This is a genomic window from Phycicoccus sp. 3266 (assembly GCF_031456495.1).
GTDB lineage: Bacteria > Actinomycetota > Actinomycetes > Actinomycetales > Dermatophilaceae > Pedococcus.
In genome coordinates this window covers 226345-281209 of sequence record NZ_JAVDUW010000003.1, presented here as the reverse complement: position 1 = coordinate 281209, position 54865 = coordinate 226345, and the positions used below count along the sequence as shown (strand labels likewise).

Below are 54865 nucleotides of genomic sequence, written 5' to 3'. Positions count from 1 at the left end.
CGCCCGGGTCCGTGCCACCGGGGGCACGCTCGTCGCCGCAGGTGGCTGCTTCGACGGCCTGCACGCGGGCCACGTCCAGTACCTCCAGGCGGCGCGTGGGTTGGGTGAGGGCCTCGTGGTCCTGCTCAACAGCGACGCGTCCGTCCGCCGGCTCAAGGGGCCGAAGCGACCGGTGCACTCGCAGCAGGACCGCGTCCGCGTGCTCCGCGGACTCGCCTGTGTCGACGCCGTGGTCGTGTTCGACGAGGACGGCCCGGAGACCATCCTGCGGACGCTGCGACCTGACGTGTGGGCCAAGGGCGGCGACTACGAGGGCACCGAGCTGCCCGAGGCGCCACTGGTCCGCGGCTGGGGCGGCCGGGTCGTGCTCCTTCCGTACCTGTCCGGCCGATCGACGACAGCGCTGCTGCAGCGGCTGCGCTGACAGCCAACGACCCCGGACCACCCGATCCCGACCGAGGACCGACGAGAGAGAGGTATCCCATGGATGCACGAACCCAGTCCCCCGACGTGACCCCTGGGTCCGGCGGACCTGGCACGGTAATCGTCACCGGTGGCGCGAGCGGGTTGGGCGCGGCCGTCGTCGACGCCGTGCTCGCGGCCGGTGGACGCCCCGCCGTGCTCGACCTCGCCGCACCGCGCGTCGACGTCCCGCACGTCACTGTGGACCTGTCCGACGGCGCCGCCACCGAGTCAGCCCTCGAGCGGCTCGTGGAGCTGGCCGGGCCCCCGGACGCGGTCGTCACGGCAGCGGGCGTCGATGCCTGCGGACCGCTTGAGCGGGTCTCCCGCAAGGACTGGGAGCGCGTCATCGCAGTCAACCTGTTCGGCACGGCCGCAGTCGTCCGAGCCTGCCTGCCCCACCTCATCGAGCGCCATGGCCGCGTCGTCACGGTGAGCTCGACGCTCGGCCTGCGGGCCGTCGGGGACGCGACGGCATACTGCGCGTCGAAGTTCGGGGTCGTCGGCTTCAGCCGCGCCCTCGCCACCGAGCTGGCAGGGAAGGTGGGGGTGACCCTGCTCATCCCCGGAGGGATGCGGACGTCGTTCTTCGACGGCCGCACCGAGCAGTACAAGCCCGGCCCCGACGCGCAGCTGAACGACCCCGCCGACGTGGCCCGGGCGGTCCTCGTCGCGCTCTCCCAGCCGCCCGGTTGCGAGCTGCGCGAGCTGGTCATCGCGCCGTCGACGGAGCCCTCCTGGCCGTGACGCGGATCCTCGTGCTGCGGGCCCTGGGTCTCGGTGACCTCCTCACCGGTGTACCCGTCCTGCGTGGCCTGCGCCGACGCCACCGCGACGCGCGGCTGGTGCTCGCCGCCCCCAGCGCGCTCGGGCGGTGGTTCACCGACCTCGGGCTCGTCGACGAGGTTCTGCCGACCCCCGGTTTGGCACCGCTGCGCTGGTCCGGTCCGCCACCCGACCTGGCCGTCGACCTGCACGGGCGCGGCCCGCAGAGCCACCGCGTCCTGCGGTCCCTGGCACCACGGTCCCTTCTCGCCTTCGCCTGCCCGGGGGCTGGCCACGCCGAAGGGCCGCCGTGGCTGCCGGACGAGCACGAGGTCGACCGGTGGGTCCGGCTGGCCCGTTGGGGCGGGCTTCCATGCTCCGCCGAGGACCTGCGGCTGCCGCGCGACGGTGCACGCGGCACGCAGGTGGTCGTGCACCCCGGCGCCGCCGCGGGGTCGCGGCGCTGGCCGGCGGAGCGCTGGGCCCGGGTGGCCGCCGCGCTGGCCGACGACGGACACCCGGTGGTCGTCACCGGGTCGGCCGCGGAGACCGCCCTGTGCTCCCGCGTGGCCGACCACCCCGGGGTGGTCGACAGGTGCGGCCGCGACGACCTGCCCGCTCTCTCGGGCCGGGTCGCCACGGCCGCGGTGCTCCTGAGCGGCGACACGGGTCCCGCCCACCTGGCGACGGCGCACGGCACCCCATCGGTCGTGCTCTGCGGCCCCGTGGACCCGGCACACTGGGGGCCACGCATCGACCGGCACCTGCACCGGGTGCTGTGGCACTCGCGTCCGGGCGACCCGGCCGGGGATCCCCACGCCGACGATGTCGACCCCCGCCTGGCGCGCACCACGGTGCGTGAGGTTCTGGACGCGGCCCGGGCCTTCCTTCCGGCGCAGCCGGTCGCCTCCGCGCCCGGATGACCGTGCCCCGACGGACGTCCGTACCGGCCTCGGGTCACCGCGGCCCGAAAGCTCGACGCCGCCGCGAGCGAGGCGTCGGCGCGGGATCCGGGCGCCTCCTCAGACTGCCTCGCGGGCCGACCCGTCCTGCGCCTCCCGCGCTCGGAACCACTCCACCGTCCTCCCCAAGCCCTCCTGCCAAGGGACCCGCGGCTCCCAGCCGAGCAGGGCGCGGGCGCGGGTGGTGTCCGGTCGGCGGACGTGGGGGTCGTCGACCGGCCGCTCCACGTGGACGATGGGCGAGCGCGAGCCGGTGGCGGCGATGACGTCGCGGGCGATGTCCAGCACCGTCATCTCGTCGGGGTTGCCCAGGTTGACCGGGCCGGGCGCGGCCGTGGCCGCGAAGGCGAGGATGCCGCGCACGAGATCGCCGACGAAGCACACCGAGCGGGTCTGCAGCCCGTCCCCTGCAACCGTCAGCGGTTCGCCGGCGAGCGCCTGCCGGATGAAGGTCGGGATCGCGCGACCGTCGTGGGGGCGCATGCGTGGGCCGTAGGTGTTGAAGATGCGCACGATGCCGGCGTCGACCCCTTGGGCGGTCCGGTATGCCGTGGCGAGGGCCTCACCAAACCGTTTGCCCTCGTCGTACACCCCTCGCGGGCCGATCGGGTTCACGTGGCCCCAGTAGTCCTCCGGCTGAGGATGCACCTGCGGGTCGCCATACACCTCGGACGTGGATGCGAGGACGAGGCGGGCATCCTTTTCCTTGGCCAGGCCCAGCGCGTGCCACGTGCCCAGCGACCCCACCTTGAGGGTCTCGAGCGGCAGCTTGAGGTAGTCCACCGGGGACGCGGGCGAGGCGAAGTGCAGCACCACGTCGACGGAGCCGGGCACGTGCACGAAGTCCGTGACGTCGCAGCGGACGAGGCGGAAGCGCGACGTGCCCAAGAGGTGCGAGACGTTCGTCGCCGACCCCGTGCAGAAGTCGTCGAGGGCGACGACGTGCGCCCCCGCTCGCAGCAGCGCCTCGCAGAGGTGGCTGCCCAGGAACCCTGCGCCGCCGGTGACGACGACACGCCTGTCCTGCCAGCCCCCGACGGAGTCGGTCGTCATGGTGCGCTCCTCTCGTGCGGCTTCCCGGGCCCGTACCCGTTCTCGAAGACGTCATGCGCGGCCGGATGGCCGCCCGCGGGCCGCATGTGGGCGGCGGACCGCGCGCAGAACGGCATACCGGCACCCGGCTCCGTGGCCGGCGGCGTGAGGGCACCTGCCCCGGGGTACAGGCGGGCCATGCCGAACTCCCCCTCGTCACCCGTGACCGTGGTCATGGCCACGCGCGACCGCCGAGCCGACGCGTTGCTGGCGCTGGCGCACCTCGAGGCGTTGGAGCCACCCAGCCCGCTGGTCGTGGTCGACAACGCCTCGTCCGACGGGACGGCGCAGGCGGTGGGTCGCGCGTTCCCGCACGTGGACGTCGTTCGGCTGGCCGACAACATCGGCGCGTGCGCGAGGAACGTTGGTGCACGCCGCGCGACGACGCCGTACGTCGCGTTCAGCGACGACGACTCCTGGTGGGCCGACGGGGCCCTCGAGCGCGCCGCGACCGTGCTCGATGACCATCCGCGCGTGGCCGTGGTGATGGCACGTCTCGTCGTCGGCCAGCAGAACTCGCTGGACGCGACCTGTGCGCAGATGGCCACGGCGCCGCTCGGGACCCTCGAGGGCACGCCCTACCCTCGCATCGTGGGGTTCTTCGCCTGCGGCACGGTCGTGCGGCGAAGCGCGTTCCTCGCGGTCGGCGGCTTCGACCCCGTGGTGCGTTTCCCGGGCGAAGAGCAGCTGCTCGCGATGGACCTCATGGCCGGGGGATGGCAGCTCGTGCACGTCGACGACGTCGTCGCGCACCATCACCCTCAGCCGCGCGGCGACCGCAGCGACCGGGAATCGGACATCATTCGCTCGCAGCTGCTCACCACCTGGCTGCGAGAGCCCTGGTGGGTGTGCCTCCGCGAGACCGGGCTGGCCACCGCCCGCGCGTGGCGCTCCCCCCAGCACCGGCGGGCGCTCAGGGAGGCGCTCGGCCGGGCCCGAGAGGTGCGCCCACGGCGCCGCGTCGCACCCCCACGCGTCCGCAGGGACGTGGCCCGGGCTCGAGGCTGAGACGCCGGCCACCTGGCGCCGATTACGTGGCGCACAATCGGGTACTGCCACAGCATGCCTCGTGATGCAGGTGGGGTCCGTCACGCTTCGCTGGACGGCCCCCTCGCTCATGCCCACTCGGCGGCTGTGCCGTGAACGCGGGGCACGCGGCCTCGCTCCTGCGGAGCTTGGCAGCCGAGTTGTCCCGCCACCAGCAGTCGTTGGGGATGCCGCGCAGGCTGTGCCTCGCGGCGGGTTCGGTCACACACGCCGGCGGCGTGGCACTGACCCTCGGGTACCCCTCCGCGGAGCGGGTGACCCTGTGCGCGACCGACGACGTGGCGGCACGACTCGAAGACCTCCAGGACGTGCTCGCCCAGGGACCGGGACGACTGGCGTTCACCAACGGGGTCCACGTGCGGGCACTGCTCGACCACGCAGAGGACCCGCGCTGGCCCGAGCTCTCGGGAGCGGTCCGGGACGAGCTCGGACCCGTGGTGGCGGAAGCCTTCCCCATGCGCTCCGGCGGCGAGGTCGTGGGTGTCGTCACCTACCACTTGCAGCCCGGGTCGTCCCTGGCGCTCGACGCCGAGGACTGCCAGCTCGTCACCGATCTCGTCGGCGCGGCCGCGCTCGACCACGACGGTGACCACGAGTGGGGGGCGGTGGCCGGAACCGGCCCGTGGGGGGACCGCTCGGCCATCCACCAGGCCACCGGCATGGTCATGGTCCAGCTCAGGGTGGACGCCACCGACGCGTTGGCGCTCCTGAAGGCTCACGCCTTCACCAGCGGCGAGTCCCTCGCAGCGACGGCGCACCACGTGTTGGACCGCTCCCTCGACTTCCCCACCACCGACACCGGTGAGGGCGGGGCGCCCTGACGTTCCCGTTCTCGGCCACGTCCCTATTGCCTGCCGCCAGTCCCTGGTGACGTGGGGGCGAACCGTCGTCGCCGCCCACGTGCGACGGTTTGCTCCCGGTCCCCGAAACCCGTACTCCCGCGCCGCCCGGCGATTCGGATGAGCACGTGGGTGATGGTGTGCGGGTGGCGGGTGGAACATGTCCTCCGTCCTCCTGGACCCGCGACCCGTTGACGTTGCTTCGAGGCGACACGCGCTCGGCTGGTCCTCGTCGCGACCCGCGGTCGGCGCCTCCCAATTCGCCTGTGCGCATGGGGTCTCGGCGACGACTCGTTTCCCTGCAGCGGGCTGCGGGTACGGGCCGAGGTCGGAGACGACCCATGGCCCAGAGAGGCAGGACGATGACCGAACCGATGACAGAGGGCGGCGCCCGCACGGCGCCCCACGACGAGCCGGTCGGCGCGCCCGTCCGGGCCGGTGAGCCCCCGCGGCGCGGTCGCGCCGACGAGGTCCGCGCCGTGGTCGCCGCCCAGCACCGGCAGCTGCGCGAGCTGGTCGACGCCGTACGGGACGCGGAGCCGGGGCGCGACGAGGCGTTGCCGAGGCTGCTGCGCTACCTCGCGGCGCACGAGGTGGTCGAGCAGAACAGCCTGCACCCGGTCCTCGGCCGTGGGAGCACCGAGCATGGCGAGGTCGGCGCCCGCGTGACCGAGGAGCGCGAGGCGACGGACACCATGGAGCGGCTCGAGCAGCTCGACCCTGGCGGCAAGGACTTCGACCGCGAGTTCGACGCGTGGGCGCGGGCTCTGCTGGCCCACGCGGAGGCCGAGGAGCGCGACGAGCTCGGCACCCGTCTCGAGGAGCTGGACGAGGCGGAGACGACGATGGTCCTGCGCCTCCTGGACCAGGTTGACTCGATTGCTGCCTCCGAGGCCATGCTCGAGCGCATCGCCGGGGGCGGGGGGTTCGCGGCGATGCTCGACGCGGCACGTCTCGAGGTCAGCCGCCGACTCGACTGAGCTCCGGGGCCCGGGCCGGGTGGTGCCGCCTCACCGCTCGAGGCGGAATGCCGCCGGGCGCGAGTCGAAGGGCGCCGAGGCGCTGGCCCGCAGCGCCCGCACGGAGCGCGCCGCGCACCTCACCCGCCCGTCTCCGTAGCGGACTCCGCCACGCGCTCGCGCACCGAGCGCGACCCACGCGGTGACGCCGCGCTCCAGCAGCCACGGGAGGGCCCACACGGCGCTGGTCCTGGGAAACACGTCGCCTCCACCGTGCCGGCGTCGGCCGACCTCCGCTGCCCCCACGGCCACCGCCGCCATCACGACGGACGTCCACGGAGCCATGAGCAGACACAACCCGATGGCCGGCAGGATCATGAGCTCTGCGGCCACCCTGCCGGGCTGCGCCGCGCTGTCGTAGGCCTGCCGGACCCGTTGCGAGCAGAAGTGCGCGGTCGTGGGCGGGAGGCGGGGGACATACGTGTCCGGACGGTCCACGACGACACCGCCGTGGGCCCGCACGGTTCGCGCGAGCTCGAGGTTCTCGAACAGGACGTCGCCGGCGTACCCACCCATCGCGAGGAACGTCGAGCGCCGGAGCGCGCACGTCCCCGGGTGGTCGGCGCCCAGGCAGCGGTTGAGGAGCGTCCGGCCCGTGTCCCACCGGGCGTGCCACGGATAGCTGCTGAAGACGTTCTGGGGCCGCACGAGATCCGCATCCCGCAGGGCGGCCACTACTGTCCGCAGCTCAGCCTCGCCGTACCGCACGTCGTCGTCGGCGACGACGACGTGCTCGTGCCGCGCGATCCGCACACCCGTCAGCACGCCGGCCACCTTGCCGTTGGGAGTGGGCGGCGGGTCGGGAGGCACGTGCCGTGCCACCGACCTGAGGATCACGACGTGGCGGGCGAAGACAGCAGGCGCCGACCCGTCGACGACGGTGACGTCGACCCACCAGGGCAGACCGCGCAGGTACGTGACCAGCGCGTCGGCCGCGCGTGTGCTCTGCTCCTGGCCCCAACGGAGCGGAAGGACGTACTCGGCGCGGACCGCGTCGCCGTCTGGATCGTCGTCCATGTCGTGTCCCCTCGGGCTCGCGGGTGGGTGACGGGGGGATACCCACGTGCCTGCGCTCCAACCGGAGGTTTGGCAAGCCACCGCCGGGGTACTCGGAGGATCTGGGCGCGCACCGCTTCGCGCCGTCCACCAGTGCGACATCCACCACACAGAGAGGAGCCGGCGATGAGTGAAACCCAGTCGTCGACCACCCAGGCCGCCCGTGACGTCGGGGCCCAGGGCAAGGAGGCCGCGAAGGACGTCGCCTCGACTGCCACGGACCAGGCAACGCAGGTCGCGAGGGAGGCCCGCGACCAGGCACGGAACCTGTGGTCGCAGTCCCGCGACGAGCTCTCCGGCCAGGCGAGCCAGCAGCAGTCGCGTATCTCCCAGTCCCTCAAGGGGATTGCTGACGAGCTGCACTCCATGGCGAACAACTCCGAGCAGGACGGGATGGCCACGGGCCTCGTCCGCGAGGCTGCGGGGCACGCGCACAACGCCTCACGCTGGCTCGAGGACCGCGACCCCGCCAGCGTCCTCGAGGAGGTCCGCAGCTTCGCCCGCCGCCGGCCCGGCACGTTCCTCGCCGCGGCTGCGATACTTGGTGTCGTGGGCGGCCGGCTCACCCGGGCGACCGTCGACGAGAAGCGCGACGACTCCTCCAGCAGCAGGCCGGGCAGCTACGCCCCCACCCACTCCACGGCAGGGTTCGGCGCCCCCGCGGGCAGCGGGCCGGCAGGCACGGCCGACGGCTTCCCCACGGCCGGGGTCGAGGCGACGGGGAGCACGGCCGACGGCTTCCCCACGGCCGGGGTCGAGGCGACGGGGAGCACTGCCACCCCCTCCACCACGCCCGTGGCGACGCCGGGCTCCGGCTACGCCGCCGAGGACGACATCACGGCCGGTGGTCCGCTCGGCGACCCCGCGTCCGAGGTCGGCAGTGCGCTCCCGCCCGAGCGCGTCACCGGACCGGTCGGCGCGCCGCGCGACGACGAGGTCCTGCCGTGACCGAGCAGCAGTCCACCCGCGAGGAGTCGCTGCGCTCGCTCGGTGCGCTCGTCTCCGACATCAGCCAGGACCTGTCCACTCTGGTTCGTCAGGAGGTCGCCCTCGCCAAGGCCGAGGCCAAGGAGAGCGCGACCCGCGCCGGCAAGGGCGCGGGCCTGCTCGCCGGCGCCGGCGTGGCCGGCCAGCTGGCCCTCGTGTTCCTGTCCGTCGCCGTCTGGTGGGGGCTCGGGAACGCCATCGGCCGCGGCTGGTCCGGCCTGGTGGTCGCCGTGGTCTGGGCGGTCATCGCCGCGGTACTGGGCCTCGTCGGCCGTGGACAGCTCAAGCAGACCCCCGGACTGCCCCGCACGACGGACACGGTCAAGGACATCCCCGACGCCCTGAAAGGACACCAGACGCCATGACTCAGCCCTATGAGACCACCCCCACCTACGAGGCGACGACGACCACGGTGCCGTCCACGACGTCGACCGACGACCCGGACGCCATCCGGCGCGAGATCGACCGCACCCGCGGTCGCCTCGCCGCCGACGTCGACACCCTCGGCAACTCGGTGAGCCCCTCCCAGGTGGCGCACCGCACCGTCGGCCGGGCCAAGGGCCGCGTCGCCTCCCTCAAGGACAGCGTCATGGGGACCGCCCACGACGTCGCCGGCAGCGCCCAGGACATGGGCAGCAGCGGCGCGGACACGGCACAGCACGCGGTACAGGCGACCGCCGAGGTCCCCCACCGGGCCGCGCAGCGCACCCGCGGCAACCCGCTGGCGGCGGGCGCGGTCGCGCTCGGCATCGGCTGGATCGTCGGCTCGCTCCTGCCCGCCAGTGAGAAGGAGCAGGAGCTGGCGCGGAACGCGCGCGAGCAGGCGCAGCCGCTCGTGGAGGAGGTCAAGTCGGTGGCCCAGGAGGCAGGCCAGAACCTCAAGGAGCCTGCCGCCCAGGCGGCCGGCGCCGTCAAGGAGCAGGCCGCCGCCGGCGTGCAGGAGGTCCGCGACGAAGGCGCCGACAAGGCGCAGCAGGTCAAGGAGTCCGCGCAGGACGCCGCCGGCAGCGCCTCCTCGGACACCTCGAGCACGACCGGCACCTCCGGCACGTCCGGGTACTCCACGGGGTCGACGGGCTCCTCGAGCGGGACCCTCGGGTCCTGACCGACGGCCGTACCACCCCACGGGTGGCCAGGACGGGCTCGGACCGCGTGGTCCGGGCCCGTCCTGCGGCCCACGCCGGCTCCGGGCAGGCTGGGTGACCATGGACGTGTACTCACGACTGCTCCCCACCCGCACGCCGGCCCGGCCGGAAGCCGTCGCCCTGGTGCTGCACGGCGGTGCCAGTCGCGGGCAGGCGATGCGGGTGAGCCCCACCCAGCTGTCGGTCCTGCGCATGGTGCCCATCGCGGGACGCCTCGCGCAGGGGGGCCGCGGACGGCTCGCCGTCTTCCGCCTGCTCAACTCGGCCCGCGGCTGGGACACGCACACGACCCCCGTGGACGACGTGCGGTGGGCGCTGGGCCAGGTGCAGGAGCGGTATGGCGCGGACGTGCCGGTCGGTCTCGTGGGGCACAGCCTGGGAGGGCGTGCCGCGCTGCTGTCGGCGGCTGCTCCGCAGGTGCGGTCGGTGGTGGCCCTGGCCGCGTGGCTGCACCCCCACGAGGCGGTGCCCGCAGCGCCGGGCCGGGACGTCCTGTTCGTGCACGGCGACTCCGACCGCATCGCCAGCCTGTCCAACGCCCGGGCAGCGGCGCGCCGACTCTCGAGCAGCGCGCGGGTGGGGTTCGTCACGGTCGGGGAGGGCAAGCACGCCATGCTCCGGCGGCACCGGGTCTTCGACGGCCTCGCCGCCGACTGGGTGCGCGCGACGCTGCTCGGCGACAGTGTGGGCGACCCCCTCGACCGTGTCCGCGGCGGCGAGCAGCTGCTCGAGGTGTAGTCCGGGCATGCCGTCCCCGCAGGCCGGAACGCCGCCGGGACAGGCCACGGGACGGCCCTGACCTGCGAGATGGTGACAGCCCGGGCGCTCGGGGCTATGGTCGAAACGGTCAAACCACGGCCTCGCGTTCGTCCCCCGGAGGCTCCCTGTGACCCTCACCGACCCCACCTCGACCCCAACGCCCACCGCGTTCCCCTACCGCTACGACACCGGCCTCGACGCCTGGGACGTCGACGACCAGTGGCTGGCGCTGCACGACCTGCCTCCGCACCGGCACTTCACCACCGAGGACCTTCTCGCCCACGTCGACCCCCAGGACCGCGCGGCGACCCGTGCCTGGCTGGAGGAGCACTTCGCCGAGCCGGGGACGTCCTCCCACACCTACCGGATGCGCGCCGGGCGACGGTCCGGACGGCGCGTGAGGCTCGTCGCACACACGGTCGCGGACCCGTCCTCCCCGCGGCCCTGCCGCGTCGACGGCTTCCTGCTCGACATCACCGGTGACATCTCCCGCTGGCAGTCCGAGGCCGTGGCCTCGGCGGCCGCCTACCGCGCGACGATCGAGCAGGCCAAGGGCGCCCTCATGCTCGCCTTCTGCGTCGACGAGGACACGGCTTTCCGGATGCTCGCCGGCTACTCCCAGCGCCGGAACGCCAAGCTGCGCGACGTCGCCGCGTTCATCACCGACGCCGTTGCCGACCCCCACTTCGCCCACCCGGACCACCCGGTGGAGAGCCTCGTCGACGTGGTGACCCTGCTGCACGACGACCGCACGCACCTGCGCTCGGCCCCGGCGACTGCTCGTCCCACCAGCGCCTAGGCACACGGGGGGCGCTGCTGCAGCACCAGCGCCCGGGGGGACCGGCGCAGCAGCACCGGCGGCGGGCTGCGCGCCGCCGAGCCTTGTCAGCTGGTGCCGGCACCGTCCACGGCCAGCCCACGGCGGGTCACCTCGTCCTTGGCGGCCGCCAGCGTGGCGGCGAAACCACGGGTGCCGTCGAAGCCCCCGCCGCGCAGCGTGTCCGCCACCTCGGCCACCGCGTGCAGCCCCGCCACCATCCGCCCGGCGACGTCGTCGTCCACGCGCGGCAGCAGCATCGTGAGCTCCTGGTGCTCCTCGGCCTCGGCGTGGCGCGAGACCGCGTCGGCCAGCTCGGCGAAGGTCTCCTCGAACTGCGGCGTGTCCACGTCGAACTGCTCGAGCTGCTGGACGAGCGAGGTGGCCTGGTGCTCCTCGTCCACGCGGTCCTTGGCCACCGACGTCCCGTCCGCGACGGCCATGAGGGACGGGTGCACCACGAGCTCCTCGACCGCCTCGTGCGCCGCGAGGTACTCCTGGAACGACCGGTACGCGCCCGCGCGCGCCTCCCCCCTGCCGTCCTGCACGGCGCGCACGAGATCCGTGACGTGGCCGTGCTGCTGGTGGACGAGCGCGGTGACGGCGTCGTGGGGACCTGGCATGGGGTTGCCTTCCGGTGGGGTGCCTGGTGCGCCGGCCGCCGTGGTGGCGTGCCGTGGCGTATGCGTCGTCCTACCCGAGCGGTCGGGCAGCGAAACCGCACCGGAGCCGTCGCGCTCGCGCTCCCGTCGCTGCGCCTCGGCGAGGACCTCGGCGATGTGGTGGGCCTGCCTGCCACCGGCGAGCTCCGCGACCTGGGTGCGGCAGCTGAACCCGTCGGCCAGGACGACGGCGTCGCCGGGCAGGCGGTCCAGCGCGGGAAGCAGGCCGTTCTCCGCGACCTTCCGGCTGGTCTCGAAGTGCCCCCGCTCGAACCCGAAGTTGCCGGCCAGGCCGCAACACCCTGACTCCAGCGCCGGGACCTCGAGCCCCATGTCCGAGAGCAGCGACGCGTCGGCGTCCCAGCCCAGCACTGCGTGCTGGTGGCAGTGCACCTGCGCGGCGCCGTCCACGGGTCGCCCGCTGCCGTCCCCGTCGCCGTGTCCCTCGTGGTCGCGGTCAGCACCCGCGCCACCGTCCTGCCGCCACCTCGGCGCCTGCCAGCCGGGCGAGTGCTTCCCCAGCAGCTCGGCCAGCGTGACGGTCGCGTCACGCAGCCGCGCCACCTCGCGGTTGTCGGGGAGCAGCTCGGTCCCGTCGCTGCGGAACACCGTGGTGCAGCTCGGCTCGAGACCGACGACGAGCGCGCCCTCGCTGATGTGCGGCCACAGCGCCGAGGCCGTCCGCGAGAGTGCCCGCCGGGCCGGCCCCAGCTGCCCCGTGGAGATCCACGTGAGGCCGCAGCACAGCGGCTCGTCCGGGACGACGACCTCCCAGCCCGCGGCCTCGATCACCTCGACGGCCGCGTCCGCGATCCAGGGGTGGAAGTGGTTCGTGAACGTGTCCGGCCAGAGGACCACACGGCCACGGCTTCCACGTCCCGCGCCGCCGGCGTTCGAACGGGCCCGCTCCGCCCAGCCGGCCTGGAACGTGCGCCCCGCGAAGCGGGGCACCTGCCGCGCGTCGAGCCCGGCCAGCCGCTCGAGCAGCGGTGCCACCGGTGAACCGCCCACGGCGTTGGCGACGCGTGCGAGCCCGGCCCGGTGCACGGCATACGCCGCGAGCGGGAGCCAGCCGAGGGTGTAGTGGGACCGCGGCCGCAGCCGGTGCCGGTAGTGGTGCGACAGGAACTCGGCCTTGTAGGTGGCCATGTCGACGTTGGCCGGGCAGTCGCTCTTGCACCCCTTGCACGACAGGCACAGGTCGAGCGCGTCGCGCACCGCGGTCGACCGCCAGCCGTCGCGGATGGTGCCGTCACGGTGGCCGTCGAGCATCTCGAAGAGCAGCCGCGCGCGCCCTCGCGTGGAGTGCTCCTCCTCGCCGGTGGCCTGGTACGAGGGACACATGACCGACCCCGCCTGGTGGCCGTGCTGCCGGCACTTGCCGACACCGACACAGCGGTTCGCGGCGTCGACGAACGAGCCGCCGTCGTGCGGGTAGGCAAACTCCGGCCGGCCCATCGGCCGCGGGACCCAGTGGCCGCCGAGCCGCAGGTCCTGGTCGAGCCGGCGCGCGCGGACGACCTTGCCTGGGTTCATGCGGTTGCGCGGGTCGAAGACGTCCTTGAGCTCCTCGAACAGCCGGACGACCTCGGGGCCAAACATGATCGGCAGCAGCTCGCCGCGGCTCTGGCCGTCGCCGTGCTCCCCCGACAGCGAGCCGCCGTAGTCGCTGACCAGGTGCGCGGCCCGCTCCATGAACCGCCGGTAGGTCGCGACGCCCTCGTCGGTGTACAGCCCGAACGGGATCCGCGTGTGCACGCACCCCTGCCCGAAGTGGCCGTAGAGGCTGGGGCCCGTCTCGCCCTCGTAGCCGAACTCCTCGAACAGCTTCCGCAGGTCGTGCAGGTAGTCGCCCAGCTTCTCGGGGGCGACGGCGGAGTCCTCCCAGCCCTCGAAGGTGTCCGCGTGGTGCGGCACGTGGGCGGTGGCGGCCAGCCCGGACTCGCGCACGAGCCACAGCTCGTGCTCGGCGTCGGGGTCGTCGAGGAACTTCACCTCCGGGTCGTGCTCGGTGTCCCCGAGCGCGTCGAGCATGCCCTGCGCGCGCTGGTCGGCCTCCTCGGTGGTGGCGCCCCCGAACTGCACCATGAGGTAGCCCGTCCCCTCGGGCAGCTCGCGCATCGCCTTGGCGTTGAGGTGCTTGATCTTGTTGTCCACCAACAGCTTGTGGTCCAGTCCCTCGAGCGCGATGGGCTCGTGCTCCACGATCGCGGGAACCGCGCGCGCCGCCGCGATGATGTCCTTGAAGCCCAGGACCACCAGCGTCTTGTGCTCCACGACGGGCACCAGCCGCAGCTTGGCCCGCAGGACCGTGACGAGGGTGGACTCGCTGCCGACGAGCGCCTTCGCCATGTTGAGGTGGTTCTCCGGCAGGAGGCTGTCGAGGTTGTAGCCGGAGACGCGTCGCGGGATGTCGGGGAACCGCTCGCGGATGAGGTCGGCGTGGTCGGTGGCGATGGCGCGGGCCCGGCGGTAGATCGACGCACGGAGGTCGCCGTGCCGCTCGATCTCCGCGTACTCCTCCTCGCTCGTCTCGCCGCACCAGAACCGCGTGCCGTCGTAGAGCAGGACCTCCAGCGCCACGACGTTGTCGACGACCTTGCCGGTGCGCTGGGCCGTCGCGCCGCAGGAGTTGTTGCCGATCATGCCGCCGAGCGTGCAGTTCATGTGCGTGGCCGGTTCGGGGCCGAAGCGCAGGTGGTGCTCGGCCAGGTCGGCGTTGAGCCGGTCGAGGACGATGCCCGGCTCGACGACGCAGGTGCGCTCCTCGGGATCCACCTCGAGCAGGGCGTTGCAGTACTTGGACCAGTCGATGACGACGGCGGTGTTGGTGCACTGGCCGGCCAGGCTGGTGCCACCACCGCGGGACAGCAGGGGCACGTCGTGCCGACGGCACACGGCCACCGCGGCGGCGCCCGCCTCCACGGTGCGCGGCACCACCACCCCGATGGGCACCCGGCGGAAGTTCGAGCCGTCCGTGGAGTATGCCGCGCGGCTGCCGGCGTCGAACCTCACCTCCCCGTCGACCTCCCGGCGCAGGTCCCGCTCGAGGGCCTCGTACGTCGCCGTGCTCGCGCCCGTCATCCGGGTCGTCGCCGTCGTGGGGTTCGCTGCCATCGGGGGCTCCTTTCGTGCACCGGTCGCTTCGGGACGTACCCGTGCCGGGTCCGGCGCAACCCGGCGACGGAGGTCAGGTCCTGCCGATCGGCCAGAGGCCGTCGTCGTGCACCTCCCCGGCGGCCTCGGCAAAGGCGATGAGGCCGCGGGTGAGCTCGGCGCGGTCGGCGGGTTCCATGCGCTGCAGCACCCGTCGCAGGGCGCGACGGCGTCGCTGCATGATGCCGTCGAGGACGTCGTCGCCTGCGGGCGTGAGGCCCAGCCGCACGTGACGGCGGTCGCTGGGGTCCTCGAGGCGCTGCATCAGGCCGCTGCGCACCAGGCGGTCGCACACGCGCGTCGCGTTCGACGGGTGGATGTCCATCCACCCGGCCAGTGCGCTGAGGTTGCAGTCGGGGTGTGCGCGGGCCAGCACGAGCATGCGCACCTGCGCGGGGGTGAGGTCGGTGTCCGACCCCTCGACGGTGACCGCCACGAAGGCCCTCGCGGCCCCCATGGCGGCGTCGAGCTCGGCGGCCCTCGGTGCCGGCCGACGCCGGGTCGAGAGCGCGTGTGCGGACGTGCTCATCAGGATCTCCTTCCGCGGTCCCACGCGCGGACGACCCGGACGTGGAAGATCCTCATCATGAAGCAGTCATTGCGCATGCGCAATCATTGCGGCTCAACTTGCGACTCGGGCACCGTTGTCGTTGCATCGATGACATGCCCTCATCGCAGACAGTCGTCGTCACCGGCGCCACGGCGGGGATCGGCCGGGCCACAGCAGTCGCGTTCGCGGCAGAGGGCGCACGAGTCGCCCTCCTCGCTCGCGGGAAGGACGGCCTGGACGGGGTCGCCCGGGAGGTCGAGGCGGCCGGTGGGAAGCCCCTGACCCTGTCGGTCGACGTCGCGGACGCCGCGGCCGTCGAGGAGGCGGCCGAGACCGTCGAGGCCAGGCTGGGACCCATCGACGTCTGGGTGAACGTCGCGTTCACGTCCGTCTTCGCGCCGTTCCACGAGATCACCGCCGACGAGTTCCGTCGCGTCACCGAGGTGTCGTACCTCGGCTTCGTCCACGGCACGATGTCCGCCCTCAAGCGGATGCGGCCCCGGGACCGCGGCACCATCGTCCAGGTCGGCTCGGCCCTCGCCTACCGGGGCATCCCGCTCCAGAGCGCCTACTGCGGGGCCAAGCACGCCATCCAGGGCTTCAACGAGTCGCTGCGCTGCGAGCTGCTGCACGAGCGCAGCCACGTGCGGGTGACCATGGTGCAGATGCCGGCGGTGAACACCCCGCAGTTCGGCTGGGTGCTGTCCCGCCTGCCGCGGCACGCCCAGCCCGTGCCGCCCATCTACCAGCCGGAGGTCGCGGCCCGCGCAGTCGTGTACGCCGCCCACCACCCCCGCCGGCGCGAGTACTGGGTCGGCTCCAGCACCGCTGCGACCCTGGCGGCGAACGCCATCGTGCCCGGGCTGCTGGACCGCTACCTCGGCCGGACCGGCTACGACTCCCAGCAGACCGACCAGCCGCGCGACCCCGACCAGCCGGTGAACCTCTGGGATCCGGCGGACGGCCGCGACGGCAGGGACTTCGGCACGCACGGCATCTTCGACGGCAAGTCCAAGGACCGGTCCGTGCAGCTCTGGGCGTCCCACCACCACGGCCTCCTCGGCGCGGTCGGGGCGGCTGTCGTCACCGCCGGGCTCGGGGCCTGGGCGCGCCGGAGCGCGTGATGCCGGCGCCACTCCCCCTGCGGGCCCTGGGGGTGCTCACGGTGGCCCAGGGCGCGGCATACCTGCTCGCCACGCGGCGCCTGCTGAGGCTGGTGTCCGGACGCAGTCCCGCCACCGCAGAGGTGCCGGTCACCCGGGTCCTCGGCGCACGACTCGTGGCGCAGGGGCTGGTGCTGTGCCTGGCCCCGGAGGGCGAGCTCGCCCGCGTCGGCAGGCGTACCGCTGCCGTGGACGGGGTACACGGACTGTCGATGGCAGCCCTCGCGGCCGCCTCACCCCGTCACCGCCCCGTCGCCCTGGCGAGCGCGGCCAGCGCCTTCACCTCGGCCCTCTCCACCTACGCCCTCGTCCCCCGTCCACGCCACAGGAGGTACCCATGAGCCAGACCACTGCCGACTACGTCCTCGCCAGGCTGCGCGAGTGGGGGGTCGACCACGTCTTCGGGTATGCCGGGGACGGCATCAACGGGCTGCTCGCCGCCTGGGCGCGGGCCGACGACGCCCCCGCGTTCGTCCAGGCGCGGCACGAGGAGATGGCCGCGTTCGAGGCCGTCGGCTACGCCAAGTTCTCCGGGCGCCTCGGCGTCTGCACCGCGACGTCCGGCCCCGGCGCCATCCACCTGCTCAACGGCCTCTACGACGCCAAGCTCGACCACGTGCCGGTCGTGGCGATCGTGGGGCAGACGGCGCGCTCGGCCATGGGCGGGTCGTACCAGCAGGAGGTCGACCTCGCGACCCTCTACAAGGACGTCGCTTCCGACTTCGTCGAGACGGTCAACGTCCCCGAGCAGCTGCCCAACGTCCTCGACCGGGCCATCCGGACGGCCATGTCGGCCCAGGCGCCGACCGCCATCATCATCCCCTCGGACGTCCAGGAGCTCGAGTACACACCGCCGAGCCACGAGTTCAAGATGGTGCCGTCCTCGCTGGGCGTCCGGTGGCCGACGGTGGCGCCGGACGACGCGGCGCTGCAGGAGGCGGCCGAGATCCTGAACTCCGGCGAACGGGTCGCCATGCTCGTCGGGCAGGGCGCGCGCGGTGCCCGTGCGGAGGTCACACAGGTGGCCGAGCTGCTGCAGGCCGGTGTCGCGAAACCGTTGCTGGGCAAGGACGTCCTGTCCGACGACCTGCCGTTCGTGACCGGGTCGATCGGCCTGTTGGGCACGCGCCCGAGCTACGAGCTCATGCAGGACTGCGACACGCTGCTCATCGTCGGCTCGAGTTTCCCGTACACCCAGTTCCTGCCCGAGCTCGGCAAGGCACGCGCCGTGCAGATCGACGTCGACGCGGGCCGGATCGGGATGCGCTACCCGACCGAGCTCAACCTCGTCGGCGACGCCGCGACGACGCTGCGCGCGCTCATCCCGCTGCTGAAGCCGCGCGAGCGCGGGTCGTGGCGCGAGGACATCGAGAAGGGCGTCGCGTCCTGGTGGGAGACGATGGCGAAGGAGGCCGAGGTGCCGGCCGAGCCGGTGAACCCGATGAAGCTCTTCGCCGAGCTGTCGAGCCGGCTCCCCTCGAACGCCATCGTCGCGGCCGACTCGGGCTCCTCGGCCAACTGGTACGCCCGGCAGCTGCGGTTCCGTGACGACATGCGCGGCTCCCTCTCCGGGACGCTGGCGACCATGGGCCCGGGCGTGCCGTACGGCATCGGCGCGAAGTTCGCCTGCCCCGACCGGCCGGTCATCGTCTTCGCCGGGGACGGCGCGATGCAGATGAACGGGCTCGCCGAGCTCATCACGGTCAAGCGCTACTGGGAGCAGTGGTCCGACCCGCGGCTCGTCGTCGCCGTCCTGCACAACAACGACCTCAACCAGGTGACGTGGGAGATGCGCGCCATGGGCGGCTCCCCCAAGTTCCCCGAGTCGCAGACGCTGCCCGACGTCGACTACGCCGCCTTCGCCGCGAGCCTGGGCCTCGCCGCCCGCACCGTCACCTCGCCCGACGAGCTCGGCCCGGCGTGGGAGGAGGCCCTGGCCGCCGACCGTCCGACGCTGCTCGACGTGCACACCGACCCGGACGTCCCGCCCATCCCGCCGCACGCCACGTTCGAGCAGGTGAAGAACTCCGCGGCAGCGCTGCTCCGCGGCGACGAGGACCGTTGGGGCGTCCTGCGCGAGGGCATCCGCACCAAGGCCAAGGAGGTCCTCCCGGGAGGTCACGCGTGAGCCCGGCAGTGGAGGGACTCGAGGCGGTCGCCCTGCGGCTGCCGGTCGACGCCGACGAGGAGACCGACGGAACCGCGCGCTGGGACGCCACCACCATGGTCCTGGTCCGCGCCCACGCCGCGGGCGTGACCGGCACGGGCTGGACCTACGGCCCCGCGGCCTGCGCCGCGCTCGTCGACGAGCTGCTCGCGCCGGTCGTCGTGGGCCGCCCGGCATCAGGGGTGCCCGGTTCCTGGCTCGCGATGGTGCGCGCCGTCCGCAACGCCACCCGGGCCGGCGCCGTGGGGTATGCCGTGTCGGCCGTGGACGTCGCCCTGTGGGACCTCCACGCGCGGCTGCTGGGGGTCGCCGCCACGGACCTGCTGGGGCGGGTCCACGACGAGGTCGACGTCTACGGCAGTGGCGGCTTCACCAGCTACGACGACGACCGGCTCGCCGACCAGCTCGGGTCGTGGGTGCACGACCAGGGGATCCCCCGCGTGAAGCTCAAGATCGGGCGCCCCGGCGGCGCCGCCCACACCCGGGACGTGGAGCGCATGCGCCTGGCCCGGGACACCGTCGGCGCCGACGCCGAGCTCTACGTCGACGCGAACGGCGCCTACTCCGCCAAGGAGGCCGTGCGCGCGTTCGAGGCCGCCCAGGAGGCCGGTGCCGCCGTCACGTGGTTCGAGGAGCCCGTGTCCTCGGACGACCTCGCCGGCCTGGCCCTCGTGCGGCAGCTGGTCGACGCCGACGTCGCCGCGGGCGAGTACGGCACCGACATCGGCTACTTCGAGACCATGTGCCGCGCCGGCGCCGTCGACTGCCTCCAGGTCGACGCCACCCGCTGTGGCGGCTGGACGGAGTGGCTCCGCGCGGCGGCAGTCGCCGCGGCGCACCACCTGGAGGTGTCCGCCCACTGCGCACCGCACCTGCACGCACCGGTGGCCGCCGCCACCCCGAACGTGCGGCACCTGGAGTGGTTCCACGACCACGTGCGGTTCGAGCGGGAGGTGTTCGCGGGGACCCTCGACCCCGCGGGTGGCAGCGTCCGTCCCCAGCCGGACCGCCCCGGCCACGGCCTCGTCGTCGACGAGGACGCCGTCGACCGGCTGCGGGTGGCCTCGTGAGCTCCCCGGACGGGCCGCCGCTGTGGGCCGAGTTCCCGCCCCACTCGCTGCGCGACTACGCCCTGCTCGCCGACGGGCACCGGGGCGCGCTCGTCGGGCCGCGCGGCGACGTCGTGTGGCTGTGTGCGCCGCGGTGGGACAGCGACGCGGTGCTCGCATCGCTGGTGGGCGGCGAGGGCGGGTATGCCGTGACGCCGGTGGAGCCGTGCGTGTGGGGCGGCTACTACGAGCCCGGGACCCTGGTGTGGCGTGACCGCTGGGTGACGCCGAGCACCGAGATCGAGTGCCGCGAGGCCCTCGCCTACCCGGGTGACCCCGACACCGTCGTGCTCCTGCGCCGGGTCGACGCGGTGGCCGACCGCGCCGACGTCCGCGTCGTGCTGGACCTGCGCGCGGGCTTCGGGAGGGAGCCGTGGCGCGACCTGCGCCGTCACGACGACGGCAGCTGGACGGCCACGGTCGGCGAGCACCGGATGCGCTGGCGGGGCGCCCCCGACGCGGTCGTCGACGCCGACGGGCGGCTGCGCGCGCACCTGTCCGTGGCCCCCGGCGAGCACCACGACCTCGTCCTCGAGCTCGGCCGGCTCGACGACGGCCCTGCCGTCCCGCCGGACCGGCTCTGGGACCGGACGACCGCGGCGTGGCAGGAGCGGGTGCCGGACGCCTTCGGGCACACCGCGGCACCCCGCGACGCCCGGCACTCCTATGCCGTCCTGTGCGGCATGACGCACCCCGGAGGGGGCATGGTGGCGGCGGCCACGCTGGGCCTGCCGGAGAAGGCCGACGAGTCCAACTCCTACGACTACCGCTACGTCTGGCTGCGCGACCAGGCCTACGTCGCCATGGGGTCCAGCGCAGTCGGCCGGCCGGAGCTGCTCGACAGCGCGGTCCGCTTCGCCACCGAGAGGGTCCTCGACGGCGGCCCGCTGCGCCCGGCATACCGGGTCGACGGCTCCGGCCTGCCGCACGAGCGGCGCCTGGACCTCCCCGGCTACCCCGGTGGCACCGACGTGGTCGGGAACTGGGTGCGCGGCCAGACCCAGCTCGACGAGTTCGGCGAGCTGCTGCTCATGTACGAGCGCGCCGCCTCCCTCGACCGCCTCGACGGCGACGGGTGGCGGGCGGTCGAGGTGCTCGTGCAGCACGTGGAGACGGCCTGGGACGAGCCCGACGCCGGCATCTGGGAGCTGGACGACCACTGGTGGACGCACTCGCGCCTCGCCTGCGTCGCCGGCCTTCGTGCGGTGGCGCGCCACGCCCCCCGAGCCCAGGCGTCCCGGTGGGACGAGCTCGCCGCGAAGGTCCTGCACCACACCACGCAGCGCTGCCTCGCGCCCGACGGGTCGTGGCAGCGGGCGCAGGACGTGACCGGTCCCGACGCGGCCCTGCTGCTGCCGCCGGTGCGGGGCGCCCTACCTGCGGACGACCCGCGCACGCAGCGGACGCTCGAGGTCGTGCGGCGCGAGCTCGTCGAGGACGGCTACCTGTACCGCTTCTTCGACGGGGACGACGGCGACGAGCGGATCGGGGTGAGCCAGGGCGCGTTCACGATGTGCGGGCTGATGATGGCACTGGCGCTGCACCAGCAGGGTGACGACGTCGAGGCCGTGCGCTGGTTCGAGCGCAACCGGGCCGCGTGCGGCCCACCGGGGCTGTATGCCGAGGAGTACGACGTCCAGCAGCGACAGCTGCGGGGCAACCTGCCGCAGGCGTTCACCCACGCGATGCTGCTCGAGACCGCCGGAGTCCTCGGCCGCTGAGGGGGCCCGGCACCTCGTCGCCGGCACCTCGTCGCCGGCAGGCGGCGCCGGCCGGTCATCGGGCCTGCGCGCCTATGGCTCCCGCAACGGGTTCGCGACCTCCATCTGGCCCTGCTCGACCAGCCACCGCACCGCCTCCAGCGCCGCGTCCTCGGGCTCGTACCGGGGGTGCCAGCCGAGCAGGCCGCGTGCCTTGTCGATCGCGAGGTACTGGCTGCGGTTCAGGTGGGCCCAGCTGGTGTCGGCGTGCTCGTCCGTCGTGATCGCGCGGAAGTCCTCCCAGGTCTGCGGCTGCAGGGTCACCTCCTGGCCGAACCACCCCGCCGCGATCTCGGCGTACCCGCGCACGGTCAGGGCGCTGGGCGCGACGACGTTGAACGACTCCCCCGACGCCGCGTCGCGGTGCGTGACCGCGAGCTCGAACGCCTGGGCAACGTCGTCGGCGTGGACGTGGTGCAGCAGCTCGGCGCCGCTGCCGGGGACGGCGAGCGGCTCCCCGGCGGACAGGGTGCGCCACACGCCGGGGTCGAGGTTGCCGAGCGGCCCGATCGGCGCCCAGCCGGGACCGGTGATGTGCCCGGGGTGGAGCGAGGTGGTGACCAGGCCTCCCGAGGCCGTCTCCTCCTCGAGCAGGCGGGCGATGGCGTCCTTCGCGATGCCGTACTCGTCGGTGGGCGGGCCTGCCGCCGCGCCGTCCTCGCGGATCGGCAGCTTGCGGCTCGGGCCGAAACGCCACACCGAGCCGCAGTGCACGAGGTGCCCGACCTGCCCGCGCAGCCGCTCGACCAGCGCCGACGCGGACTCGACCGTGAAGCAGACCAGGTCGACGACGGCGTCCGGTCCGAGGTCCGCGACCCGGTCGGGGAACGACCCGTCGCGGTCCTCGGCCTCCCGGTCGACGGCGATGCGCTCGACCTGCTCCCACTCGGGCGCAACGGCATACGGCTCCCGGGTCCCGCGGCTGAGGACGACCACCTCGTGGCCGGCGCGCACGAGGCGCGGGACGAGGAACGTTCCGATGTGGCCGGTACCACCGATGACGACGACCTTCATCCTGCGACCCTACGGGCGCCGTGCGGATGTGGCTCGCGCGACGTGCCGACGTGGCCCGGCAACCACCCGTCCGGCCCTTGCCCCCGCGAGGCCACCCGGCGCATCGTGGTGGCGTGGCCAGGTCCAGGAGCAGGTCGAGGAAGTGGAACGAGCTCAGCCCGGGGGCGCGACGCGTCGTCGTCGTCGGAGGGTCGGTCGAGGCAGTCCTCAAGGTGGTCGCGCTCGCCGACCTGGCACGGCGCCCGGCCGCGCAGGTCCGCGGTCCCAAGTGGCGCTGGGCCCTTGCCATCGTGGTGGTCAACGCGTTCGGCGCCGTGCCGCTCGCCTACTTCCGCTGGGGGCGCCGTCAGGGCACGTAGCGGCGCACACCCGCGAGCTGCACGGCATACGCGGGCGTCGCGACGGGGATGGTCTGGACGCTCTGCCCGGTCGCCGGCGACTGGACCATGAGGCCGGACCCGGCATACATCGACACGTGGTGCACGTAGCCGCTCGAGGTGGCGTAGAAGAGCAGGTCGCCGGGTGCCATCGAGGCGGACGCGACGCGGCGTCCTGCGGGCGCCTGCGCGTCGGCGTCGCGCGGGATCCGCACGCCGTGGACGCGGTAGACCAGCGAGGTCAGGCCCGAGCAGTCGAACCCGAAGCCGGAGCGGCCGGCCCACAGGTACGGCAGCCCGGTGAACGCCCTCGCCGACGCCACGACCGACGCACCCGTGCCCGGCAGCGCACGGCCCGTCGTCGTCGTCCGCACCACGGCCGCCGGGTCCACCCGCCGGACGAGACCGCCCGGGAGCGCCACCCGCACGAGCCCGCCGGTGGTGCCCAGCACCGGCAGCCGGGTGCCGAAGCTCACCTCGACGACGCGGGCGGCCGCCGCATCGTCGCCGCGCAGCCAGGCCGTGGGGGCCACGACCGTGGCGGCTTGCGTGCCCGACCGCGGGGCCACCGCGCTCAGCTGGCGCACCGGCACCCAGCCCGGGTAGCCCCGGGAGTCCTTCGGCGTCGGCTGGTCGGGTGCCACGACCGCGGCCCACGTGCCGCTCACTGCCGTGACGAGCACCCGGTCGCCGAGCAGCGACTGCGTCTCCGCGCGCCCCTGCAGTCCCCTGCGGTCGGCGAGGGTCATCCCGGCCAGCCACCCGCGGACGTCGGCGGGGGCGCGAAGGGCCCGCGAGTCGACGGCCCGCGGTGACGAGGGCGAGTGCCACAGCGTGGCCACCGAGACCACGACCCACGCCGGCTGCCCGGCACGGACGGGGTGTGCCGTCGACGGCCGTGGCGTGCCGGTCGTGGTGCGTGGCGTGGTCGCGGTGGGCGGCCGAGGGGTCGGTTTCGTGGGAGTCGTCGTGGTGGACGGGCTCGGCGACGACGTCGCGCTCGTGGGGCCCGTCGGCCTCGCCGTCGACGACGGCGAGGTGGTCGAGCTGGTCCCTGACGCCGTCGTGGACGAGGGCGCCGACGTCGTGGCGCACGCCGTGAGCGCCACCGCGGACAGCGCCGTCAGCAGCGCACGCAGCCCCGGCCGACCGCCTCGGCCCGTGCGGACACCCGTCTTCACTCCCCCACCGTCCCGTCGACCGGGGCGGCGGCGTCAGTGCCGGAGGTCCTCCGGTCCCTGCCTCAGCCCTGCGGGGCCGCTTCGTATGCCGGCGTGAGCTCCTGCCAGCGCGCGTGCCACTCCGGGGCGGCCTCCTCGGAGGACCAGCCGCCGGGGTGCGCCGACCCACCGGTGGCCAGCGATCGTGCGAGGTCCTCGAGGTGGACCTGCCAGCCGGCGCCGTAGAAGTGCAGGGCGCCCACAGGGAGGCCACGCTCCTCCACCACCAAACGCGTCCGGTCTCCCTCGGGGGTGAGCCAGGCCTCGACCTGGCCCTCCTCGTCGGTGCCCGGTGCCGTGGTGAGGAGCAGGTGGCGCGGCGCCTCGCACACCTCGATGGTGACCGCGCCCGTCCAGGTGCTCGTGAACACCGCGTGCGCCGTCCCTCCCTCTCGCAGGTCGCCCGAGACCTCGGCGATCCAGCGCGCCAGCCGCTCCGGCTCGGTGCAGGCCGCCCACAGATCGTCGATGTCGGTGTCGAAGACGTCCTCGACCCGCACCGCCCCTCGGGTGTCGTCCAGTGCCCTCGTCGTCCCCAGGATGGTCATCGTCGTGCCTTCTTCCCTCGTGCGATCTCGGTGTGCAGGGCGTCGAGCCGGTGCTGCCACAGGATCCGGTAGCCCTCGAGCCACTCGTCGACGGGCGCGAGCGCCTCGGGGCGCAGGGTGTAGATGCGCCGCTGCGCCTCCTGCCGCACGTCGACCAGCCCGGCCTCCCGCAGCACCCGCAGGTGCCGCGAGACGCCGGGCCGGGCGATCGGCAGCGCGTCGGCCAGCTCACCGGCCGTCGCGGGGTGGTCGCGCAGGATGTCGAGCACCGTCCTGCGGCTGGGGTCGGCCAGCGCCTGCATCACCGCGTCCATGCCACCGACCGTACCCGTTCCGTTACGTAACCGCAAGGGTACACACAACACCTCAGCGCAGGACCAGGGCCACCACGTCGACCAGCGCGATGCCGACAGCGGCAACGAACGGCAGCCGTCCGCGCAGGGCCACGGTCGCCACCGCAAGGACCACGCACAGGCCCAGCCCGAGCAGCGCCCAGGCCGGCGCGACCCCCGCAGGCCCGAACGTCGCCACCACCGAGCCGGCCAGCAGCACGACCGCCGCCACGACGCGGACCCGGCCTGCCCCGAGGCGCTGCGGCAGGCCGTGCACGCCCGTCACGGCGTCGTCGGCGAGGTCCGGCAGCGCGTTGAGCAGGTGCGCCCCGACACCGAGCAGCGCGCCGGTGAGGACCATCCACGGCGGCGGCCACTCCCGCCCCGGCCCCGCCAGGGACACGACCGCCGGCAGCGCGCCGAAGGCCACGGCATACGGCACCGCGGACCAGGCGGTGCGCTTGAGGCCGAGGTTGTACGCCCACCCCGACGCCACCCCCAACCCCAGGTGCACGAGCGCCGAGCGCCAGCCGCACGCGAGGGACAGCACCACGCAGGCCACGCCGGCGACGCCGATCGCGGACCGCACCACCGACTCGGCCACCTGCCCGCTCGCCACGGGCTTGTCCGGCCGCCCGACGGTGCGGTCGCGGGCGGCGTCGATGACGTCGTTCGACCACCCGATGGTGAGCTGCCCGGCGAGGACCGCCCCCGTCACGAGCAGCAGGGCCGGCCTCGGAGTCCCCAGCGCCACGGCGAGCAGGGCGGTGAGGACTGTCACCGCGAGCGTCGGGCCGGGGTGGCACGCGCGCACCAGCCCGAGGACGGGAGCGGGGGATGCCGAAGCCGACGCGTCGCGTCCTGGTCGCTCGGGCACGGCCCCACCCTAGGGGCGAGGGTGCGGGGACGACCGCGCTCGTCGTCACCACCGGTCGTGGCGACGATCACGACGCCTCGTGAGGCGCACCCGTTGCGGGTGTGCCTACGCTCGTGCGGTGACCCGAATCGCCTCAGTCGCCGGAGTGCTCCCCGACCACCGGTACCCCCAGGCCGAGGTCACCGCCGCCCTCGCCGACATGCTCGGCGCCAGGGGCGTGGACCGCGCCCTGCTCGAGCGGATCCACGCCAACGCCGGGGTCAGCCAGCGCCACCTCGCCCTCCCCCTGGAGCGGTATGCCGGGCTGCGCGACTTCGGTGAGAGCAACGACGCGTTCATCGCGGCGGCGGTCGAGCTCGGGTCGCAGGCCGTCGTGGACGCGCTCAAGGACGCGGACCTCACGCCGGCCGATGTCGACCTCATCCTCTCCACGACCGTGACCGGCCTCGCCGTGCCGTCCCTCGACGCGCGGATCGCGGCCCGGATCGGCCTGCGACCCGACGTGAAGCGGGTGCCCGTCGTCGGGCTGGGCTGCGTCGCCGGTGCTGCGGGCGTCGCGCGCGTGCACGACCACCTGCTGGGCCACCCGGACGACGTCGCGGTGCTGCTGTCGGTCGAGCTGTGCAGCCTGACGGTCCAGCACGACGACACCTCGACCGCGAACCTCGTCGCCAGCGGCCTGTTCGGCGACGGCGCCGCGGCCGTCGTCCTGCTCGGCTCGGGCCGGGCTGGGGCCGGGCCCACCGGCGACGACGAGGACGGCGAGGACAGCGGCCGGGGACGCCCCGACGTGCGGGTGCTGTCGACGCGCAGCCGCCTCTACCCCGACAGCGAGCGCGCGATGGGCTGGGACATCGGCGCCACCGGGCTGCGGATCGTCCTCGGCGTCGAGGTGCCCGAGCTCGTGCGCACCCACCTGCGTGCCGACGTCGACGGCTTCCTCGCCGACCACGCCCTCACCCGGGCGGACATCGGCTTCTGGGTCGCGCACCCCGGCGGCCCGAAGGTGCTCGAGGCCATGGAGGACGCCCTCGAGGTGCCGGACGACGCGCTCGGCGTGACCTGGCGGTCGCTGGACCGGATCGGCAACCTCTCGTCGGCCTCGGTGCTGCACGTCCTCGCGGACACCCTGCGCGAGCGGCCGCCGGCACCCGGGTCGTACGGCATGCTCATGGCCATGGGTCCCGGCTTCTGCCTCGAGATGGTGCTCCTGCGGGCCGCGGGCTGAGGCTGGCGTGGACACCTCCCAGCTGCTCTACGCGGCCCTCGTCGTCGCGGTCGGCCTCGAGCGCCTGGCCGAGCTCGTCGTCTCCCGTCGGCACGCCGACTGGGCGTTCCGCCGTGGCGGGGTCGAGTTCGGGCGCGGCCACTTCCCCGCGATGGTGGCGCTGCACACGGCCCTCCTCGTGGGGGCGCTCGTGGAGGTCCTGGTCGCGGACCGGCCGTTCGTGCCGGCGCTCGGCTGGCCGATGCTCGTCCTGGCCCTGGCGTCGCAGGGACTGCGCTGGTGGTGCATCACCACCTTGGGACCGCAGTGGAACACCCGGGTCATCGTGGTGCCCGGCCTTCCCCTCGTCAGCGGCGGCCCGTACCGCTTCCTGCGCCACCCCAACTACGTGGCGGTCGTCGTGGAGGGGTTCGCGCTCCCCCTCGTGCACAGCGCCTGGGTGACGGCCGTGGCGTTCACGGTGCTGAACGCGGCGCTGCTGACGGTGCGCATCCGCGTGGAGGACCGGGCGCTGCGCCCGGAGCAGGTCCCCGCATGACCGGCGGCAGCCCGGTGGACGTGCTCGTCGTGGGCGGCGGGCCCGTGGGGCTCGGCTGTGCCCTGTATGCCGCGCGGCACGGCCTCACGGTGCAGGTCCTGGAGCCGCGTAGCGGCCCCGTCGACAAGGCCTGCGGCGAGGGGCTGATGCCCGGTGGGGTGGCGGCCCTGGCCGAGCTGGGGGTCGAACCGGACGGTCACGCGTTCCGCGGCATCCGCTACCTCGGCCCGACCGCGAGCGCCGTCGCCGACTTCCGCGCAGGCACCGGTCTCGGGGTCCGCCGCACCGAGCTGCACGACCGCCTCTCGGCGCAGGTCGCCCGCGCCGGGGTCGAGGTCCTCCCGCTGGCGCTCGACGGGCTCGACCAGCACGCCGACCGCGTCGAGGTCCGCACCCGCGGGCACCACGGCACCGCCGGGGCGACCCTTGCCGCCCGCAACGTCCTCGCCGCCGACGGCCTGCACTCGCCGACCCGGCGGCTGCTGCGGCTCGACCACCCGGTGGGCGGGCGGCCACGGTTCGGGCAGCGGCAGCACTTCCGGGTCGCACCGTGGTCCGACCACGTCGACGTCCTCTGGGGTGCCCGCGCCGAGGCGTACGTCACCCCCGTCGCCGACGACGTGGTCGGGGTCGCGGTCCTGAGCGACCACCGCGCACCGTTGAGCGAGCACCTCACCGGGTTCCGGCCGCTGCTCGAGCGGCTCGCCCGCTGTGAGGCTGTCTCCGCCGTCGCCGGCGCGGGACCGCTGCGCCAGCGCAGCCGTCGTCGCGTGGCCGGGCGGGTGCTGCTCGTCGGCGACGCCGCCGGCTACGTCGATGCCCTCACCGGCGAGGGCATCTCCCTCGGCCTCGCCCAGGCGCGCGCCGCGGTGGCGGCCGTCGTGGCCGGGCGACCCTCGCAATACGAGCGAGGCTGGGTGGCAGCCACCTGGCGCTGCTCGCTGCTGACCGGGGCCCTGCGCCAGTCGACCCGCCCGCGCCTGGTCCGCCGGGCGCTGGTCCCGGCCGCCGCCGCGGCACCATGGGTGTTCTCGGCCGCCGTCAACGAGCTCGGGCGGGCGGCGTGACCGAGGTCGTGGTCCTGCTCGACGAGCGCGGGAACGCCGTCGGCACGATGCCCAAGGCGGCGGTGCACCACGGCTCGACGCCGCGGCACCTGGCGTTCTCGGCATACCTCTTCGCCCCCGACGGCGCCCTGCTGGTCACGCGCCGCGCCCTCGGGAAGGCCACCTTCCCGGGCCTGTGGACCAACTCGGTCTGCGGGCACCCCGCGCCGGGCGAGCCGCTGCCGCAGGCGGTGGCGCGCCGGGCGCGGGACGAGCTCGGCACCCAGCCGGTCTCGCTGCGCCTGGTCCTCCCCCGGTTCACCTACCGCGCGGAGATGGACGGCGTGGTGGAGGACGAGTGGTGCCCCGTGTATGCCGGCGAGCTCGCCGACCGTTCGCTGGCGCCGCTCCTCGACGAGGTCGCCGACACCACATGGGTGCCGTGGCAGGAGTTCGCCGACGACGTGCTGTCCGGCCGGCGCGAGGTGTCCGTGTGGTGCCACGAGCAGGTGCGCGAGCTGACCCGCCTCGGACCCGTCCCGGCGGCGTGGCCGGAGGGCGACGCCGCACAGCTCCCGCCGGCCGCCCGGACCTGAGCGAGCTCCCGGCATACATCTGTCTGTGACAGACTGACATCGTGGCAGCAGCGTGGCGACGGTTCCGCAGGCGTCTGGGCACCGAGGTGGCTCGGCCCGACTGGGTCCGCGAGCACCCGCGCGCCCCGTGGGCGGCCGTGCTGGCGGTCTGCCTGGGCGCGTTCATGGGCCAGCTCGACGCCAGCATCGTCGCCCTGGCCTTCCCCCGGATGGGGTCGGACTTCGGGGCTCCCCTGGCGCAGGTCCAGTGGGTGTCGCTGGCCTACCTCGGCGTGCTGGCGGTCGCGCTCGTCCCCGTGGGCCGCTGGTCCGATGCGCGGGGCCGCAAGCTGCTCTACGTCTACGGGTTCGGCCTGTTCACGCTGGCCTCGGCCGCCTGCGGGTTCGCCCCGACGCTGGGGTGGCTGGTCGCGGCCCGGGCGGTCCAGGGCCTGGCTGCCGCGCTCCTGCAGGCCAACAGCGTCGCGCTCGTGGTGCGCAGCGTCGACCGCAGCCGCGTCCGCGCCGCCCTCAGCGTGCAGGCCGCGGCACAGGCCCTCGGGCTGGCCGCCGGCCCGGCGCTGGGCGGCGTGCTCGTCGAGGGCCTCGGCTGGCGGTGGGTGTTCTGGGTCAACGTCCCCATCGGCGCGGTGGCCATCGTCACCGGCCTGCTGCTGCTGCCCCGCAGCCGCGACCTGCTCGAGCGGGAGCGCGGCGACCTCAGGGGCGCCGCCCTGCTGGGGGTGAGCACGCTCCTGGCGCTCTGGGTGCTGGCCCAGCTCGCCGAGCCCCACCCCCTGTGGGTCGCCGTGGGCCTCGCCGCCGTGGTGGCCGTCGCGACCATGACGGCGTTCTGGCAGGTCGAGCAGCGGGTGCAGGCACCCCTCGTCTCCCCCGCGAGGGTCCGCGAGTCCGGGATCGGCGCCGGGCTGGTCGGCGCCCTCCTCGGCTACCTCGCGCTCTTCGCCCCGCTGGTGCTGTACCCGCAGGTGTTCCACGCCTGGGGCGCGGGCGTGGGCCGCGGCGGGCTCGTGCTGACCTGCCTGCCGGTGGGCTTCGCCCTCACCGCGCTGTTCGGGGCGCGCGTCGGGCGATCGATGGGCAACGCGACCCGCGTGCGCCTCGGCGCCCTGGTCGCGGCCGCGAGCGCGGTCCTGCAGTGCCTCACCTGGTCCTCCCCCGGCCCCGTCGCCGCCCTGCTCGTCCTCAGCGGGGCGAGCCTCGGCCTCGTCCTGCCCGCCAACAACGCCATGGTGATGACCGCGATCCCGCCCGAGGCGTCCGCCGTCACCGGCGGCATGATCAACGTGGCCCGGGCGCTCGGCACCTCGGTCGGGGTCGCGCTCGCCGCCCTGGGCGTGCGCGTCGGCGAGGCCCGGGGCTGGGCCGGGGCACCGCTGGTCCTGGGCGCCCTGGCGGTGGCCTGCCTGCTCCTCGCGCTCACCGCGGGGTCCCGGCAGCCGGGCACAGCGGCGGGGTGCCCTGACGGCGTGGGAGCCTGACGCCATGGGTGCAGCCGGGCCGGACCTGACCTTGACCTTCGCGGACCTCGTCGCCCGCCTGCGCCGCGCCATGCGCCGGGCCGCACGCGCGAACCTCCCCACCCTGCCGCTCAGCGTCGCCCAGCTCGAGCTGCTGAGCGTGGTGGAGGAGCGGCCGGGGTCGCGGCCGGGCGAGCTCGCACAGGCGCTGCGCCTGGCTCCCAACTCCGTGAGCACCCTGGCCAACACGCTGGCCACCGCGGGGATGCTGGAGCGCGCCGCCAGCGCCGCCGACAAGCGCGCGGTGGAGTACTCGCTGACGCCTGCCGGCGCGGCCCACGTGGCCTCCTGGCGACAGGTCAACGGCACGTCGCTGGCGGCCGCCGTCGAGGCCCTGCCCGCCGCCGACCAGGAGGTCCTGGGCCGCGCGCTGCCCGTGCTGGACCGGCTCGTGGACCTGCTCGAGGAGCAGACCGACGGCACGGACGACGCCTAGGCTCGCGCCCCCGCGCCAGCGGTGGAGGGGGCCATCCGGACCCGGGCCACGACGCCGGACGCCGCGGTGAGCACCGCGACGGCCAGCACGGCCGCCCTGATCCCCCACACGTCCGCGAGCACCCCGGCGAGCAGCGCGCCGACGGCGAAGCCGCCGTCGCGCCACAGGCGGTAGACACCGACGGACCGTGCCCGCCAGGCAGGGTGGGCCACGTCGCCGATGACGGCCAGCAGCGTGGGGTAGACCATGGCGGTAGCGGCACCGAGCAGCGCGGTGGCCACCAGCCACCAGCCGAAGCTGTCGGCCGCTGCGACCAGCCCGAGCGCCAGCGCCTGCACGAGCATGCCGGCCACGATGAAGCCGCGACGGCCCCAGCGGTCCGACAGCGCACCCGTGGCGACCTGGCCGAGGCCCCACACGGCCGGGTACGTCGCGGCCAGCCAGCCGATCCGGCCGACGGACAGCCCTGCACCGGCGAACAGCACGGGGAACAGCCCCCACGCCAGCCCGTCGTTGAGGTTGTTGACGAGCCCCGCCTGGCTCGCAGCCGACAGCGTCCGGTCGCGCCAGCTCGTCCTGGCGAAGACCTCCCGGTCTGACAGCTCGCTCCTCGAGGGAGCGCCGTCCGTGAGCGCCTCGCGCCGGGCGTGGTGGTGCGTCTCGCGCACGGCCAGGCTCGAGAGCCCGAGGCCGAGCGCGGCGAACGCGATGCCGAGCAGGAACGGCTCCGGGCGCAGGCCGGCGCGGGCCGCGATCCAGCCGGTGGCCAGGGCGGTCGCGGCGACCGCACCGTAGCCGGCGGCCTCGTTCAGCCCCATGGCCAGCCCGCGGCGGGCCGGGCCGGCGAGGTCGATCTTCATGACGACGGTGGTCGACCACGTCAGTCCCTGGCTGATGCCGAGCAGGACGTTGGCCGCGACGACCCACCACCAGGTGGGGGCCCAGATCAGGAGCAGCGGCACCGGCACGGCCACCAGCCAGCCCGCGACGAGCACGGGCTTGCGGCCGTGGCGGTCCGACCACGCGCCGGCGGCGTAGTTGGCCACGGCCTTGGACAGGCCGAAGGCGACGATGAACGTCAGGGCCGCGGTGTGGGCGTGCAGCCCGAAGACCTGGCCGGCCAGGAGCGGCAGCACCGTGCGCTCCTGGCCGAGCATGCCGCCCACGAGGGCGTTGACGGCGACCAGCAGGGTGAACTGGGCCGCGTTGGCACGCAGCCCGAGCCGAGGTGCCGGCGACCCGTCCTGAGCTGTCTCGGGGGCGGCGGGGGACGTCACCGGGTCAGGCGAGGGTGAGGAAGAGCTTCTCCATCGTCGCCTGGTCCTCGGCGTTGATGCCGTCGGGCGACGTCAGGCACTCCCGCATGCCCGAGGAGACGATGGCGAAACCGGCCCGGTCGAGCGCCCGGTTCACCGCGGCGAGCTGGGTGACGACGTCCTTGCAGTCACGGCCCTCCTCGATGAGGCGGATGACGCCGCCGATCTGGCCCTGCGCGCGGCGCAGCCGGTTGATGACGGGGGTCATGTCGTCGCTGTTGAGAGTGACCATGGGGGTCTCCTGGGTTGGTGCGAAGGGTCAGTCGGTGAGCGAGGCCAGCGCCGCGGTGAGCCTCTCACGCGCGTCGTCGGCGACACCGCCGAGCTCGGCGTTGTCCGTGAGGGCGACCATGACCTGGGGGTCCATGGCCTCGACGAGGGTCGTGCCCTCGTCGACCGCCCGAACGACGACGTTGCACGGCAGGAGCAGGCCGATGGACGGCTCCGCCGAGAGCGCCGCGTGGGCCAGCGGCGGCCGGCAGGCCCCCAGGATGACCTGCGGGGCGATGTCGACGTCGATCTTGGCCTTGAGGGTCGCGGCGAGGTCGATCTCGGTCAGCACGCCGAAACCCTGCTCCGCCAGCGCGGCCCGGGTGGCCTCGAGGGTCGGGGCGAAGGCCTGCGTGACGGTTGCGCTCAGTGCGTAGCCCATGTCGGTTCTCCTTGTCGTCGTTCGGTCGGTCGATCGGGTCGGGCGAGCCGGCCGGCTCAGGCGGTCTGCTGTGCGGCGACCTGGGCGCGGACGTCGTCCATGTCCAGGCCTCGCACGCCGGCGATCACCTGGTCCAGCGCGGAGGCCGGCAGGGCGCCGGGCTGGGCGAACACGAGGATGCCGTCCCGGAAGGCCATGAGGGTGGGGATGGACGTGATGCTCGCCGCCGCGGCGAGCGCCTGCTCGGCCTCGGTGTCGACCTTGCCGAAGACGATGTCGGGGTTCTGCTCCGAGGCGGCCTCGAAGACGGGCGCGAACTGGCGGCACGGGCCGCACCAGGCGGCCCAGAAGTCCACGAGGACGATGTCGTTCCCGGTGATGGTGGCCTCGAAGTTGGCACCGATGAGGGTCTGGGTGCTCATGTCTCTCTCCTGTGTCGGAAGTGTTTCGCCGATACCGGCTGGGGTATGTAACCGAGGCGCGCGGGAGAACATTCCCCGCTGCCCCACTCCTTGTGCCCCAAGGCGTCCGGGCGGCTCGACACGCCCGGACTCGATTTGACTGGAATACCCCCGAGGGTACTACGGTTGCGTCTCGTCGGATACCCCACTAGGTATCTCCCCCTCACCTGAAGGAGTTCTCCGATGTCCGAGGTCGCCCTCGACACCTTCGCCGCCGCCCACGCGGACGGCGCCACCGTCATCGACGTCCGCGAGCCCGGCGAGTACGTCGGCGGGCACGTCCCCGGCGCCGTGCTGGTGCCGATGGGACAGCTCCCGTCGCGCACGTCCGAGCTGGACCGCAGCCGGCCGCTCTACGTCATCTGTGCGACCGGCAACCGCAGCGGCGCGATGACCGACTACCTGCGCCGCGCCGGTTTCGACGCCTGGTCCGTGGCCGGCGGAACCTCCGCCTGGGCCCGCTCGGGCCGCCCGGTCATCACGGGCACCCGGCCGCAGGTCGCGTGACAGACCGCACCCCAGCCTCCCGACCCTGAACCGCCACACCCCGAAGGACATCCCATGAACACGGACACGACCGTGAGCACCCCGGTCATCGTGCCGATCGACACCCCCACCCTCGGCGACCGCTCCTACCTCGCGCACGACGGCTCGGTGGCCGTCGTCGTGGACCCGCAGCGCGACATCGACCGGGTCCTGGCCCTGGCAGCCGAGGCGGGCGTCACCATCACGCACGTCTTCGAGACGCACATCCACAACGACTACGTCACCGGCGGCCTCGCCCTCGCCCGGGCGACGGGCGCGGCATACCACGTCAACGCAGCCGATGACGTCAGCTACGACCGCACTCCCATCAGCGACGGCGACCTCGTCGAGGTCTCCCCCACCCTGCGGGTGCGCGCGATCGCCACGCCGGGCCACACCTACACGCACCTGTCCTACGCGCTGGAGTCCGCGGCCGCGCCGGGCGAGGTCTTCGACCCGGTCGGCGTGTTCACCGGCGGGTCGCTCCTCTTCGGCGCCACCGGACGCCCGGACCTGCTCGGGCACGACCACACCGACGCCCTGGTCCACCACCAATTCGCCTCGGCCCACCGGCTCGCGGACGAGCTGCCCGAGCACACCCACGTGCTGCCCACCCACGGCTTCGGCTCGTTCTGCTCGGCCGGGTCCACCGGGGACACGACCGCGTCGACGATCGGCGCGGAGAAGCGGCAGAACCCCGCCCTGACCCAGGCCGAGGAGAAGTGGGTCGCGGACACCCTCGCCGGGCTCGACGCGTACCCCGCGTACTACGTGCACATGGGACCGGCCAACAGCAGCGGCCCGGGCGCCCCCGACCTCGACGCGCCCGCGACCGCCGACAAGGAGACCCTCGCGGCCCGCATCCGGGCCGGCGAGTGGGTCGTGGACCTGCGGACCCGGACCGCCTTCGCCGCCGGCCACGTGACCGGGACCCTCAACTTCGGCCTCGACGGCCAGTTCGCGACCTACCTCGGCTGGCTCATCCCAAGGGGCACTCCCCTGACCCTGCTGGGCGACTCGCCCGAGCAGGTCGCCGAGGCTCAGCGGGAGCTGGTCCGCATCGGCATCGACCGGCTCGAGGGCGCCGCCACGGGGACCCCCGAGGACTGGACCGACGAAGAGCTCGGAAGCTTCGAGCGCGCCGTGTTCGCCGACCTCGCACAGGTCCGCCACCACCGACGCGTCCAGGTCCTCGACGTCCGCCGCGTCAACGAGTTCGACGAGGGCCACATCGAGGGCGCCGTGAACATCCCCCTGCACGAGCTGCTGGAGCGCCTCGACGAGGTCCCCGCCGGCGAGGTGTGGGTGCACTGCGCCGGCGGCTACCGCGCGTCCATCGCAGCCTCCGTGCTCGCAGCGCGCAAGGTTCCCGTGGTGGCCGTCGACGACAGCTTCGGCGAGAACGCCGCGGCCGCCGGCCTCCCGATGGCGTCGGCCGCCTGACCGGGCACCACGCCCCACCACCCGTCCGCATCCACGAACCGTCCCCACACCACCACTCTCGAAGGAGAACCACCATGTGCCGTCCCGTCAACTGCAAGGTCTGCGGCAAGACCACCTGGGCCGGCTGCGGCCAGCACGTCGACCAGGTCATGGCCGGCGTCCCCCGCGCCGACCGCTGCGCCGGACACAGCGATGCCGAGAAGGCGGCCGCGTCCGGCGGCGGCTTCCTGTCCCGACTGTTCAGCCGCTGACCCCGCTGCGGGGCCGACCGACCCCGCAGCGAGCAGCCGCTCGACAGTCCCGTTGCACCGGGCGCCGGCACCCCTTCGCAGCGTCCGGTCGCGCCCACCCGGCTCCCCCCGGCCGGACCCGTGGGCGCACCTCGCCGGGGACAGGGGACATCCCCCCACCCCTGTCTCCGGCACCCCATCAAGGAGTCCCTGACATGTCACCGCTCGTCCTGCCCGTCGGGCTGCTCATCGGCCTGTCCCTGGGCGCACTGGGTGGCGGCGGCTCGATCCTCACCGTCCCCGCCCTCGTGTACGTGCTGGGGCAGGACCCCAGGCAGGCCACGACCAGCTCCCTGCTGATCGTCGGCATCACCTCGCTGATCGCGATGCTGCCCCACGCCCGCCGCGGCAACGTCCGGTTCGGGCAGGGGCTCGCCTTCGGCGCACTCGGCACCGCAGGGTCGGTCGCCGGCTCGGCGCTGGCGACCCACGTGCGCCCCGCCGTCCTGCTCTCGGCGTTCGCCGCCCTCATGCTCATCGTCGCGACCCTCATGCTCCGGCGGTCGCTGCGTCGTGCGCACGCCGACGACGCCGAGGACGGGACGGCGACCGAGCCCATGCTCACCCTGCGACCCCTCACCTGCGCCTGCCCGCGCGTCGCCAAGGTCGTCGTCACGGCAACGGCCGTCGGCCTGCTCACCGGCTTCTTCGGGGTGGGCGGCGGCTTCGCCCTCGTCCCGGCCCTCGTGCTCGCCCTGGCCTTCCCCATGCCCGTCGCCGTGGGGACCTCGCTGCTCGTCATCGCCGTCAACAGTGCCACGGCGCTGGGGGCCCGGGCCGGCAGCGGGATGTCGCTCGACTGGGGCGTGATCCTCGCCTTCACCGCGGCGGCAGTTGCCGGCAGCCTCGTGGGCGGGCGCGTCGCAGCCCGCGTCGCGCCGCGGCACCTCACCCGCGCGTTCGCCGTGCTCCTGGTCGCCGTCGCGCTGTACACGGCGGCCCGCAGCGTCCCCAGCCTGTTCTGAGCCAGCGGCCCGACCTCGGGCGTCGGGCGCCCGGCCCCTGCGGCGCCGCCATCCATCCTGCGCTCCACGCATGTCGCGCTCACCCATCCCGCCCTGCCACCCATCCGGCACGACCACCCCGCAGAAACCCCGACCCGCGAAGGACCCATGACCTCCTCCTCCACCACCACCACCGGCCGCCCGACGGCCCTGGACGCCCCCGCCCTGCGCGAGTGGCTCGAGGGCGACGACGCCCCGCGCCTCCTCGACGTGCGCACGCCGGCCGAGTTCACGACGGCCCACATCCCGGGCTCCTACAACGTGCCGCTGGACCTGCTCCGCGAGCACCGCGAGGAGCTGCGACGCCACCTCGACGAGGACGTGGTCCTCATCTGCCGTTCTGGCGCCAGGGCCGGCCAGGCCGAGGGCCTGCTCACCGCGGCCGGGCCCGGCAACGTGCACGTCCTCACGGGCGGTGTCACGGCGTGGGAGTCCGCCGGCGGCCCACTGACCCGGGGCGCCGGGACCTGGGAGCTCGAGCGACAGGTACGGCTCGTGGCCGGCGGCATCGTGCTGACCGGCGTGCTCGCCAGCGTCGTCGCCCCCTGGACGAAGTGGGTCTCGGCCGCGGTCGGCGGCGGGCTGGTCGGCGCAGCGCTCACGGACAGCTGCCTCATGGGCATGGCCCTGTCCAGGCTGCCGTACAACCGGCGCAACAGCCCCGACCTGGCCGCTGTGCTGGACGCGCTGCGCGACTGAGGGCGGGGCCGCGGCCGAACCGAGGCGTCTGCGGGCGTGCGGACCAGGCGGGCCCCGGGCGACCGGGGACCTGCCCCGGCACGCACCGCGCCGTCCCTCACCAGCCCCAGACGGTGGCGGCGTCGAGCGCGGCCGCAGGCTCCTCGGCAGCTGCCGCGAACGCGGTCAGCGCCTGGACGAGCTGCGCGGCCTCAGCCCGGGGCATGGTCTGGACGATGCTTCGGATGGCCGAGCGCCGCCGCTCGGTCACCTCGTCGACGACCTGGCCGCCGCGGTCGGTCAGGTCGATGACCACCTCGCGCCGGTCGAGGTCGTTCTCCCGCCGGGTGACGAGGTCGGCCGCGATGAGCCGGTCCACGGTGCGCAGAGCGGTCGACGGCGTCACGCCCAGGCGCTCGGCGAGCCGGTTCAGGCGCGTCTCGCCGTGACCGCGGAGGACGACGAGCACCCGGAACTGCGTCACCGTCACGGACTCGTCGAGGTCCGCGAGCGACCGCGCCGACACGCCCACCAGAACACGGGAGGCGGTCAGCAGCGCGGTCACGAGATCGTCGACCTCGGCGTCGTCAGCAGGCACGGTCCATTCTCCCCACACGCCGGGTCCGGCCACGGAAGGGGTCGGTTTTGCATTGCTCAGGTCAATTCTTGCACAATGCAACTCATGCCGTCAGCCGCGACCTTCGCCCCCTCCTCCCGCCGACGCCTGGGGTTCGTCCCCACCGAGCGGCTCGGCATCTGGCTGCGGACCTCGAGCACGGCCCTTCTCGCACTCTCCCTCGGCGTCGGTGCGCTGGCCGCCCTCTTCGCCGTGCTCTTCCGGTGGCTCATCGGCACCTTCACCCGCCTGTTCACCGGGCACTCCGACTACGCCGCCGCCGCGGGATCGGCGAACCCCCACCTGCCGGCGCTGGGTCCCTGGTTCGTCGTCCTCGCACCCGTGGTCGCCGGGCTGCTCTACGGCCCCCTGGTCCACGCCTTCGCCCGTGAGGCACGGGGGCACGGCGTGCCCGAGGTCATGTATGCCGTGGCCCACCGGGGCGGGCGCATCGCCCCGCAGGTCGCCGCGGTCAAGGCCCTGGCGTCGGCCCTGTGCATCGGCGGCGGGGGCTCGGTGGGCCGGGAGGGTCCGATCGTCCAGATCGGCTCCGCCCTGGGCTCCACCGTCGGCCGCATCGGCCGGCTGACCGAGCCGCGACTGCGTGTGCTCGTGGCCTGCGGGGCCGCGGCCGGCATCAGCGCGACGTTCAACGCCCCGCTCGCCGGCGTCTTCTTCGCGATGGAGCTGATCCTCGCCGACTTCACCGCCGAGGCCTTCGGCATGGTCGTGCTGGCCTCGGTCACCTCGAGCGTGATCGGGCGGGCGGTGCTCGGCGACGTGCCCTTCCTGAGGCTCCCGGCCTTCAGCGTGCACGGGGCCCACGAGTACCTCCTCTTCGCCGCGCTCGGCCTGCTCGCCGGCCTCGTCGGCGTCGGGTTCACCCGGGTCCTCTACGCCATCGAGGACGCCTGCGACGCGCTCTGGCGTGGTCCGGAGTGGCTGCGCCCCGCGGTCGGTGGTGTCGCCCTCGGGCTGCTCCTCCTCGTGCTGCCGCAGATGTACGGCGTCGGCTACCCGGTGCTCGGCGCGGCCATCGACGGCCGGTATGCCGTGGGCTTCCTGCTGCTGCTCCTCGTGGGGAAGATGGTGGCCACCAGCCTGACGATCGGGATCGGCGGCTCGGGTGGGGTCTTCGCCCCCAGCCTGTTCATCGGGGCGATGCTCGGCACCGCCTTCGGCGAGGTGGTGCACCTCGTGGCACCGGCGAGCTCGGGTCCGGTGGGCGCCTACGGGCTCATCGGCATGGGCGCGGCCTTCGCCGGCGCGGCCCGCGCCCCCATCACCGCAGTCGTGATCCTGTTCGAGCTGACCGGCGAGTACTCCATCATCCTGCCGCTCATGACTGCGATCGTGCTCGCCACCGGCGTCAGCCACGCCATCAGCCGCGACACCATCTACACGCTCAAGCTGCGGCGGAGGGGTGTCGACCTCGGGACGCCGCCCGAGGCCGTCGCGCACGACAACCGCCGCGTCCGCGACGTCATGTCGCCCGCGCCGGCGCCCGTCGCCGACACCGCGCGGCTGCCGGAGGTCGCCGCGGCGCTCGGCCGGTCGCCAGCGGGCGTGCTGCCCGTGCAGAACGCTGCCGGCGAGGTGGTGGGGGTCGTGACCAGCCGGGCCGTCTTCGACGCCCTGGCGGACGGCCTGCACGACGGCGCCGCCGCCTCCATCGCCACCGAGGTCCCGACGACGGTGGGCACCGCAGACCTCGTGCCCGAGGCTGGAGAGACGTTGCGCCACAGCGGTCTCAGCGCCGTACCGGTGGTCGACACCGACGGCACGGTCGTCGGCTGGCTGGGCTACCAGGACCTCCTGTCCGTCCGGGCAGCAGCGCGCGCCGGCTAGTGCCGGTGGGCGCCGTCCTCGTGCCCGTCCCCGGAGCCGTTCATCTGCGCCAGCATGGGGACACCGCCGGTGCGCACGAAGCGGGTCACCAGCACCGCCGCCAGCACGAGGAAGACGAGGTTGAGCCACGTCGTGTAGTTCCACGTGAACGACGCCTCGGTCACCGTGGCCGCGCGCTCGTGGGGCACCAGGCCGAGAGGCCGGAAGACGAGCTCCACGGCATACCCCGTCAGGACCATCGCCAGGTAGAACACGCCGGAGATGCGCAAGGCGGCGGCCGTGCCGTAGTAACGGCGGTAGATGAGCAGGATGGGGATGATGAGCAGGTCGGCGAAGATGAAGCTGACCACTCCCCCGAAGCTGATGCCGCCGTTCCACAGCACCGCTGCCAGGGGCACGTTCCCGACGGAGCAGACGAAGCTGACCACCGCCACGAGCGGCCCGGCGACAGGACCCCACAGCGACGCCAGGACCGGGTTGCCGGTGAGGAAGAACGCCTGCAGCCACGAGACCGGCACCCACGCGGCCACGACCCCCGCCACCAGCAGCCCCAGCACGAGGTCACGGATGACGGAGGCCCAGTCCATGACGAAGTAGTGCGACACGGCCGTGACGCCGTCGCGGGACGCCAGCCGGCGCCACCACGACCCCTCCCCCTGGACGGACATGTCCATGCTGGCGTGGCCCTCCATCGCACCGGCCCGGCCCCGCTCGGCCTCCTCCCGGGCGCGGTCCACCACTCGGCCCCGCAGCCACAGCCGGAAGCCGACCGCGACCAGGACGATCATGAGCGGGCCACCCACGAACTCGGCCAGGGTGAACTGCCAGCCCATGAAGAGGGCGAGGATGATGCCGAGCTCGAGGACCAGGTTCGTCGACGCGATTTCGAAGGCCATCGCCGACGCCAGCGACGCGCCCTTGACGAACAGGGAACGGGCCAGGGCGACGGCGGCATACGAGCACGATGACGACGCGGCGCCCAGGCCCGTCGCCCAGGCGAGGTTGCGCGGCGAGTCCCCCGCCAGGTACCTGCGCACCACCTCGCGCCGCACGACGGCCTGCACCACGCCGGACAGCGTGAAGCCGAGGATGAGCGGCCACAGGATCTGCCACCCCATGCGCGCGGCCATCACCACGGGCTCCGCGATCGTGCCGAGGATCCCGCCGTCGCCGCTCATCACTCGCCGTCCTCCACCGTCGTCCACTACCCGCTTTGGTACCTACCCTTACGTAAGGGTAGAGTGCGGGACATGGGTCCGCACGCCGACATCGGTCTGCTCCAGATCGGTGACGTCGCCGAGCGCACCGGCCTGAGCCTGCGGACCATCCGTCACTACGAGGAGGTCGGCCTCCTGCCGGGCACGCAGCGCTCGGCGGGCGGCTTCCGGCTCTACACCGAGGACGCCGTCAGCCGGCTGCTGCTCATCAAGCGGATGAAGCCCCTGGACTTCTCGCTGGAGGAGATGCGCGACCTCATCGACCTGCGCGACCGCCTGGCCTCCCCGCGCCTGTCCGCCGGCACCCGCGCGAAGCTCCTCGACCGGCTCGCCGCGTACGAGACGCTCGTGACGCACCAGCTCGAGGTCCTGCGCGAGCGCGTGGACAACGCGGAGGCGTTTGCCGCCCAGCTGCGAGGAGAGCTCCGCGCACCGCAGGCCACCGCACGACAGACCACCCCGCGTCAGCGCTGACGCGCGCTCACCTCCGCCTGCCGACCCGCTCGGCACCCCGCCGACCCGCTCGGCACCCCGCCGGCCCGATGCCGGTCCGATGCCGGTCCGGCGCCTGCCGTTCCCCTTCCCCCACGTTGGAGTACTTCTGTGCCTGGCACGTCCCCTGCCCACGTCCCCACCGCCGGACCCGACAGCTCGCCCGGCCCCGACACCTGGCCCGCTCGCGACACCGCGGCGGGGTCGCCGCACGAGCCTGCGAGCACCTCGGTGCGTGCGGCCCTGCGCTCCCCCGCCCGGCTCCGCACCGAGGTCCTCGGCGGCCTCGTGGTGGCCCTGGCGCTCATCCCCGAGGCGATCTTGTTCTCGATCATCGCCGGCGTCGACCCGCGGGTCGGGCTGTTCGCCTCGTTCACGATGGCGGTCTCGATCGCCTTCCTGGGCGGCCGTCCGGCGATGATCTCCGCGGCGACTGGCGCGGTCGCCCTGGTGATCGCCCCCGTCGTGCGCCAATACGGGCTCGACCACCTCGTGGCGACGGTGATCCTCGCCGGCGTCATCCAGGTCGCCCTCGGGCTGCTCGGCGTCGCCAAGCTGATGCGGTTCATCCCCCGCTCGGTGATGGTGGGCTTCGTCAACGCCCTGGCCATCCTCATCTTCCTCGCGCAGCTGCCCCACCTCGTGGGCGTCCCGTGGGCGGTCTACCCGCTGGTCGTGGTGGGCATCGCCGTCATGGTCCTGCTGCCGCGCCTGACGACGGTCGTCCCGGCGCCGCTCGTCGCGATCCTCGCCCTCACGGCATTCACGGTCGGCACCTCGCTGGCGGTCCCCACCGTCGGCGACGAGGGGAAGCTGCCCGACAGCCTGCCCAGCCTCTTCCTGCCGCACGTCCCGCTCACGCTGCACACGCTGTCCGTCATCGGCCCGTACGCGCTCGGCATGGCACTGGTCGGGCTCATGGAGTCGCTCATGACCGCCAAGCTCGTCGACGACGTGACCGACACCCACTCCTCCAAGACCCGCGAGGCCTGGGGCCAGGGCGCCGCCAACATCGTCACCGGCTTCTTCGGCGGCATGGGCGGCTGCGCGATGATCGGGCAGACGATGATCAACGTGAAGGGCTCCGGCGCGCGGACGCGGATCTCCACCTTCCTGGCCGGCGTCTTCCTCCTCGTCCTCGTCGTCGGCCTCGGCGACCTCGTCGGCACGATCCCGATGGCGGCCCTGGTCGCCGTGATGGTCATGGTGTCGGTCGGGACGTTCGACTGGCACAGCGTCCGGCTCGCCACGCTGCGCCGTATGCCGCGCAGCGAGACCGCGGTCATGGTCGCGACGGTCGTGGTCGTCGTCCTCACCCACAACCTGGCGATCGGCGTGGTCGTCGGCGTCCTCGTGGCGATGGTCCTGTTCGCGCGGCGGGTGGCCCACTTCACGCAGGTCGTGGAGGTCGCGCAGCCGGACCCGGGGACCAAGGTGTATGCCGTGGTGGGCGAGCTCTTCTTCGCCTCCAGCAACGACCTGGTCACCCAGTTCGACTACGTCGGCGACCCGGACCGCGTCGTGATCGACCTGTCCGGCTCGCACGTGTGGGACGCCTCCTCGGTGGCGACGCTCGACGCCATCACGACCCGCTACCGCAGCAAGGGCAAGGAGGTCACGATCACCGGCCTCGACGAGGCCAGCCAGGAGCGGCACGACCGCCTCGCCGGCCACCTCGCGGGCGCCCACTGACGCAGTCCGGGCGGCGTCGCGGCCGCCCGGGACGGACCACTGGCCCGGACCGCTGGCCCGGCCCGCGGGACGGACCACGGGCCCGACCGGCGTCGCGCCGGCCGGGCCCGTGGGGGGTCCGGGCACGTCGCCCGGGTCACGGGCGCGCGTGCGGGAGCAGGTCAGGCGAGGGGCTTGGCCGCCTGGACGAACTCGTTGGTGTAGGTCTTGGACAGGTCGATGCTCTTGCCCTTCACCTTCGGGTTGAACTCGCCCAGGACGGCGAGGCAGGTGGACGGGCCGTCGCTCGGCATCAGGCCGGTCGGGTTGAAGATGCCCTTCTCGCTGTCCAGCGCCTTGACGTAGGCGTCCTTGCCGACGCCCTTGTAGTAGTCGGCCGGCATCTTGTCGGCGATCTCGGCGGCGGAGTGGCCCTGGATCCACGTGAGCGTCGAGACGTAGGCGTTGACGAGCTTCTGGACGGTGTCCTTGTGGGCGTCCACCCAGCTCGTCTGCATGTAGAGCGACGTCGCGGGGTAGGTGCCGCCCAGCGCAGCCTTGGAGCCCTCGGCGGTGCGCATGTCGAGCAGGATGAACGCCGTCCCGTCCGAGACGGCCTGGGAGACCGTGGGCTCGGTGGTCATGCCGCAGTCGATCGCCTTCTGCTTCATGGCCGCGATGAAGGTCTGCCCGGCGCCGACGCCGCGGCGGGTCTCCTGGCTCGGGTCGACCCCGTTCTTCTTGCTGAGGTACTGGGTGAGGAAGTCGGTCGAGGAGCCGGTGTCGGTGATGCCGAGCTGGCGGCCCTTGAAGTCGGCCGGGCTCTTCACCTTGCCCTTGAGGTCGCTGCGGCACAGCTCGACCTCGCCGGGGATCTGCAGCATGGAGACCACGGCCTCGGACGACTTGCCCTGCGCCTGCAGGGCGATGTTGTGGTCGTAGAAGCCGCCGACACCCTGGACCTGGCCCGCCAGCATGTTCTCGGTGGCGTCACCGCCGGCGGGCTCGTCGACGAGGTTCACGTCCACGCCGGCCTTGTCGTAGTACCCGAGCTGCTTGGCGAGCATGAACGGCAGGTAGATCTGCTTGCTCATGCCGCCGACCATGATCGTGACGGTGGGCGCCGAGGCGTCCTTGGCGCCTGCCGAGCTGCTGGACGAGCCGGCGGAGCCGCCGGACGTGCTGCCGGAGGCGTTGTTGGCGCAGGCGGCCAGCGAGACGCTGGCCAGGGCTGCCGTCGCGACGGCAGCGAGGCGCTTGGTGTTCATGCACTCTCCTTTGAGTTGCGGTGCTTGCGTGGTGTGCGGTGCTGGGCTGGGGTGCGGAGCGTCCGTGGGCTGGGGTGCCCGGCGGGCGCGAGGTGGTGGTCAGTGGGACCAGGTCGAGCGGTGGCCGGACCTGCCGGCGGCGGCGTCACTCGATGGCCGCTCCCCCGTGCGCCTGCGGGGGCCGCCAGCGCAGGAGCCGCCGCTCGAGGACGGTGATGAGCCCCTCGGCGGTGAGCGCGATGACCGCCACGAGGACCATCCCCGCGAGCACGCCGTTCATGTCGAAGTTGTTCTGCGACGAGCGGATCAGCAGGCCGAGTCCCTTGTTGGCGCCGAGGATCTCGCCGACCAGGGCTCCGATGAGGGCGAACCCGAAGCTGATGTGCAGGCTCGCGAGGATCCAGGTGAACGCGGACGGCAGGACGACGTCCCGGGCCACCTGCCAGCGGGTCGCGCCGAGCAGCCGGGCGTTGGCGATGAGGTTCCGGTCGACCTCACGGGCGCCCTGGAAGGCGTTGAAGAACACCCCGAAGAACACGAGGACCACGGCCAGGATCACCTTGGACTGGATGCCGAAGCCGAACGCCACGGTGAAGATCGAGCCGAGGATGATGCGCGGGATCGAGTTGGCGGCCTTGAGGAACGGCGCGAACAGCTCGGAGAGCAGCTGCACCCGGCCGAGCGCGATGCCGAGGACGATGCCGAGCACCGACCCGATGACGAAGCCGAGCACCGCCTCCTCGAGCGTCGTCACGACCTGCTCGCCGAGCGAGCCCTGGCTCGTGCCGACGGTCACCCAGTCGCGCAGGTCGGCCCAGACCCCCGAGGGCTCGCCCCAGAAGAACGGGTCGACCACCTTGGCGTTGACGAGCAGCTGCCACGCGGTGAGGGCGATGACGACGATGGCACCGCGCGCACCGGCGAGCACCAGCCGGCGTCGCCGCGCCGCCTGTCGCGGGGACGACCCGCCGCGCCGGGCGCCGGCCACGGGGGCCTGCACCCGCTCCGCCCGGGTCGCCTCGGAGAGCGAGGTGTCGTTGCCGGCGGGGCTGTCGTGCGCGGTGTCGATCATGACGCCACCGCCACGGCTCGCGTGGTGCGGGCGTACGCCTCTTCGACCTCGGCCCGAAGCGCCTCCCAGATCTGCTCGTACAGCCGCACGAACCGGGGGTCGAACCGGATCTCCTGCACCACCCGCGGCCGCGGCAGGTCGATCTCGAACTCGGCCTTGACCGTGCCGGGGCCGGCGGTGAGGACGACGACCTTGTCCGCGAGGGCGATCGCCTCCTCGAGGTCGTGGGTCACGAAGACCACGGCCGGCCGGGTCTGGTCCCACAGCTGGAGCAGCTCGGTCGACATGATCGCCCGCGTCTGGACGTCGAGGGCCGAGAACGGCTCGTCCATGAGCAGGATCCGAGGCTGGTTGATGAGCGTCTGCGCGAGGGCGACGCGCTTGCGCATGCCGCCCGAGAGCTGGTGGGGGTAGCGGTCCTCGAACCCGCTGAGGCCCACGCGGCGCAGCCAGTCCCGCGACTGGCCGAGCGCCTCGGACCGTGACACCCCGCGGTAGACGGGTCCGGCACTGACGTTGTCCAGCACCGTGCGCCAGGGGAAGACGGCGTCCTGCTGGAAGACGAAGCCGGTGCCGACGCCGATCCCGCGGACCGGCTCGCCGTGGACGAGCGCCTCCCCCTTCGACGGCCGCTCGAGTCCCGAGACCAGCGTCAGGGTGGTCGACTTGCCGCAGCCGGTCGGACCGACGACGGCGCAGAACTGGCCGTCCTCGACCGTCAGCGACAGGTCCTGCAGGGCGGTGTACGTCCCGCCGTCCGACGTCGCGAACTTCTTGGTGACGTTCCGCAGCTCGATGGCCGCCATGGGGAAATCCCTTCTCGTCGTTGAGTTGCGTCACCGTAGGAAGAGGGCCGTGGCTGCCGGAAGCGTTGTGCGCGTTGCGACCGATACCCGCGATAGCGATGGTTTTGTGCAATCTGCTCAGTCATGCTGGTTCCGGCGCCACCGAGGGCGCCGGGGCGCCACCGTCGGCGCGACCACGAGGACGGGAGAGGTATGCCGCGACTGGGCCGGACGCTGGCGGCGCGCATCCTCGCCGCGGTCCTCGGCATCGTCGTGGTGACCCTGGCCGTGGGCTTCGCGCTGTTCTCCCGCCTCGCCGCGAACCAGGCCGACGCACAGGCGCGCGAGCAGGCGGCGGGCATCGCCGAGGCCGTGGGTCGCTCCCCCGAGGTCGCCCGGGCCCTGGTCGACGGCGACCCCGGCAACCAGATCCCCGCCCTGGCCGAACGCGTCCGCTCGAGCACCCACGCCTCGTACGTCGTGGTCATCGACCGCGGCGGCACACGCCACTCCCACCCGAACCCCTACCTCATCGGGCAGCGCGTGGAGGAGCCGGTGGTCGCGCTCGACGGCAGGGTCCACACCGGGATGAACGAGGGCAGCCTCGGCCGGTCCGCGAACGCCAAGGCGCCCGTAGTCGCGGCCGACGGGAGCGTGGTGGGCGAGGTGTCGGTCGGCATCCTCGAGACCCAGGTGAGCGGTCGCCTGCACGCCGAGCTCGCCGACATCGCGCTCTACTGCGCGGTGGCCCTGGCCCTCGGCGTCGGCGCCTCCCTCCTGCTGGCACGCGCCATCAAGCGGGTCACCTTCGGGCTGGAGCCGGCCGAGATCGTGGGGCTGGTCCAGGAGCGCGAGGCGATGCTGCACGGCATCCGCGAGGGCGTGCTCGGGGTGGACGCGGCCGGCGGCATCAACGTCCTCAACGACGAGGCCCGGCGGCTGCTGGGCCTGCAGCACGCGCGCCTCGGGCAACGCGTCGAGGAGCTCCTGCCCAAGGGACGCGTGCGACGGATCGTCACGGGCGAGGTTCCCGGCTCGGACCTCGTCGCCGTGACGGACGAGCACCTGCTGGTCCTCAACCGGCGGCCGGTCAGCGTCGCGGGGCGCGACGCCGGCTCGGTGGTCACCATCCGGGACCGCACGGAGATGGAGGCGCTGCTGCGCCAGCTCGACTCGATGGAGGGCCTGTCGACGGCGCTGCGGGCGCAGGAGCACGAGTTCTCCAACCGGCTTCACGTGCTCGCGGTGCTCCTCGAGCTCGGGGAGGTCGAGGAGGCGACGCGCTACAGCAGCCAGCTCCAGGCCGAGACGACGTATGCCAGCGAGGAGGTCCGCACGCGGATCGGCTCCCCCGTCGTCGCCGCCCTCCTGCTCGCCAAGGCGACCGTCGCCGCCGAGCGTGACGTCGCCGTGCGGCTCGCCCCCGAGAGCCAGCTGCGGGCCGACGAGGGTGGCGAGCTGCCGCTGGTCTCCGTGCTGGGGAACCTCGTCGACAACGCCGTCGACGCAGTCGCCAACGACCCGCGGACCGCGGGCGACAGCCCGCGCGGGACCGTGACCGTGACGCTGACGACGGCCCCCGGGACGGACGGCCGCGCACGGCTGCACCTCGTCGTGGAGGACACCGGCCCCGGCATACCGCACGACCAGCTGCGCGAGGTGTTCGTCGACGGGTTCACCACCAAGGAGCCGCGCGGCGCCATGCGCCGTGGCGTCGGGCTCGCACTCGTGCACCGACTCGTCACGAGGGCCGGCGGCACCATCGTCGCCAGCTCGCCCGGCGGCGCGCGGTTCGAGGTCACGCTGCCGCTGCGGGTCGCCGAGGTGGCGTCGTGATCCGGGTGCTCGTGGTCGACGACGACTACCACGTGGCGCACGCCCACGCCCTGAGCGTCGCCAAGCTGCCCGGCCTCGAGGTGGTGGGCCAGGCGCACAGCGGCACCGAGGCGCAGGAGCTGGTCGGGTCGACCGCGCCCGACCTGCTGCTGCTCGACATGTACCTGCCCGACTTCGACGGGCTCGACCTGGTCCGGCGGCTGGCCGCCTCAGGAGGTCGCGTCCCCGACTTCCTGCTGGTGACGGCCGCCCGGGACATCGAGTCGGTCCGTACCGCGATGCAGCTCGGCGCCTTCTACTACCTCGTGAAGCCGTTCACCTTCGCCGCACTCCGCGAGCAGCTCGAGGCGTACCGCGCCTGGGCGCAGCACGCGCAGACGGCACCCGAGGCCGACCAGGAGACGATCGACGCGCTCTACCGGATGCGCTCGACGGCCCCGCGGCGACCGCCGGCGACCCCGTCGCTCCAGCCGACCATGGCCAAGGTGCTCGACATCGTCGCGTCGGCGCCGCAGCCGATCGGTGCCAGCGAGGTCGCGGCCATCCTCGGCGCGAGCCGTCCGACGGCGCAGCGGTACCTCGCCACGCTGACGAAGAAGCGGTTCCTCGACCTCGACCTCGCCTACGGCAGCACCGGCCGGCCGGAGCACCGCTACGTGCGCCGCCGCACCTGAGCCGACCGCCGGGTCAGGTGCTCGCCCCGACGCCGCCGGTGGCGTGGCTGTGCTGGTCCTCCGACCCGAGCTCGCCTTCCGCGTGGTCGGCGTGTGACAGGGCCTCCGACAGCAGCGCATGCACGTGGGTGTTGGCTGCCGTGTAGTACACGAACGTCCCCTCACGCCTGCCCCGGACCAGCCCTGCGAGACGGAGCTTGGCCAGGTGCTGGCTCACCGACGTGGGGCTCACGCCCGCCAGCTCCGCGAGGCACGTCACCGAGGACTCGCCCTGGAGCAGCGCCCACAGCAGCTTGATCCGGGTCGGGTCGGCGAGCATCCGGAAGGTCTCGGCGGCGAGGTGCGCCTGCTCGTCCTCGGGCATCGAGAGGTCGGGAAGGCTGTCGTGCATGCCGCAACCCTACTGTGTGCATACCTTCACAGGTACGCAGATATGCTCCTCGCCATGCCGCACCTGCACGACCACCACGACCGCCACCACGAGGACGGGCACGACCACGACCACGGGCACGGCTGGTGGGACCGGGTCCGCCACGTCCTGACCCCGCACTCGCACGACGCCGCCGACTCGCTCGACACCGCGCTGGAGTCCAGCGCCCGCGGGATCCGTGCCGTCAAGCTCAGCCTCGTGGGACTCGGGTCCACGGCGCTCCTGCAGCTGGTCGTGGTGGCCGTGTCCGGCTCGGTGGCCCTCCTCGCGGACACGATCCACAACTTCTCCGACGCCCTCACCGCCCTGCCGCTGTGGATCGCGTTCCTCCTCGGCCGCCGCGCCGCGACGCGCCGCTACACGTACGGGTACGGCCGCGCCGAGGACCTGGCCGGCCTGTTCGTCATCGCGATGATCGCCCTCTCCGCGGTCCTCGCCGGCTGGGAGGCCGTGCGCCGGCTGCTCGACCCCGCCCCGGTGCAGAACCTCGGCTGGGTCGCGGTCGCCGGGTTCGTGGGCTTCCTCGGCAACGAGGCGGTCGCGGCATACCGGATCCGGGTGGGGCGCGCGATCGGGTCGGCGGCGCTCGTCGCGGACGGGCACCACGCTCGTACCGATGGCCTCACGTCCCTTGCGGTGCTGCTCGGCGCGGGCGGCGTCGCCCTCGGGTTGCCCTGGGCCGACCCGGCTGTGGGGCTGGTCATCACTATCGCCATCCTGCTGGTGCTCCGGACGGCCGCACGCGAGGTCTTCCGCCGGTTGATGGACGGCGTGGAGCCGGAGCTGACGGCATCCGCCCAGGCGGCCGTGACCGGCACCGACGGGGTGCGCGCGCTGCGCCGGCTCCGGCTGCGGTGGATCGGCCACGAGGTCCACGCGGACGTGTCCGTCGAGGTGGACCCGTCCCTCACCCTCGCCCAGGCGCACGAGGTCGCCCGGGCCGCCGAGCACCGACTGGCCGCAGCGGTGCCGCGCCTTCGCGACGCCGTCGTCGCCACGTCGCCGTCCGGGGCGCCAGCCACGCCCTGACGGCGCGCCCGGCCGCCGGCGCGGAAGTCGGGGCGACACCGTGTCAACCGCGCGGGCTCGTCGTGCCTGTCCCCAGGTGGAGTGCCGCCCCACCAGGGGCGCGGCACGCGGGAGGAGACGCACGGTGGAGATCGGCACGAGGCGGTGGCGGCGTGGTCCTTCTGGTGGTTCGCGCCGGCGTCCCCGCTCGGCATCCTGAGCCTCGACGTCCGTCGCCGCACGGAGGGCGTGCCATGGGAAGTGACCGAAGGGAGTACGAGGCGCTGTTCCGCGCCTCGTTCACCTCGGTCGCGCGCACGGTGTTCCTGGTCGTGCACGACCGCGCCGTCGCCGAGGAGCTCACCCAGGACGCCTTCGTCAAGCTCCTGGGCAGCTGGTCGACCGTCTCCGCCTACGAACGGCCCGAGGCCTGGGTGCGCAAGGTCGCCGTCCGCATGGCCCTGCGCCACCTGTCGCGCGAACGCTCGCGCCCGTTGCGGGAGATGCGTGCGTATGCCGTGCCGGCGCCTCCCGCAGACCCGGACCCGGACGTGGCCGCGGCCGTGCGGCAGCTGGCCCCGATGCAGCGTGCCGCCGTCGTCCTGCACTACTTCGAGGACCGGCCCGTGGCCGAGATCGCCGACGTGCTGCGCGTGTCAGAGTCGACGGTGAAGCAGCACCTGTACCGCGCCCGCGCCCGGCTCGCGCAGGCCCTCGGGGAGGAGCTGGTCAGCGATGTCGGTTGACGACAGGCTCCGCGCGGGCCTGGCCGCGAACGCCGAGCTGGGGCTCGACCCGGACATCGAGCAGCACCTGGCGCGGGTGATGGAGCGCAGCCGGCGCCGCCGCGCCCGAAGCTGGGTCGGCCTGGCCACGGGCGTCGCCGTCGCGGGCACCGCCGTCGCCCTCGCCGTCACGGTGCGCTGGGGTGCCGACGACCGGCCGCCGCGTCCCGCAACCACCTCGATCCAGGTCCCACCCGGCCGGTATGCCGGTCTGGTCGGCGCCCTGCCGGGAGCCCCCGACACCTCCGGCCGGTGGACCGTGTCCCTCGACGGGGGTGGCCGGCTCACCGTCACGGCCCCACCCGGGGCCACCCCTGACCTCTCCGGGACCCAGGGTCTGCTCGTCGGCGACAGGCTGCGGACCACGCTGTTCCAGCGCGACCTGTGCCAGGGGCAGCCGGCCGGCACGTACACCGTGGAACGCAGTGCCGAGCGCCTGGCCCTCGTCCGCCTCGTCGACCCGTGCACCGCGCGGTCCACCCTCCTCGGCACGACGACCTGGGTCTCGACGGCTGTCTCGACCTGGGGCGGACCGACGATCCCGGACGGTCGCTGGACCCGCGACGTCACGACGGCGCAGGCGCGGGCGCAGGGGTTCCGAGCCAGCCCGGAGTGGCTCGCCGCCAACGGGCTGACCGACGGCAGGAGCCACCTCTACCTGGACTTCCGCCGTGCGAGCTGGACGGTGATCGTCCAGGGCGACGGCGGGTCCCCGGCCGTGGGCGACCAGGGGACGGTCGTCTACGACGCCCTGGGCCGCTGGGTCCAGGCTGGCTCGCTCGCGATCGAGTGGTCGGTGGACGGCGACACGCTCACGACGCGCAACGTCGTCCGCGTGGACGGCCGGGCCGCCGAACCGGACGAGCGCTTCGTGCTCGAGGGCGTCTGGACCAGGGCCCCGGGCCGGTGAGCCCTCGACCACGCACCACCTGTCCACCACGCAAGGAGGAGAACCATGAAGGATCACGCCCATCGCGTCCGGACCGCAGCGGCCGGCGCTGTCCTGCTCGCCGCAGGCGCGCTGGCCCTGTCGGCCACCCCGGCGGTGGCGGCCGACACCACCGTGTCCCCCACCGACGCGCGCCTCGTGCCCAACCCGCTCGAGAGCTCGGACGAGGGGACGTCGTGGACGTGCCGGACCGCGGGGCCGGACATCGCGTGCACGGGCGACCTCGCCTACGGCTGGAGTGCCGAGCCCGGGCCCGATGACTGGTGCACGCAGCCGCTCTGGAGCGTCGACGGGCGGTTCCACCGCACCCAGACGCGGTGGTACTCCCCCGACCCGGCGTCCGGCCGGTTCCTCGAGTACTTCCGGCTCGTCCACCTCGACACCAGCGACGCCCTCGTCGCCTCGCCCGACGTGCCCGCGTCGACGGGCGTCCAGACGCGGCTCCAGATGACCTGGCGCAGCGACTTCGGCACCCCGGGCGTGCTCGACTCCCGCGTCACGCGCAAGCAGGGCATCGACACCTGGTTCAAGACGGCGCACGGCGGCGTCCTCACCCTCGACGTGGGGCAGAAGACGACGATCCTCAGCGACGACTTCGACCTCCGCGGCCGTTGGGACGTCGCGGCGGGTGACCCGGGTCTCGAGTTCGGGAAGGTGTGCACCGCACTCGGGCTCTGACCGGCCGAGCCGCTCCGGACCTGAGCCGCTTCGACCCACCGGAACCGCTCGACGCCCCGAGCCGCTGCGCCACCGCGCAGACGGCCCGGGGCGTCGGCGTCAGCCGAGGGTGGCGGCGTGGTCGGGGACGTAGGTCGTCTGCTCGCGGGGCGGCCGCTCGTACCCCTTGGGCTTCGGGCGCTCGGGCAACGTCAGCGACGGAGCCGGCACCTCGGCATACGGGATCGTCGACAGGAAATGGGCCATCATGTTGAGCCGCGCGCGCTTCTTGGAGTCGGACTCCACGACGTACCACGGGGCCTCGGGGATGTCGGTGTGCACCATCATCTCGTCCTTGGCACGCGAGTAGTCCTCCCAGCGGGTGATCGACTCGAGGTCCATCGGCGAGAGCTTCCACTGCCGCATCGGGTCGCTGAGCCGCGACCTGAACCGGCGCTGCTGCTCGGAGTCGCTGACCGAGAACCAGTACTTGCGCAGCAGGATGCCGTCCTCGACGAGCAGCCGCTCGAAGATCGGGCACTGGTGCAGGAACCTGCGGTGCTCGTGCGGCGTGCAGAAGCCCATGACCCGCTCGACGCCGGCCCGGTTGTACCAGGACCGGTCGAAGAGGGTGATCTCCCCGGCGGCGGGGAGGTGCTCGACGTACCGCTGGAAGTACCACTGGGTCCGCTCGCGCTCCGTCGGCGTGGGCAGCGCGACGATGCGGGCGTTGCGCGGGCTGAGGTACTCGGTGATGCGCTTGATCGTGCCGCCCTTGCCCGCGGCGTCACGTCCCTCGAAGACGACGACGACACGCTGCCGCTCGGCCTTGACCCACTCCTGGACCTTGACGAGCTCGGCCTGCAGCCGGAACAGCTCCGCCTCGTAGACCTCCGTGGGGAGCGAACCGGTCGAGCCTGCGTCCTTGGGCATGCGTCGATGGTAGGCGCGGCCCTGGGTTACGAGCCGGTCGTGGCGGAGGCTGCCCGCGAGACACCTTCGAGCGAGGCGGCCAGGCCACCCGGCACCACCTCGCGCAGCTCGTACCGGGCGCGCACGAGCGGTACCGGTACCGACAGCACCCGCGTGAGGTCGATGGGAGTGCCGCTCACGACCGCGTCGCACGCACCCGCGTCGACCGCCGCGCGGATCGTGGCCTCGAGGTCGCGGACCTGCTCGGCGCCGTAGCCCATGGCCGGCAGGATTCCGCGGGCGTTCGGGTACTTCGCGTACGTCGCGGCGATCGAGCCCACGGCATACGGCACCGGGTCGACGACCTCCGCGGCCCCCGCCGCGCGGGCGCCCACGACGCCCGCGCCCCACGACATCGAGCCGTGGGTGAGCGTCGGGCCGTCCTCCACCACGAGCACACGCCGGTCGCGGACGGCCGCGGCGTCGTCGACCGTCACGGGGCTCTCGGCCCGCAGCACGGTGGCGTGCGGGTTGAGCGAGCGGACCGAGGCCTCGACCGCCTCGACGTCGGCGGGGCGGGCGGAGTCGCACTTGGCGACGAGGACGACGTCTGCCATCCGGACGTTCGCCTCGCCGGGGTGGTATGCCGTCTCGTCGCCGGGGCGCAGCGGGTCGGCCAGGACGATGTGGAGGTCGGGGGCGTAGAACGGCAGGTCGTTGTTGCCGCCGTCCCAGAGGACGACGTCGGCCTCGCGCTCGGCCTCCCGCAGGATCCGCTCGTAGTCGACCCCGGCGTAGACGACCACGCCCGCGTCGAGGTGCGGCTCGTACTCCTCGCGCTCCTCGATCGTGCAGTCGTACCGGTCGAGGTCGGCGTGCGTGGCGAAGCGCTGGCACGCCTGGGCGGCGAGGTCCCCGTACGGCATCGGGTGCCGCACGGCCACGACCCGCAGGCCCTGCTCGCGGAGGAGCCGGGCCACGTAGCGGGTCGTCTGGCTCTTGCCGACGCCGGTGCGCACGGCCGTCA

Annotated in this window: 59 protein-coding genes (2 of these 59 running past the window's edge); 38 read left to right on the top strand and 21 right to left on the bottom strand. The window is 73.7% G+C overall.

The window, feature by feature from the left end:
* The 3 genes in view from J2X64_RS15710 to J2X64_RS15700 are tightly spaced (at most 59 nt apart) and all read left to right on the top strand, a layout consistent with a single transcriptional unit that may run on beyond the window.
* On the top strand, positions 1-424 hold the end of the coding sequence (locus tag J2X64_RS15710; RefSeq protein ID WP_310156553.1) for a PfkB family carbohydrate kinase. The gene continues 1010 nt to the left of window position 1, outside the view; the window shows 424 of its 1434 coding nt (coding positions 1011-1434); the start codon falls outside the window, past its left edge; the stop codon is at positions 422-424.
* A gap of 59 nt (positions 425-483) precedes the next feature.
* Positions 484-1209, top strand: a complete 726-nt coding sequence (locus J2X64_RS15705) for an SDR family oxidoreductase (RefSeq protein WP_310156551.1) — start codon at positions 484-486, stop codon at positions 1207-1209.
* Positions 1206-2150 carry a glycosyltransferase family 9 protein gene (locus tag J2X64_RS15700; RefSeq protein ID WP_310156549.1) on the top strand — a complete coding sequence of 315 codons (945 nt, stop codon included), beginning with the start codon at positions 1206-1208 and terminating at the stop codon, positions 2148-2150. The genes J2X64_RS15705 and J2X64_RS15700 overlap by 4 nt, the downstream gene beginning before the upstream one ends.
* A gap of 99 nt (positions 2151-2249) precedes the next feature.
* On the opposite strand, the gene J2X64_RS15695 is transcribed toward J2X64_RS15700, so the two are convergent.
* Positions 2250-3242: an SDR family oxidoreductase gene (locus tag J2X64_RS15695; protein WP_310156548.1), complete on the bottom strand. Its 993-nt coding sequence runs from the start codon at positions 3240-3242 to the stop codon at positions 2250-2252.
* A gap of 177 nt (positions 3243-3419) precedes the next feature.
* On the opposite strand from J2X64_RS15695, the gene J2X64_RS15690 reads away from it, so the two are divergent.
* From J2X64_RS15690 to J2X64_RS15680, 3 genes are all read left to right on the top strand, one after another.
* Positions 3420-4289, top strand: a complete 870-nt coding sequence (locus J2X64_RS15690; RefSeq protein WP_310156546.1) for a glycosyltransferase — start codon at positions 3420-3422, stop codon at positions 4287-4289.
* Positions 4290-4546: 257 nt separating this feature from the next.
* A complete protein-coding gene (locus J2X64_RS15685; RefSeq protein ID WP_310156544.1) occupies positions 4547-5149 on the top strand; it encodes an ANTAR domain-containing protein in 603 nt (200 codons plus the stop codon).
* A 380-nt stretch (positions 5150-5529) separates the two neighbouring features.
* Positions 5530-6147, top strand: a complete 618-nt coding sequence (locus J2X64_RS15680) for a hemerythrin domain-containing protein (protein WP_310156542.1) — start codon at positions 5530-5532, stop codon at positions 6145-6147.
* 30 nt (positions 6148-6177) lie between these two features.
* Here J2X64_RS15680 and J2X64_RS15675 read toward each other — a convergent pair whose 3' ends face one another.
* Positions 6178-7203, bottom strand: a complete 1026-nt coding sequence (locus J2X64_RS15675; protein ID WP_310156540.1) for a glycosyltransferase — start codon at positions 7201-7203, stop codon at positions 6178-6180.
* A 165-nt stretch (positions 7204-7368) separates the two neighbouring features.
* Here J2X64_RS15675 and J2X64_RS15670 point away from each other — a divergent pair, with 165 nt between their 5' ends.
* The 5 genes from J2X64_RS15670 to J2X64_RS15650 all read left to right on the top strand — a co-directional run bounded on the left by J2X64_RS15670 (position 7369) and on the right by J2X64_RS15650 (position 10932).
* Positions 7369-8190: a hypothetical protein gene (locus J2X64_RS15670; RefSeq protein WP_310156538.1), complete on the top strand. Its 822-nt coding sequence runs from the start codon at positions 7369-7371 to the stop codon at positions 8188-8190.
* Positions 8187-8594 (top strand): phage holin family protein, encoded by a 408-nt coding sequence (locus tag J2X64_RS15665; RefSeq protein WP_310156537.1) that lies wholly within the window; start codon positions 8187-8189, stop codon positions 8592-8594. Before J2X64_RS15670 ends, J2X64_RS15665 begins: the two co-directional genes overlap by 4 nt.
* Complete coding sequence (locus tag J2X64_RS15660) at positions 8591-9334, top strand: DUF3618 domain-containing protein (RefSeq protein ID WP_310156535.1); 744 nt, start codon at positions 8591-8593, stop codon at positions 9332-9334. Before J2X64_RS15665 ends, J2X64_RS15660 begins: the two co-directional genes overlap by 4 nt.
* Positions 9335-9434: 100 nt before the next feature.
* Positions 9435-10112 carry an alpha/beta fold hydrolase gene (locus J2X64_RS15655; RefSeq protein ID WP_310156533.1) on the top strand — a complete coding sequence of 226 codons (678 nt, stop codon included), beginning with the start codon at positions 9435-9437 and terminating at the stop codon, positions 10110-10112.
* A 148-nt stretch (positions 10113-10260) separates the two neighbouring features.
* The gene (locus tag J2X64_RS15650) at positions 10261-10932 is read left to right on the top strand and encodes an ANTAR domain-containing protein (RefSeq protein WP_310156531.1); all 672 of its coding nucleotides are present in this window, start codon (positions 10261-10263) and stop codon (positions 10930-10932) included.
* An 86-nt stretch (positions 10933-11018) separates the two neighbouring features.
* Here the strand turns inward: J2X64_RS15650 and J2X64_RS15645 are convergent, their stop codons facing one another.
* Both J2X64_RS15645 and J2X64_RS15640 read right to left on the bottom strand, forming a co-directional pair.
* Positions 11019-14729 (bottom strand): FAD-linked oxidase C-terminal domain-containing protein, encoded by a 3711-nt coding sequence (locus J2X64_RS15645; protein ID WP_310156529.1) that lies wholly within the window; start codon positions 14727-14729, stop codon positions 11019-11021.
* A gap of 73 nt (positions 14730-14802) precedes the next feature.
* The gene (locus J2X64_RS15640; RefSeq protein WP_310156528.1) at positions 14803-15297 is read right to left on the bottom strand and encodes a MarR family transcriptional regulator; all 495 of its coding nucleotides are present in this window, start codon (positions 15295-15297) and stop codon (positions 14803-14805) included.
* A gap of 134 nt (positions 15298-15431) precedes the next feature.
* Between J2X64_RS15640 and J2X64_RS15635 the strand changes: the two genes are divergently transcribed.
* Genes J2X64_RS15635 through J2X64_RS15615 form a run of 5 tightly spaced genes read left to right on the top strand, consistent with a single transcriptional unit; the run spans position 15432 to position 21478 of the window.
* Entirely contained in the window at positions 15432-16442 is a 1011-nt protein-coding gene (locus J2X64_RS15635; RefSeq protein WP_310156526.1) for an SDR family oxidoreductase, read from the top strand.
* The gene (locus tag J2X64_RS15630) at positions 16442-16822 is read left to right on the top strand and encodes a hypothetical protein (protein WP_310156524.1); all 381 of its coding nucleotides are present in this window, start codon (positions 16442-16444) and stop codon (positions 16820-16822) included. The genes J2X64_RS15635 and J2X64_RS15630 overlap by 1 nt, the downstream gene beginning before the upstream one ends.
* Positions 16819-18609 carry a thiamine pyrophosphate-requiring protein gene (locus J2X64_RS15625; RefSeq protein ID WP_310156522.1) on the top strand — a complete coding sequence of 597 codons (1791 nt, stop codon included), beginning with the start codon at positions 16819-16821 and terminating at the stop codon, positions 18607-18609. Before J2X64_RS15630 ends, J2X64_RS15625 begins: the two co-directional genes overlap by 4 nt.
* A complete protein-coding gene (locus J2X64_RS15620; protein WP_310156520.1) occupies positions 18606-19718 on the top strand; it encodes an enolase C-terminal domain-like protein in 1113 nt (370 codons plus the stop codon). The genes J2X64_RS15625 and J2X64_RS15620 overlap by 4 nt, the downstream gene beginning before the upstream one ends.
* A complete protein-coding gene (locus tag J2X64_RS15615) occupies positions 19715-21478 on the top strand; it encodes a glycoside hydrolase family 15 protein (protein ID WP_310156518.1) in 1764 nt (587 codons plus the stop codon). Before J2X64_RS15620 ends, J2X64_RS15615 begins: the two co-directional genes overlap by 4 nt.
* 72 nt (positions 21479-21550) lie before the next feature.
* On the opposite strand, the gene J2X64_RS15610 is transcribed toward J2X64_RS15615, so the two are convergent.
* Entirely contained in the window at positions 21551-22531 is a 981-nt protein-coding gene (locus J2X64_RS15610; RefSeq protein WP_310156517.1) for an NAD-dependent epimerase/dehydratase family protein, read from the bottom strand.
* Between the two features lie 113 nt (positions 22532-22644).
* Here J2X64_RS15610 and J2X64_RS15605 point away from each other — a divergent pair, with 113 nt between their 5' ends.
* Positions 22645-22890, top strand: coding sequence for a PLD nuclease N-terminal domain-containing protein (locus tag J2X64_RS15605; RefSeq protein WP_310156515.1), 246 nt, complete (start codon positions 22645-22647; stop codon positions 22888-22890).
* Here J2X64_RS15605 and J2X64_RS15600 read toward each other — a convergent pair.
* On the bottom strand, positions 22878-23750 hold the full coding sequence (locus tag J2X64_RS15600) for a C40 family peptidase (protein ID WP_310156513.1): 873 nt from the start codon (positions 23748-23750) through the stop codon (positions 22878-22880). The genes J2X64_RS15605 and J2X64_RS15600 overlap by 13 nt on opposite strands.
* On the opposite strand from J2X64_RS15600, the gene J2X64_RS15595 reads away from it, so the two are divergent.
* Positions 23743-24186, top strand: a complete 444-nt coding sequence (locus J2X64_RS15595; protein WP_310156511.1) for a hypothetical protein — start codon at positions 23743-23745, stop codon at positions 24184-24186. The genes J2X64_RS15600 and J2X64_RS15595 overlap by 8 nt on opposite strands.
* On the opposite strand, the gene J2X64_RS15590 is transcribed toward J2X64_RS15595, so the two are convergent.
* Genes J2X64_RS15590 through J2X64_RS15580 form a run of 3 tightly spaced genes read right to left on the bottom strand, consistent with a single transcriptional unit; the run spans position 24152 to position 25885 of the window.
* On the bottom strand, positions 24152-24676 hold the full coding sequence (locus J2X64_RS15590) for an SRPBCC family protein (RefSeq protein ID WP_310156509.1): 525 nt from the start codon (positions 24674-24676) through the stop codon (positions 24152-24154). The two genes, J2X64_RS15595 and J2X64_RS15590, sit on opposite strands and share 35 nt — an antisense overlap.
* Complete coding sequence (locus J2X64_RS15585; RefSeq protein WP_310156507.1) at positions 24673-24990, bottom strand: metalloregulator ArsR/SmtB family transcription factor; 318 nt, start codon at positions 24988-24990, stop codon at positions 24673-24675. Before J2X64_RS15585 ends, J2X64_RS15590 begins: the two co-directional genes overlap by 4 nt.
* A gap of 52 nt (positions 24991-25042) precedes the next feature.
* Positions 25043-25885, bottom strand: coding sequence for a UbiA family prenyltransferase (locus J2X64_RS15580; protein WP_310156505.1), 843 nt, complete (start codon positions 25883-25885; stop codon positions 25043-25045).
* Positions 25886-26003: 118 nt separating this feature from the next.
* Between J2X64_RS15580 and J2X64_RS15575 the strand changes: the two genes are divergently transcribed.
* Genes J2X64_RS15575 through J2X64_RS15550 form a run of 6 tightly spaced genes read left to right on the top strand, consistent with a single transcriptional unit; the run spans position 26004 to position 31249 of the window.
* The gene (locus J2X64_RS15575; RefSeq protein WP_310156504.1) at positions 26004-27113 is read left to right on the top strand and encodes a 3-oxoacyl-[acyl-carrier-protein] synthase III C-terminal domain-containing protein; all 1110 of its coding nucleotides are present in this window, start codon (positions 26004-26006) and stop codon (positions 27111-27113) included.
* 7 nt (positions 27114-27120) lie between these two features.
* Positions 27121-27651 (top strand): isoprenylcysteine carboxyl methyltransferase family protein, encoded by a 531-nt coding sequence (locus J2X64_RS15570; RefSeq protein WP_310156502.1) that lies wholly within the window; start codon positions 27121-27123, stop codon positions 27649-27651.
* The gene (locus J2X64_RS15565; protein ID WP_310156500.1) at positions 27648-28718 is read left to right on the top strand and encodes an FAD-dependent oxidoreductase; all 1071 of its coding nucleotides are present in this window, start codon (positions 27648-27650) and stop codon (positions 28716-28718) included. Before J2X64_RS15570 ends, J2X64_RS15565 begins: the two co-directional genes overlap by 4 nt.
* Positions 28715-29293: an isopentenyl-diphosphate Delta-isomerase gene (gene idi, locus J2X64_RS15560; protein WP_310156498.1), complete on the top strand. Its 579-nt coding sequence runs from the start codon at positions 28715-28717 to the stop codon at positions 29291-29293. The genes J2X64_RS15565 and idi overlap by 4 nt, the downstream gene beginning before the upstream one ends.
* A gap of 41 nt (positions 29294-29334) precedes the next feature.
* On the top strand, positions 29335-30774 hold the full coding sequence (locus J2X64_RS15555) for an MFS transporter (RefSeq protein ID WP_310156496.1): 1440 nt from the start codon (positions 29335-29337) through the stop codon (positions 30772-30774).
* A 4-nt stretch (positions 30775-30778) separates the two neighbouring features.
* The gene (locus tag J2X64_RS15550; protein ID WP_310156495.1) at positions 30779-31249 is read left to right on the top strand and encodes a MarR family transcriptional regulator; all 471 of its coding nucleotides are present in this window, start codon (positions 30779-30781) and stop codon (positions 31247-31249) included.
* Here the strand turns inward: J2X64_RS15550 and J2X64_RS15545 are convergent.
* The 4 genes from J2X64_RS15545 to trxA are packed head-to-tail and all read right to left on the bottom strand — an operon-like array spanning position 31246 to position 33639.
* On the bottom strand, positions 31246-32526 hold the full coding sequence (locus J2X64_RS15545; protein ID WP_310156493.1) for an MFS transporter: 1281 nt from the start codon (positions 32524-32526) through the stop codon (positions 31246-31248). The genes J2X64_RS15550 and J2X64_RS15545 overlap by 4 nt on opposite strands.
* Before the next feature lie 4 nt (positions 32527-32530).
* On the bottom strand, positions 32531-32797 hold the full coding sequence (locus J2X64_RS15540; protein ID WP_310156491.1) for a metal-sensitive transcriptional regulator: 267 nt from the start codon (positions 32795-32797) through the stop codon (positions 32531-32533).
* 27 nt (positions 32798-32824) lie between these two features.
* Positions 32825-33217 carry a DUF302 domain-containing protein gene (locus J2X64_RS15535; RefSeq protein ID WP_310156490.1) on the bottom strand — a complete coding sequence of 131 codons (393 nt, stop codon included), beginning with the start codon at positions 33215-33217 and terminating at the stop codon, positions 32825-32827.
* Positions 33218-33273: 56 nt separating this feature from the next.
* Positions 33274-33639, bottom strand: coding sequence for a thioredoxin (gene trxA, locus J2X64_RS15530; RefSeq protein ID WP_310156488.1), 366 nt, complete (start codon positions 33637-33639; stop codon positions 33274-33276).
* 222 nt (positions 33640-33861) lie between these two features.
* Here trxA and J2X64_RS15525 point away from each other — a divergent pair, with 222 nt between their 5' ends.
* The 5 genes from J2X64_RS15525 (at position 33862) to J2X64_RS15505 (ending at position 37639) form a co-directional block, all read left to right on the top strand.
* Entirely contained in the window at positions 33862-34185 is a 324-nt protein-coding gene (locus J2X64_RS15525) for a rhodanese-like domain-containing protein (RefSeq protein WP_310156486.1), read from the top strand.
* Positions 34186-34239: 54 nt separating this feature from the next.
* Positions 34240-35646 carry an MBL fold metallo-hydrolase gene (locus J2X64_RS15520; protein WP_310156484.1) on the top strand — a complete coding sequence of 469 codons (1407 nt, stop codon included), beginning with the start codon at positions 34240-34242 and terminating at the stop codon, positions 35644-35646.
* Positions 35647-35720: 74 nt separating this feature from the next.
* Complete coding sequence (locus J2X64_RS15515; RefSeq protein ID WP_310156482.1) at positions 35721-35897, top strand: hypothetical protein; 177 nt, start codon at positions 35721-35723, stop codon at positions 35895-35897.
* 194 nt (positions 35898-36091) lie between these two features.
* Positions 36092-36901 carry a sulfite exporter TauE/SafE family protein gene (locus J2X64_RS15510; RefSeq protein WP_310156480.1) on the top strand — a complete coding sequence of 270 codons (810 nt, stop codon included), beginning with the start codon at positions 36092-36094 and terminating at the stop codon, positions 36899-36901.
* A gap of 147 nt (positions 36902-37048) precedes the next feature.
* Positions 37049-37639, top strand: a complete 591-nt coding sequence (locus tag J2X64_RS15505; protein ID WP_310156477.1) for a rhodanese-like domain-containing protein — start codon at positions 37049-37051, stop codon at positions 37637-37639.
* A gap of 97 nt (positions 37640-37736) precedes the next feature.
* Here J2X64_RS15505 and J2X64_RS15500 read toward each other — a convergent pair whose 3' ends face one another.
* Complete coding sequence (locus J2X64_RS15500; protein ID WP_310156476.1) at positions 37737-38216, bottom strand: MarR family winged helix-turn-helix transcriptional regulator; 480 nt, start codon at positions 38214-38216, stop codon at positions 37737-37739.
* A gap of 84 nt (positions 38217-38300) precedes the next feature.
* Here J2X64_RS15500 and J2X64_RS15495 point away from each other — a divergent pair, with 84 nt between their 5' ends.
* A complete protein-coding gene (locus tag J2X64_RS15495; protein WP_310156474.1) occupies positions 38301-40082 on the top strand; it encodes a chloride channel protein in 1782 nt (593 codons plus the stop codon).
* Here J2X64_RS15495 and J2X64_RS15490 read toward each other — a convergent pair.
* Positions 40079-41260 carry a permease gene (locus J2X64_RS15490; protein WP_310156472.1) on the bottom strand — a complete coding sequence of 394 codons (1182 nt, stop codon included), beginning with the start codon at positions 41258-41260 and terminating at the stop codon, positions 40079-40081. The two genes, J2X64_RS15495 and J2X64_RS15490, sit on opposite strands and share 4 nt — an antisense overlap.
* Before the next feature lie 72 nt (positions 41261-41332).
* Here J2X64_RS15490 and J2X64_RS15485 point away from each other — a divergent pair, with 72 nt between their 5' ends.
* Positions 41333-41773 (top strand): MerR family transcriptional regulator, encoded by a 441-nt coding sequence (locus tag J2X64_RS15485; RefSeq protein ID WP_310156470.1) that lies wholly within the window; start codon positions 41333-41335, stop codon positions 41771-41773.
* A gap of 249 nt (positions 41774-42022) precedes the next feature.
* A complete protein-coding gene (locus J2X64_RS15480; protein ID WP_310157567.1) occupies positions 42023-43483 on the top strand; it encodes a SulP family inorganic anion transporter in 1461 nt (486 codons plus the stop codon).
* 161 nt (positions 43484-43644) lie between these two features.
* On the opposite strand, the gene J2X64_RS15475 is transcribed toward J2X64_RS15480, so the two are convergent.
* The 3 genes from J2X64_RS15475 to J2X64_RS15465 all read right to left on the bottom strand — a co-directional run bounded on the left by J2X64_RS15475 (position 43645) and on the right by J2X64_RS15465 (position 46608).
* A complete protein-coding gene (locus J2X64_RS15475; RefSeq protein ID WP_310156468.1) occupies positions 43645-44730 on the bottom strand; it encodes an ABC transporter substrate-binding protein in 1086 nt (361 codons plus the stop codon).
* A gap of 145 nt (positions 44731-44875) precedes the next feature.
* Positions 44876-45802: an ABC transporter permease gene (locus J2X64_RS15470; protein WP_310156466.1), complete on the bottom strand. Its 927-nt coding sequence runs from the start codon at positions 45800-45802 to the stop codon at positions 44876-44878.
* Positions 45799-46608, bottom strand: a complete 810-nt coding sequence (locus J2X64_RS15465; protein WP_310156464.1) for an ABC transporter ATP-binding protein — start codon at positions 46606-46608, stop codon at positions 45799-45801. Before J2X64_RS15465 ends, J2X64_RS15470 begins: the two co-directional genes overlap by 4 nt.
* Positions 46609-46800: 192 nt before the next feature.
* Between J2X64_RS15465 and J2X64_RS15460 the strand changes: the two genes are divergently transcribed.
* Together J2X64_RS15460 and J2X64_RS15455 are read left to right on the top strand one after the other, a co-directional pair.
* A complete protein-coding gene (locus tag J2X64_RS15460; RefSeq protein ID WP_310156462.1) occupies positions 46801-48423 on the top strand; it encodes a sensor histidine kinase in 1623 nt (540 codons plus the stop codon).
* Entirely contained in the window at positions 48420-49097 is a 678-nt protein-coding gene (locus J2X64_RS15455; RefSeq protein WP_310156460.1) for a response regulator, read from the top strand. The genes J2X64_RS15460 and J2X64_RS15455 overlap by 4 nt, the downstream gene beginning before the upstream one ends.
* Positions 49098-49110: 13 nt before the next feature.
* Here the strand turns inward: J2X64_RS15455 and J2X64_RS15450 are convergent, their stop codons facing one another.
* Entirely contained in the window at positions 49111-49488 is a 378-nt protein-coding gene (locus J2X64_RS15450) for a metalloregulator ArsR/SmtB family transcription factor (protein ID WP_310156458.1), read from the bottom strand.
* 54 nt (positions 49489-49542) lie between these two features.
* On the opposite strand from J2X64_RS15450, the gene J2X64_RS15445 reads away from it, so the two are divergent.
* The 4 genes from J2X64_RS15445 (at position 49543) to J2X64_RS15430 (ending at position 52947) form a co-directional block, all read left to right on the top strand.
* Entirely contained in the window at positions 49543-50556 is a 1014-nt protein-coding gene (locus tag J2X64_RS15445; protein WP_310156456.1) for a cation diffusion facilitator family transporter, read from the top strand.
* A gap of 233 nt (positions 50557-50789) precedes the next feature.
* Positions 50790-51281, top strand: a complete 492-nt coding sequence (locus tag J2X64_RS15440; RefSeq protein ID WP_310156454.1) for a sigma-70 family RNA polymerase sigma factor — start codon at positions 50790-50792, stop codon at positions 51279-51281.
* Positions 51271-52230 (top strand): hypothetical protein, encoded by a 960-nt coding sequence (locus tag J2X64_RS15435; RefSeq protein ID WP_310156452.1) that lies wholly within the window; start codon positions 51271-51273, stop codon positions 52228-52230. The genes J2X64_RS15440 and J2X64_RS15435 overlap by 11 nt, the downstream gene beginning before the upstream one ends.
* Positions 52231-52275: 45 nt before the next feature.
* Entirely contained in the window at positions 52276-52947 is a 672-nt protein-coding gene (locus J2X64_RS15430) for a hypothetical protein (RefSeq protein WP_310156450.1), read from the top strand.
* 99 nt (positions 52948-53046) lie between these two features.
* Here J2X64_RS15430 and ppk2 read toward each other — a convergent pair whose 3' ends face one another.
* Both ppk2 and J2X64_RS15420 read right to left on the bottom strand, forming a co-directional pair.
* A complete protein-coding gene (gene ppk2, locus J2X64_RS15425) occupies positions 53047-53859 on the bottom strand; it encodes a polyphosphate kinase 2 (RefSeq protein ID WP_310156448.1) in 813 nt (270 codons plus the stop codon).
* A gap of 26 nt (positions 53860-53885) precedes the next feature.
* Positions 53886-54865: the 3' portion of a cyclic 2,3-diphosphoglycerate synthase gene (locus tag J2X64_RS15420; RefSeq protein ID WP_310156447.1), read on the bottom strand. It continues 388 nt past the right edge of the window; the window shows 980 of its 1368 coding nt (coding positions 389-1368); its start codon lies beyond the right edge, outside the window; the stop codon is at positions 53886-53888.

Coding starts and splice junctions, on each gene's coding strand:
- J2X64_RS15705 (WP_310156551.1), top strand. CDS start 484: ATGGATGCACGAACCCAGTCCCCCGACGTGACCCCTGGGTCCGGCGGA.
- J2X64_RS15695 (WP_310156548.1), bottom strand. CDS start 3,242: ATGACGACCGACTCCGTCGGGGGCTGGCAGGACAGGCGTGTCGTCGTC.
- J2X64_RS15690 (WP_310156546.1), top strand. CDS start 3,420: ATGCCGAACTCCCCCTCGTCACCCGTGACCGTGGTCATGGCCACGCGC.
- J2X64_RS15680 (WP_310156542.1), top strand. CDS start 5,530: ATGACCGAACCGATGACAGAGGGCGGCGCCCGCACGGCGCCCCACGAC.
- J2X64_RS15675 (WP_310156540.1), bottom strand. CDS start 7,203: ATGGACGACGATCCAGACGGCGACGCGGTCCGCGCCGAGTACGTCCTT.
- J2X64_RS15670 (WP_310156538.1), top strand. CDS start 7,369: ATGAGTGAAACCCAGTCGTCGACCACCCAGGCCGCCCGTGACGTCGGG.
- J2X64_RS15660 (WP_310156535.1), top strand. CDS start 8,591: ATGACTCAGCCCTATGAGACCACCCCCACCTACGAGGCGACGACGACC.
- J2X64_RS15655 (WP_310156533.1), top strand. CDS start 9,435: ATGGACGTGTACTCACGACTGCTCCCCACCCGCACGCCGGCCCGGCCG.
- J2X64_RS15645 (WP_310156529.1), bottom strand. CDS start 14,729: ATGGCAGCGAACCCCACGACGGCGACGACCCGGATGACGGGCGCGAGC.
- J2X64_RS15640 (WP_310156528.1), bottom strand. CDS start 15,297: ATGAGCACGTCCGCACACGCGCTCTCGACCCGGCGTCGGCCGGCACCG.
- J2X64_RS15635 (WP_310156526.1), top strand. CDS start 15,432: ATGCCCTCATCGCAGACAGTCGTCGTCACCGGCGCCACGGCGGGGATC.
- J2X64_RS15630 (WP_310156524.1), top strand. CDS start 16,442: ATGCCGGCGCCACTCCCCCTGCGGGCCCTGGGGGTGCTCACGGTGGCC.
- J2X64_RS15625 (WP_310156522.1), top strand. CDS start 16,819: ATGAGCCAGACCACTGCCGACTACGTCCTCGCCAGGCTGCGCGAGTGG.
- J2X64_RS15610 (WP_310156517.1), bottom strand. CDS start 22,531: ATGAAGGTCGTCGTCATCGGTGGTACCGGCCACATCGGAACGTTCCTC.
- J2X64_RS15590 (WP_310156509.1), bottom strand. CDS start 24,676: ATGACCATCCTGGGGACGACGAGGGCACTGGACGACACCCGAGGGGCG.
- J2X64_RS15585 (WP_310156507.1), bottom strand. CDS start 24,990: ATGGACGCGGTGATGCAGGCGCTGGCCGACCCCAGCCGCAGGACGGTG.
- J2X64_RS15565 (WP_310156500.1), top strand. CDS start 27,648: ATGACCGGCGGCAGCCCGGTGGACGTGCTCGTCGTGGGCGGCGGGCCC.
- J2X64_RS15550 (WP_310156495.1), top strand. CDS start 30,779: ATGGGTGCAGCCGGGCCGGACCTGACCTTGACCTTCGCGGACCTCGTC.
- J2X64_RS15540 (WP_310156491.1), bottom strand. CDS start 32,797: ATGGTCACTCTCAACAGCGACGACATGACCCCCGTCATCAACCGGCTG.
- J2X64_RS15535 (WP_310156490.1), bottom strand. CDS start 33,217: ATGGGCTACGCACTGAGCGCAACCGTCACGCAGGCCTTCGCCCCGACC.
- trxA (WP_310156488.1), bottom strand. CDS start 33,639: ATGAGCACCCAGACCCTCATCGGTGCCAACTTCGAGGCCACCATCACC.
- J2X64_RS15525 (WP_310156486.1), top strand. CDS start 33,862: ATGTCCGAGGTCGCCCTCGACACCTTCGCCGCCGCCCACGCGGACGGC.
- J2X64_RS15520 (WP_310156484.1), top strand. CDS start 34,240: ATGAACACGGACACGACCGTGAGCACCCCGGTCATCGTGCCGATCGAC.
- J2X64_RS15515 (WP_310156482.1), top strand. CDS start 35,721: ATGTGCCGTCCCGTCAACTGCAAGGTCTGCGGCAAGACCACCTGGGCC.
- J2X64_RS15510 (WP_310156480.1), top strand. CDS start 36,092: ATGTCACCGCTCGTCCTGCCCGTCGGGCTGCTCATCGGCCTGTCCCTG.
- J2X64_RS15505 (WP_310156477.1), top strand. CDS start 37,049: ATGACCTCCTCCTCCACCACCACCACCGGCCGCCCGACGGCCCTGGAC.
- J2X64_RS15495 (WP_310156474.1), top strand. CDS start 38,301: ATGCCGTCAGCCGCGACCTTCGCCCCCTCCTCCCGCCGACGCCTGGGG.
- J2X64_RS15490 (WP_310156472.1), bottom strand. CDS start 41,260: ATGAGCGGCGACGGCGGGATCCTCGGCACGATCGCGGAGCCCGTGGTG.
- J2X64_RS15485 (WP_310156470.1), top strand. CDS start 41,333: ATGGGTCCGCACGCCGACATCGGTCTGCTCCAGATCGGTGACGTCGCC.
- J2X64_RS15475 (WP_310156468.1), bottom strand. CDS start 44,730: ATGAACACCAAGCGCCTCGCTGCCGTCGCGACGGCAGCCCTGGCCAGC.
- J2X64_RS15470 (WP_310156466.1), bottom strand. CDS start 45,802: ATGATCGACACCGCGCACGACAGCCCCGCCGGCAACGACACCTCGCTC.
- J2X64_RS15465 (WP_310156464.1), bottom strand. CDS start 46,608: ATGGCGGCCATCGAGCTGCGGAACGTCACCAAGAAGTTCGCGACGTCG.
- J2X64_RS15460 (WP_310156462.1), top strand. CDS start 46,801: ATGCCGCGACTGGGCCGGACGCTGGCGGCGCGCATCCTCGCCGCGGTC.
- J2X64_RS15450 (WP_310156458.1), bottom strand. CDS start 49,488: ATGCACGACAGCCTTCCCGACCTCTCGATGCCCGAGGACGAGCAGGCG.
- J2X64_RS15445 (WP_310156456.1), top strand. CDS start 49,543: ATGCCGCACCTGCACGACCACCACGACCGCCACCACGAGGACGGGCAC.
- J2X64_RS15440 (WP_310156454.1), top strand. CDS start 50,790: ATGGGAAGTGACCGAAGGGAGTACGAGGCGCTGTTCCGCGCCTCGTTC.
- J2X64_RS15435 (WP_310156452.1), top strand. CDS start 51,271: ATGTCGGTTGACGACAGGCTCCGCGCGGGCCTGGCCGCGAACGCCGAG.
- J2X64_RS15430 (WP_310156450.1), top strand. CDS start 52,276: ATGAAGGATCACGCCCATCGCGTCCGGACCGCAGCGGCCGGCGCTGTC.
- ppk2 (WP_310156448.1), bottom strand. CDS start 53,859: ATGCCCAAGGACGCAGGCTCGACCGGTTCGCTCCCCACGGAGGTCTAC.